Origin of the sequence: Paenibacillus sp. JNUCC-31 (assembly GCF_014844075.1) — a bacterium.
Lineage (GTDB): Bacteria > Bacillota > Bacilli > Paenibacillales > Paenibacillaceae > Paenibacillus.
Window position 1 is genome coordinate 3,861,860 of record NZ_CP062165.1, and the last position, 57,671, is coordinate 3,919,530.

The following is a 57,671-nucleotide window of genomic DNA, read 5'->3' on the forward strand; positions in this document are numbered from 1 at the left end:
CAGCTGCCTGCATATGTTACTTGCGTACCATGGCTATGAAGCGGATTTTACCGATTTGAAGGAACGTTTTGCGATGCTGGGGAACGGTCGGGATGGCAGTTCCATGCTCAAAATGAAAGAAGTTGCCCAAACCTATCATTTGAAAGGGATAGCCAAAAAAGCTCCTGTAGAATCACTTAACAATGATTTCCTGCCGGTCATTTGTTTCTGGGAGGACAGACATTTTGTGGTGGTTGAGCGGGTTAAGGCGGGAGGGCATTTCATTATTGTCGATCCGGCTTTGGGGAGGCTGGTAATCAGCAGACAGGAGTTTGCGGAGAAATATTCAGGTGTTTTTCTGCTCGTAATTCCGGATGAGGATTTTGTGCCCTTGTCCGAGAAGAAGATTAGCAAAGTGGCGTATTTCAAGGATTTGATTCGCAGTAACAAAAAGTATTTTGTTTGGACCATTCTGCTCGCTCTGGGACTGCAACTGGTTTCGGTGGCCTTTCCGTTCCTGATGCAAGTTTCAATCGATGCAGCTACAAGCGGTGAAGGATACTCGTTATTTCCTGTCCTGATCACCAGCATTGTGCTGTTAACCCTGTTCCAGATCGGCTTCAGTTATACGAAGGATATGTGTATCGTAAGGCTTCAGGAAGTACTGGATTCTCAGCTAACGACAAGTTTTGTCTCCCATATGCTCAGACTGCCTTATCAATATTTTGAGATTCGATCCCGTGGAGATCTGATGCTGCGGATTAATAGCAACACGACCATCCGGGAAATTTTGTCCCAGAAGATGATTTCTACGCTGATCAATCTATTTTTGATAGTTGTTACCTTCACGTATATTGTGATCCAATCACGTCTGATCGCGTTCACACTGCTTGGTGTAGGATTAATGCAAATTCTTATTTTTGTATACACTCGGAGCAGATTCAAGAAGCTTACCCAAACCCAGATTGTCGCCCAGAGTCTGGCTGGATCGTTCATGACGGAAGTGTTGGAAGGCATCTCAACCATCAAATCACTCGGAATTGAGGAGCGTACCGGGGAGAAATGGAGAGCGCTATTCAAGCATCAACTCGCAACGGTCAAGGAAAAGGCAGTTTTTCAGACAAGAGTGAATACCGTGACTAACACGATGAATTTTATGACACCGATGCTTATTTTGATTGTAGGATTATATCAGATTATGCAGGGGAATATGACCCTCGGCATGCTCGTATCATTCCAGTCCCTGGCTGCGCTGTTTCTGGGGCCGCTGAACTCGCTTGCTTTGATGCTGAACGAGTTCGTGATGGCAGATGCGCTGCTGGATCGAATCTATGATGTCATTCAAGCCGAAGAGAGTAATAAATTCAAGAAGAAATCAACGGCACCTCTTCAAGATGTGAAGCTGAATGGGGATATTACGATCGATCAGGTCAGCTTCAGGTATACAGACTACGGTGAAGATGTGCTGAAAAATATCAATATTACGATTAAAGCAGGTCAAAGGATTGCCCTGGTTGGTAAATCTGGTTCAGGAAAGAGTACCTTGGCGAAATTGCTGGTAGGGCTGTATACTCCCACACAGGGAAATATCTATTTCGATGGGTTAAATATAGAAGAACTTGAGCAGCGGGATATTCGCAGTCAGATCAGTATTGTGCTTCAGGATAACTTTGTCTTTAACAACACGGTGTATGACAACATCAGGCTGCATGCAGAGGAGTCGACGACGGAGGATGTAATGATCGCAGCAAAGCTGGCCGATATTCACGCCGATATTGAGAAGATGCCGATGAAGTACAACACGCTAATCTCTGAGGCAGGTTCGAATCTGTCCGGAGGGCAGAAGCAGCGGGTAGCTCTCGCGCGAGCATTGGTGAGCAGACCTAAAATTCTTCTGTTGGATGAGGCAACCAGTGCGCTGGATACCGTTACAGAAGCGACCATTGCTTATAATCTGAATATGTTGAAATGTACCCAGATTATCATTGCCCACAGGCTGAGTACCATCCGAAGCGCGGACACCATATATGTACTTGATCAGGGCGAACTCGTTGATGCTGGAACACATGATGAATTGATTGAACGGTGTGAGCGGTACAATAGTCTTGTAGGTGAACAGTTGGCTGAAACCGGGGCCAGACAATATGGATAGGGTTTGAAATGACCCTGTTAACGGAATAATACCGGCTTTCTTTTCTGCACATGACGTGTCGAAGAGAAAGCTTTTTGTTATATGTGGAAAAATTGAGAAGTTAAAGTGATGCAAAATTCAGGAAAGTGGGTAATGTACACCGGAATGGACTAACGGAATCATTTAGGAACAAAGTTACATAAAAACGATGCCAACAGCCGATGTGTCCATGGTAGTTTTATACTATGATGCAGATAACAGAAGAAAAAGTGGACAACTGATGAAGCCAGGTCGCATAAGCTAGATCATGATGACATCAGTGGGAGCGTTTGGCGTTTGGGGAAGTGGGACGAGAAGATCGATTAGGGTTATTAATGAATCGAAAAAGAAAAGGTGATTGATATGAGGTTGAAGCGACAATTCGCATGTATGCTTTTTTTGACCATACTATCCACTTTCATTTTGGGAGGGTGTCAGAATATGAAGGAAAGTGAAAAACAGGCCTATTTTAAAGAAGCGGAAGCGGAGGCTGTAAAATATCTGAAGAATAAATACGAATTGGATGTAGTCATCACGAATAAAGAGTTGTTACCCGAGATGGCGCTTGACTCTATTGCCATGGAAGGACATGTGGTAGATCATGAAAAGCAGGAATTTACGATTTCGTACGATTATGAGGATAAAAAAATCAAAAACTTTGGCATGAGTCCAGCAATAAAGGAAGCTATTATAGCAAAGGGATATGATCCGTTTAACAAATAAATCATAATTCAGGATTGATTTTCTTGGAGGTGCAGCGGTTGTGAGCGAATCACCAAAAATTGATGATGAAACATACAACAAGATGTCAGAATTAGCTTATGAGAACCTGAAATCAGGTGTTGAGTTCGAGGACCTTCCCGGATGGCAGGTTCTTGAGGATACTCATGGAAACAAAAAATCCGGTTTTGATGCGGTGACCTTCTATAATCCTGAGACCAAACAGGCGGTTATCGCTTATCGGGGCACAGAGGGAAGTGCATCGTTGGATCGCAGCGCCCCTGACTATTATGCGGACGCTCAAATCGGCTTGCCTGAGCTTGGCAGAAAGATCGAACAAAGTACTGACCTTACGCCAGATTGGTTGGCTAATGGAATTCAGAAGGTAAGAGATGTGACCGGGATTACCAAAGTCGAGAATGTTGTAGGAGATCTGGATAAAAAGCTGGATAAGACATTTGGACTGGGCCCCAACCAAATGTATGAAGCGGAAGACTACGCCAAAGATATGCAAAAAAAGTACAAGGATTTGGATTTTTCGCTGACAGGACATTCGCTTGGAGGGGGGAATGCCCAATATGCAGCTGCATACACGGGACTTACCGCGGTGACGTTCAGTGCGCCATCCGTGATTTCCAGTCTCACGCCAGAAGCGAAACGAAAGGCCGAAGAGGGTGGGTTTGATAGCCAAATCATCAACTACGGACATCCCGGAGATTTTGTAACCAGCGGATTTTTTGGTGGATATGATCGACACGTCGGTTCCATGTATTACATCAATTCCAACTACAAGGATATGAATGATGACATGAGCATGATGGATAAAATCAGTAACACCTTTGGCGGTAAAGAGTACCACAGTCTGAAACAGTACAAGTTCGAGAATGGCTATATTTCCAACGATCTATATGATCCGGTTACAGGCGAGAAAATCAGTTATTCACCACGTGAGCCGTCCAATGTCCTGTCTGATCTTGCAGCATTTATGCGGAACCTGGGTGGGCAAGCAGGTAACCTTGCAAGAAGCATCGCCGCAGCAGCAGGAGCGTCTGGTCTGATTCAAGTAACGCCGGAAGAACTGAAAAGTGTCGCTGCCCGGTGGAAGCAAAATGCTCAACAGTGCAATGCAGAGTTGAATACGGTAAGGAGTCGGATGGCCCAATACCTGCATTCCAGCCGTAGTCGCAGACTTGAGCCTATCGTCACTCATTTGGATGCATCTATTAACGAATTAAGCACATGGCACTTGAAACACACCAGCCAGTTCCTGGACTTCATCGATGCAAAAGCGGATGCCTTCAGACAGGCGGATGAGAGTCCGGTCCATTTTAATTAAGACTCAGGTGTGGTGGCAGATTGCCACATCACACGTACATAAGGAGGGAACACGAGTGAGCGGACAATTGCTGGTGGAATTAAGCGATCTCCGGATTGCGGAAAAAGAACTGACACAGCTGCTTGCCCGTCTGCAAGCCGATGAGCAGGAAGCCAGGGTGTTATATGGCCGGCTTAATGATTGGAAAGGACAATCCGCTGATTATACAAGAGAGCAGATCGAATCGTTCTTCGCGGGTCTGTCGGGAAGGATTCAGTCGATTGAACAGCAGAAGAAGAGTTTACTGCAATATATTGAAGTAATGATCCAGACGGATGAGGGACGATAAGGAAAGAGCCGTAAGGACGCTGCTCTTAACCAGTGAGCGTAAGCATGTGTTTGAAATCAAAATTAGCGTATGCATATAGATAACAAAAAGGAGCCACGGCACATCGGGATAGACCCCGTTTGCCAAAGGCTCCTTTCTTTATCTATCTACTATTAAACTACAGGGTATCTCTTAACGTCTTTTGCGACGTGTTGCCAGAGCAATACCCAGGAAGGACATGATCAATGCCAGAATGGACACGATCAGTGTTGCCTGTTGCAGCTTCAATGTGCCTGGGTCGGAATTCGTATTGTTTGGCTCACCTGTAACCGTATCGTTCAAGGCGTCTCCCAGAGTGGCATCATCGTTGGTCTTGGTATCGTCACCTGCTGCTGTTTTATCATCATGACCCGCATTGCCAGCTGTGCCAGCACTATCGTGACCTCCGCCTGCCGTGGCATTACCTGTAGCAGCAGGATCTTGGCTAATTGCCGTAATACTGTGCGGGTTGCTGTCGCTTGGTCCGCCTGTCCATTCCACGATGCTGCCATCGCTATAATACTGGAACGCATCCCAGGCTACTTCCGTTTCGGCATCCGGATTCTGTGCCACGAAGTTGAACTGCTGGAATTGACCAGCCAAAATCCCTTCGTTATCCCCGTCCACTTCCCACGTAATGGATGTTACTTCATTGGAATCATTTTTCTCCGTAGAGATTTTCCAGCCAGCCAGCGGTTGGTATTGCTTGAATGCAACGCCTTTTGGTACTTTCAGTGTAACTTTGGTGGTAGGCAGCTCTTTTTCGGATGGAATTTTGATGCTATACGTCTGCCATGCTCCCGTTTGTGCCACAGTTGGGTTGACGGTGACGTGCGCACTGGCGAATCCGGCGAACAGCATTAGTGCAGCAGCGCCTGCAGTGAGGCTTGATGTCAGTTTGGAAGTCCATGATGTTTTCTTCAAAATAATGTACCCCTCTCAATTCTTCTAATATATAAGTTCAACTAAAGAATATTTACACTAGCCACTACAATGACAGAACAACCTTCCGATCGCTGTTATCCCCAGATTTTTTTGATCCTCTTCTTCAAAGGGGAAAATCCGGTGATAAAGGCGAACGCTTCGCTTCTTCAGGTTTTTTCTGTCCTCTCCGTTATTGTGTAAATGTTTAGTTGAACATATAAGGCCAATCATTAATCGGTTAAAACCTACGGATTAGCGGTGTCGATCTCAAATTCGGTATCCAGCGAATCCAGGGATCGGGTTAGCAGATGCACCTTGATGTTCCAGCGTCCTGGCATGGAGATGTATTCTTCTGCCTCGTATACGCCAGTATCATTTTTTGGAATCGTAATCTCGTAAATGCCCATATCCATATCCAGATGAGTCAGTGAAAGTGTGATCTGTTCCAGGTCGTTAACTGTAGTGCCATCCGGTTTCTTCACGTCAACCTTGAACTGGTTCTCTCCGGTAACGTTTGGACTTACCTGGAGTGTAATGGTTGTGCCATCATCCGTGGTCTGCGTTTCGTTATAAGGTCCTGCCACTGCAGGTTGTCCGGGAGACAGGTGTGTCAACACAGCAGCCAGCGCAAGAACAACAGCACCCGCAATCAGTTCAGTCTTGAGACTGCCTGCGAGTCGGTTGCCACTGCCTGTCCGTGCAATTCTGGCATGGCGCGAGGCCAGTACAAGCATGACAACAAGCAAGATAACTTTGGCAATAAGCACGAGACCATATGCTGTTGTGAACAGTGACGTAATTACAGGGGCTGGCAAAATGATCAAGCTGCTGTATATCCCCGTAGCGACGAGAGCAGCAACAGCACCAATGCCCCAGGCTGTAAAGCGCCGTATGGCCGTCCAATAGACTTCTCCTCGCACAGTAGAGGGCAGTTTATCCGCGAGCGGAGGCAGACACACGGCCATGGCAGTAAGTGCTCCAATCCAGAATGCGGCTCCGATCAGATGCACAAAGTCCATGGCGATCGCGAGCGCGCGCTGTTCTGCCGCAGCCGGATGTCCTGTCATGGCGTGGGTGAACAACCACCCGAGAACGAGTACCAATGAACCATACGATGACCAGATACGGATACGCAGCGAGCGGTCACGGTCGTATCCCGAGAGAATGGTAACCGCCAGCAGCATGACGACGAGCATCTGCACCATCCAGATCTGGCCAAATGACGTCAGTTTGAGTGCACTGCCCATCAGTGCCCAGCTGAATTCCCCGATAGATACACCTGATTCATATAACGTGTTCAGAGGCAGGCTGATCAGAGCGGCAACTGAAGCGGCGCCATAACTGATCCATAACAACCTGTAGCTTCTAGGTACCTCCAGAGGTTCTCTCGCCATGGAAGCAGGTGCAATCCGGAACAGCAGGAAGGCAAGTGTGCCCAAAATCACAGACAACCCAAGATACTGAATCCAATCTGTCAGTGACAAAATCCATTTTAACGGTCCGCCAACCTGACCAGAACCTGAAGTTAAATCCGCGAGGCCGGCAGGAGAGCCGGAAGGTTCGCCAATATGAAACACATAAGCGCCTTGAATGGGGTGACCATCGGCGGATACGGCCTTCCAATTCACGGCATAGGTTCCGTTTCCAAGTCCGGTACGAAGACCGGTCTCCAGAATATGTGGACGATCCGCATCCACCTGAACATTGCCGTCGTCGGCCTGTGTTCCATCCGGTCCGGTGATTTTAATATCAAAAAAGGCCGTTTGCAAAGATTCGTTGAACTCCAGGGTAAGGCGTGCAGGTGCAGTCGCAACCAGTTCATCTTCACCTGGCGAGGCCTGCACGATATAAGCATGGGCGGATGCCCATTGTGGCATAACAAGGCAACACAATAACATCAGGGCGCCCATCAGTGCCCAGTGTCGTTTGCCCCATTTCATGGTGAACCTACTCAAAATCAAAAAATCATCACCCTTAGGTCTAGAATTGTAAGTCATTCTTTGTTATCCAAGCACAATCTATACCATTATAACTTTGTCCAAAATAACACCGTATGACAACATTTGGCTATAAAAAAACGAAATGATCCATCGAATTGTGACAAAAGCATGAATGCTCCGCTATTTGCGAAGCTTACGGCCTGCCAGTCCGCTTTCCAGGGCATAGCGGGTCAATTGCACGCGATTTTCGAGCTGGAGTTTTTGCAAAATATTTTTCAGGTGATTCTTCACCGTTTGGTCCGAAATGCCAAGCTGTTCGGCAATCTCACGATTCGTATATCCGGCAGAAACCCATTGCAGAATCTCAAGCTCACGCGTAGTTAGTGGATTATCCGGTACATCCTCACTGCGCGGTGCTGGGAACTCCTGTAGAATACGGTAGGCAAGTTCTTTGCTCAAGGGTGCATCATCGCTGACGATAGCGCGAAGGTATTCAAGCCATGTGGATGGTGCCAGGTTTTTGAGCAGATATCCTTGAGCCCCTTGCTTTAGTGCTTCGAACAGGAATGTTACATCATCCGATACCGTTACCATGACGATGATGACATAAGGAAAGCGCAGTTTGATCTGACGGGTGGCTTCGAGCCCATCCATATCCGGCATCTGCACGTCCATCAGAATAAGATCGGGCATCCATTGCCCGGTAAGCTCCAAGGCCTCCAGTCCACTCGAAGCGGTACCAATGACTTCAAACAGGCTGTCCTCGGATAAAATACTGCAGATCGCTTCACGCGCATGCGCGTGATCGTCGACAACCAATACTCGTACAAGTTTCATATTAAGCATGCCCCTTTCCAATGGTCATTTGTGTGTAACCAGGCCTTGAATCGAGGGCGAATGACCAACCCATCTGAACAGCACGTTCCTTTGTTATTCGCAGGCCGTACCGATCCTTGAGGTGCAGTGGATCTCCGCTCACACCAACACCGTTATCCCGGATTCGTACCGACCAGGCAAAAGGAGTACCGTCTGCAATCACCTGAATATCCGTAGCCCGGGCATGTTTGCGCACATTGAGCAGTGCTTCCCGAACACAAGCGAGCAGTTCCACCTGTTCCTTAGCTGAGAAGAAGGTGCTGTCCAGATTCCATGCGAGGCGCGCCGAAGGAACCGTCTCCTCTATAAGCAGTTCCACCTGTGACAGCAAGGATGCTTCTTCCGATACTGTGGCTTGTCCAGGGACGTAGCGGAGATGGGCGATGGCCTGCCGTACATAGGCGTTAACCTCGTGTACAGTTTTGCGTATTTCTTGGATTTCATTCTCATGACCGCTGCCGGCCAAACTGCGCTCAGCCTTATCTGTTTTTACCGACAGAAGAAAAAGAGACTGCGAGATGCCGTCGTGAAGCTCACGGGCCAGTTGGTCCCGCGCTTCGAGCGCCGCTTTGGATGCGCGCTCCTGTTCCAGAGCAGCCCGGGCACTTTCCAGCATATTGAATAGACGGCTCAGCAAGGTGACGCTTATGAGATAAAGGATAATGGGAGTAAGCCAGTTTCCCACATCCATGGAAAGGTAGGGCATCAGAAATTGGTGACGGATGTATTCCCAGAGACCAACCGTGAACGTGGGGACTAGCAGAATCATCCATTTAATCTGTTTGTATGACATGAATACAGAACTCCTTTGAGATAAGATCCACTTTTAGGTATCCGTTTCAAGGGATGGCACCATTATAACGCATGCTTGCCCCAGACCCTAGTCTGTCTTTTTCGGAGGAACCTGGGGTGGATTAGGGAGTATTTAGAAGGATATCTAAGAACAACAGGGGGTGAAATTATGTCACGCAGGGTGAGGCTTGGTGAGCACAGATGAGCGAAGCTGTATCCATTTTCCCTAACGGAGAAGGTCCTCTATACTTAATAAAGAACGTGAATTCATTACAAAACATGTTAAGGAGTGACGCAACAACATGAGTCAAGAAGTATTGGAACGCCGCAGTGAATTGCTCAAAAAGAACATTCATCAGATGCTTGTTCAAGACAATCAGCACGGAATCAGTCGCCAAGACAACATGTTTTTGCAGCAGATGATCAAAGAGCTGCATCAGACCTCACATGAACTGAATACCAATCGATAACGTAGAATCTGCACGAGAATGAAACAGTCTGGTGTACGATTCATTCCATGATGAACATGAAAATGGCGCTATCCCCGATCAGACCGGGGGTAGCGCTTTTGGCTTTACCAAGTGTTATCAGGGGGCATGACGGCTACACCATTTGCTGCTGTACGGTCCGTTTCTGAATATACCGGATGAACAGCTCGGCAAGCTCGGGATCGAACTGTGAACCGGAACACATCTGGAGTTCCTTGATCGCTTCACCCATATTTTTCGTTTCCTGATACGGTCGCTCCGTCGTCATCGCGTCAAAGGAGTCAATTACCGTGAGCATACGGCACAATCGGGGAATCTCACAGCCCTTTAGACCATAAGGGTAGCCAGCCCCGTCATATCGTTCATGATGCAATTCAATATAGGGAATCAGATCGGCGAAGCGTTCGTTGGTCATGGCCATTTTTTTGCCCCAAGTGACATGGCCCTTAATCGTTTCCCACTCTTCCGCAGTAAGCTTCTCTTTCTTATTGAGGATGGACCACGGAATCTCGAGCTTTCCGATATCATGAATCAGAGCACCCAGCACGAAATTACGCTTTTCCACATTGTCGAGCTCCAGCAGCTCACTTAAATCAAGTGCATATTTATATACACGTTTGGAATGCTTGAATGTATCCATATCCTTATATCGAAACAGGTTGAGCTGCTGCTCGATATCCCGTACATCCTGAACCAGATCGATCTCATGCTCCATACCGTCATTGCTGCCGTGGCGATGAACATTGTTTTTCCCCTGTTTCTTGGCATAATACAGCGCCTTATCTGCCTGATCCACGAGTTGGGACTTGTTATACATATCGACCTCGTAACGCGCCACACCTGCGGAGAACGAAAGACAACCGTGCGGAAAGACTTCAACTCCTTCAAAAGGTGTATCGTTCAGCTGCTTGCGCAGCTTGTTCATGAACGCATAGGCTTGGTCCAGATCCATTCCCGGCATGAGCAGGGTAAATTCTTCTCCGCCATAACGAAAAGCGGTGACGTTCGAGCCATCGGTTTTCCGATTGAGAAAATCCCCAAGAAGGGCGAGCAGACTGTCACCCTGCAGGTGACCGAAGCGGTCATTATACTTTTTGAAATCATCAATATCGATGAGCCCCAGTGAAAGCGGGGTTCCCTGGGAACGAGCGATAGCGAGCTCACTCTCCAGCATGTTTTCGAAATGACTGTGGTTGAACAGACCTGTGCGTTGATCGGTATTCGCCTTTTCCTCGATACTCTGATACATGACGAACAGCTGTTTGAACGCGTGGGATAGCAGGATGCTGAGACTCAAATAGAGGAGCAGGCCAAGCACGCCGTTATGCACGACAAGAATGGTCAGAACAAGCGCCAAAATCAGTGTACATAAATAGACAAGCAGGGACTCGGTAACGAACACACGCTTCATCTGCTGTAATGCATCCTTCGTTGAGAAGTGAAAGAACATACCGAGGGTAATCGTATTAATAATGAAATACGCGGCGAGTGCTGCAAAATAAGGCAACAGGTTGTATCCGTCGAGTGCTCCCGGTATACCGCCAGTCCATGTGAACACCGAAGCAGCTCCGGCAATCATGAGGCTGTAAATGCTGAAGTTGACGATGTGTTTCCACCAGGCCAGTTTGCGATCTTTGATTAACAGAATGAGGGAAACAGGCAGCAGAACAGACAGACTGAACGCACCGCCGAACATGAAGATACAGGCGAGGTATACGGATGAGTCCATGGATTGCTGATTTCCCTTGGGCGGAATCTGAAATGTGAAATAATCCAGAATCAGCGCAGCCCCGAGCATCGTGTAGACCATTACCCATTCGTCAGTGGATAGGCGGAAATAAGACCACTTGTTCAAATACAAAAAAATTCCGATGCCTGCGCAGCTGAGCAAGACAACATACATGCTGCTACGATCTGCTTTATGGATCAGGTTACGAATAAAGTTCATAAAAATTCTCCTGCTTGGTTTAGTCTGCTCTTGATGTGTATATATCGATTTGCCCTATATTGATGTATACCATAACAAGTTACCTCCCAAAAATCCAGAAAGAAAAAACAGGCCGCTGGCAGCCTGTTTGTCTTGGATGGCGAGTTTATGTACTAGCCTCCCAGTTTGTAACCAGAAGTCAATGCAACAACGACAGAAGCTACGATGATCGCGTTGATGACAATGCGAGAATACTTAATGCCTTCGAATTTTTTCATGGAATAGACCTCCCTTCCTTGGAGTCTGTCCTACTCACTTCAGGCCTGATGGGTTTCAGTGGCTTGTACAGCCTTGCTGCTTCGATTCACCATCATGTACTGGATAAACAGGAATATGCCAACGTTCATGACAACATCACCAATGCTGATGACCTGAGTACGCGGGTACGGGTTGGACAGCGGGATAATATCGCCAAGAAAGGACAGACGAGTCGAGGCATCCATCATAAAATGCTTCGAGATTGCGCCACCTTCCCGCAACATATCTACATAATAAGGGCCTAGCACGGCCGAGGCTTCAATGGAAACCGGCATGCGTCCGCCATTCACTGCCATGACTATAAAATTGAGAAGTACCCCAATCCAAATCAGCATGAATCCCTGGTAATGCCTGTTCAACCATAGAAACGCGAGGCCGGTGATATACACAGCGGCAAACAGATAACCGTTAATGGATGCGACCCACGCCAACTTCTCCTGTAGGAAAAAGATGCCGAATTGGGCCAGTAACAACAACGGGAAAATCCAGCCGCCTCGCAGCTTGAGTGCTGCGAACTGGTGGAGCCCATACCGGAATCCTCCCCGGAAGAGTCCAACGATTAAACCAAGCAGAATACCATCGTATACCATCAGTAACTCCTGTTCGTGCGGATATGTGTAATGTCATTGCGTGTTTATGTACCTATGTTATTCGACCTTTTACTGGTAAATCCTGCAACGAAATCATGTTTTCAGCAAAAGAAATTTGCGGAAAAACAAATAAAAAACCGTTTTTACGAACCAAGGGGTCGAAACCCTTGTAAAGTTCAGTAAATACGGCTTTTTATTGAGTCAAAGAATGTTGATTATTGCAAGGTGTTGCGTGTTATCTATTCGGATTCTCCATTCAGATAGTTGAAAAATGGCTGATCCACCCAGAAGGTGTAGCTGGAGATATTGGCTTCAGGAGCCAGCTTGCGGAAGCCCTCCTGAATGGCTTTGGCATTCTCTTTCAGGGAGAAGGATTGCGCATAATAATTGCCAAGCGTAATTTTGGTATTGGCGATCACAGGGTAACCTGCAATTGTGGTTGGTGAGTAGTACAGCGGCTGCCACCAGGAAGCGTAGATCAGGGCAGATGTGTCATCACTGTTCTTTTTGGCATATTTCGAAATGATGTCATTGAAACGGGCTTTGTCCGCTGCGTTGTTAAACTCGAATTGAATATCATATTCCTTGGCGTAGGCAATATAGTTGCCGTTCTCAATCTGTGTCACCTTGTAATCCGGTGTTTCCTTGGGCTCGCCCCATTCTTTCAAATAGATGAAGGCCGATGTCTTCGGCTGGAACTGTACGTCTGCATCAATGCCCTCACTGCGCAGCAAACCAATCAGTTGAACCGCATGTTTGATATCGTCATGTCCATAGGACAGTGTCAGTTCATCAATAAAGTTGGAATTGTAGCGGTTATCCTTCAGGTTATATCCTGTGACGAGATTGTCTCGCAGAGCCTGGTCCACAATCTGTTTCAATTCTGGAGCTTCAATAAGATCCGCTGTACGGTATGCATCATATAGCTTGGAATAGATGTCGGCATCACCGGAGCGTCCAATCTCATGTTTATATTTACCCTGACTGGTCAGTACTCGTCCAAGCAAGATGTTGGCAAAGTCGGAACTTGCTTCGCCGCCCTTGCGGAGAGCGGGGTACAGGCTTTCCGGGATCAGACCGGTATCAATGGCAGCGGCCAGTTCCTGTGCAGCTTGTCCCTGAACACGGTTCGGGCTAATGCCGAGTTTTGCAAGCGCCTTCGCTGTTTTGGCTTCAGGATATGTATAGGCCAGCTCTTTGAATCCGGCTGCTTTGACTGCGATGAAGACAGCAGCATAAGTGCTCAGCTTGTCGTTGGCACGTACTTCCGTGCCAGATAGGATGCCGTTGTTATATAAGGAAACGGCAGCATCATAAGTGGAATCATCCGAGGTCAGGTCGGTAAAGGTCGGCACCTTGGTGTCACTGTTAGTTGTCTCATCTGTATCAGCCGCTTGATCTGCTTGTATAAGGGCAGCAATTGCCTGTATAAAGGCGCCCTTGGTCAACTGCTGGGGCAAGTGCACATTATACTTGGCCTGCAAAAATTGAGCGTAATCGGCAGCGCTTTCGGTATAAGAAACCGATGGAGCCTGAGATGCCGGGCCGGGGGCAGTTTGAGAGGTAGCTTGTCCTACTGGCGTGGCATTTGCTGCTGAAGCAGAAGCGGGCAAGCCAAAGCTGCTGAACGTAACCGGAGCGGCTAGTAGTGCTGACAGGGTGATCTTGGTGATCTTTTTCAAATGAATAACCTCCTTAAAATGGGTTGGAAAATAATGAAGATCGGGTTATAATTCTGACAAATCCTATCTGAATATAATAATTGGATTGACTTTAGCACGGAGAAGCACCGGATGTCAACGGGAAAAAGCCTGATATAAAGCCTCTTCCAGCACTTCGGAATATTCAAAATAGTAATTATATTTAATTTGAGTGTAAACGCTCAAAGATTTATTGACAAGGATCGACAGTATCCGCTAGGATTATAAAAAAGAATTGTGAAAAGGGGAATTTTCAAAATGAAAAGAGGTTTATCGTTCGTCTTATCGATCATGATGTTGGCTATTTTATTGGCGGCTTGTGGAACTTCGGCTCCTAAAGACGAACAATCGGCCCAAGGTAACGATTCTGCCCAAGGCAGCAATTCGGAGAAATCACTGCGCATGGCGCTTGTCCTTCCTGAAAAAATCGGGGTTAACCCGTTCTTTGTACAAATGGATGAAGGTTTCAAAAAAGCAGGTGAAGAGTTCAAGGTGGATACCAAAACGATTGAATCCACAGACCCGGCTGCATTTGAGCAAAATCTGCGTGCTGCAGTTGCCGAGAACTACGATCTGATTATTACAGCAACATTCCAGGCAGAAGATGCTTTGAAAAAGGTTGCCGCGGAAAATCCGGACAAGTCCTTTGCCATTGTGGATACCACCGTTGATCTGCCGAACGTTCGAAGCGTTGGTTTCCGTGAATATGAAGGGGCGTATCTGCTTGGTGCAGCTGCAGGATTGTCTACGAAAACGGACAAAGTCGGCATGATCGCTGCGATGGACGTTCCATTGATCAAGAAATACACCGAAGGTTTCAGAGCCGGTCTGGAATCGGTAAATCCAAAAGCGGAATTCCTTGTAAACTATGTTGGCGGATTTAACGACGTAGCCAAAGCAAAAGAATTGGCGCTGGTGCAATTTGGGAAAGGCGCTGACTTCATCGCTGGTGCATCTGCTGTAGGCGATCTGGGCGTGTTCGAAGCCGCTAAGGAAAAAGGCTTCTATACTTCCGGACAGGACACGGACCGTACCGTTGAAGATCCGGAGCATATCGTATTGTCTCAATTGAAGTCGACCGACACGGTTGCGTATCAGACTGTGAAGGATTTTGTAGAAGGAAACTTCAAAGCTGGTGCTGTGAACTACGGCTTGAAAGAAGATGGCGTTGGCCTGACTTATGTTACACGTGATAGCGAATCTCTATTGAATGCTTTTGTTGGACAAGAAGTAATCGACAAGGTTAAAGCGATCAAGGACGACATCGTATCCGGCAAAATCGTCGTGAAAGATCCATTGCAACAGTAATAGTGTTTGTTTGTTCCATAAGTAAGTGATGGAGTTGATCAGCCGGCTGCCCGACCAGGCAGCCGGTTTTGCTGCTATTTAAGACCGAGAGGAGAGAACGCGAGATATGCTGTTGGAGATGGAACAGATTACGAAGAAATACGGCGGCTTCACCGCGAATCGGGACATCCGTTTTAATTTGCGAGAAGGAGAGATTCATGCCCTCGTAGGGGAGAACGGAGCTGGTAAAACAACCCTGATGCGCATGTTGTATGGAATGGAGCAACCGACATCAGGCACAATCAAAGTTCGTGGACGCGAGGTAAGCTTCGCTACCCCGTCTCAGGCCATGGCAAGCGGTATCGGCATGGTACATCAGCATTTCATGCTGTTTCCTTCCTTTACGGTTGCCGAGAACATCGTGATCGGCCGTGAACCGTCTGCCGCAGGTGTATTTGACCGCAAGCAGGCTGCGGCCCAGGTGAATGAGCTCGGCAGAACGTATGGCATGCCGGTTGATCCGTGGAAAAAAGTATTTGAGTGCCCCCTCGGCATGCAGCAGCGTGTTGAAATTTTGAAAGTGCTGCATCAGGGCGCGGATATCATTATATTGGACGAACCGTCAGCGGTATTGACGCCGTTGGAAGTGAAAGAACTGCTTGCGAATATGAAATCCCTTGCCAAGCTCGGCAAGACCTTTGTATTGATCACGCACAAGCTGCAGGAAGTCATGGATGTGGCAGACCGGATCACGGTCCTCCGTGATGGTCAGGTGACAGGTACGCTGGAAGCGAAAGATACGAATGTAGAGGAACTGTCCCGCTTGATGGTTGGGCGTGAGCTGGTTCGCATGGACAAGCAGCCATCCGTTCCGGGGGAAGCTGTGCTTCAGGTGGAAGCGGTAAATCTGTCAGGGGCAGAGGACCGCTCTGCACTTCAGAATATCCATATGGAAGTTCGAAAAGGCGAGGTCGTTGGAATTGCGGGTATTTCCGGAAACGGTCAGTCGGAACTGATCCAGATCATTGCGGGACTGCGCAAGGCAGATAGCGGTCGTGTCCTGCTGTCAGGGCAGGATACAACCCATTGGCCTGTGCGGCGCATTCGGGAGCATGGGCTTGCCCATATCCCGGAAGACCGTTATATGTGGGGAGCCGCGAAGGATGCGAGCGTTCGTGAAAATGGACTGATGGGCCATCATCACCGGCTTCAATCACGCGGGATCATTAAAGCAAAAGCAGCACGGACCATGGTGGAGAACTGGATCAAGCAGTTCAGCATCAAGACCGGTTCCGCCGAAACGAAGGCACAATTCCTTTCCGGAGGAAACTTGCAGAAGCTGATTGCCGCGCGTGAATTTGCCCAGGATACGCCGTTTCTGATTGCGGCTGAACCAACAAGGGGCGTAGACATCGGAGCGATGGAGACCATCCACGCCGAATTGCTTCGCAAACGGAATGAGGGTGCGGGTATTTTACTCGTTTCCTCCGAGTTGTCCGAGATTTTGCAATTATCGGATCGGATCATTGTCATGTATGAAGGCGGAATCGCTGGTGAATTGAAGGCAGATGAAGCCACAGAAGAACAGATCAGCTTGTTGATGGCAGGAGGGAAAGAGCGGATATGAATCGGGTAAAAGAATCACTTCGCGGACTCGTCCAGCCGCTGCTTGCCGTATTCATCGGTTTGCTGGCAGGTGCTGTAGCCATTCTGGTCGTTGGCGGGTCCGTGGTGGACACGTATGCGGAGATGTGGAAAGGGGCCTTCGGCAACTTTTACTTCTTCACCAATACATTGGCACGTTCCACGCCAATTATTCTCGCGGGACTGGGCGTAGCACTCGCGTTCCGCGCCGGATTTTTCAACATGGGTGCCGAAGGACAGATGGTTCTTGGCGGACTTAGTGCAGCGCTGACGGCGCTCTACTTGCCAGGTCCAGGCTGGTTTGTCTGTATTGCAGCCATTGTGGCAGGGATCATTGCCGGAGGAGTCTGGTCGCTGTTTGCAGGCTGGCTGGATGCCCGCTTTGGCATGAATCTGTTAATCACAACGCTGCTGCTCAATTATATTGCGATATATTTTGGAGGATACATGGTATCCTATCCGTTCAAAGACCGCACTGGATCGGCGGCGATGGCCCAGACGCCCATGATTGATCAGAGTGTCTGGCTGCCGAAGCTGTTCCAGGGCATGGGGCTGCATGCCGGTTTCATCATTGCGATCGTAGCGGCCATTCTCATCTACTGGTTCACACACAAGACGGTAACCGGTTATGAGATTCGTATGCTGGGCAGTAATCCTTCATTTGCAACGTATGGCGGTGTGCGCCGTATCCGCATGATGATGCTGTCCATGATCATCAGCGGTGGACTTGCCGGTCTTGCGGGTGCAGGGGAAGTACTGGGTACACAGTACCGTTTCCTAGATGGCTCGCTGTCATCCGCAAGTTATGCATGGAGCGGCATTATGGCAACATTGCTTGCCCGCTCGCATCCGCTGGGAACAGCTGTGGCGGCAATCCTGCTTGCGGCGCTCCAGACCGGTGCCATGGGGATGGAACGGAATACGGATGTGCCGCTGGAAGTCGGCAGTGTCATCCAAGCGGTATTGACGTTATTTGTATCGGCTCAGATCGGTTACTCATTCCTGAAGCGGAGAAAGGAGAAAAAGTCCAATGCAACAACTGTTTGATGCAGCCATGTTTGGCTCTACTCTGCGGATTATGACGCCGATTCTGCTTGCAGCGCTCGGTGGGGCTTTGTGCTCCCGTGTCGGTCTGTTCAACGTGGGTCTGGAAGGACTCGTTCTGATCGGCGCTTTCTCCGCTATTGTCGGTAACTACCTGTTCGGAAATGTACTATTGGCCGTCATATTCTCGATTGTGATCGTCATGTTGTTCTCTGCGCTATTTGCCTTTATCAGTATTAATCTGAAGGCCAACGCCATTGTGGTCGGGATCTCGCTTAACTTTCTGGCGACAGGACTGACGACGTTTGCGCTGCGTGCGATTTTTGATGTAAAAGGTGCTTACTATGACAAGGATATGGTGGGACTCCCCAAATGGGACATTCCTCTTATTAAGGACATTCCGTGGGTAGGAGATGTCATCTCAGGGCATAGCCCGCTGGTGTATCTCGGGATTATTATCGTGATTGCCCTGCAGTTTTATCTGTTCAAAAGTGTCTCCGGTTTCCGTCTTCGTTCGGTTGGCGAGAATCCCGTAGCGGCACAGAGTATCGGCATCAAAGTACGCGGTATCCAATATGGGGCAGTCTTGATGTGCGGTGTATTGTGCGCCCTGGCAGGTGCGCAGCTATCACTCGGTCAGGTTACGATGTTTACCGAAGGCATGACCGCTGGTCGCGGGTTTATCGCATTGGTAGCAACCATGTTGGGTCAAGCGAATCCGCTTGGCGTTATGGGGTCCAGTGTGCTGTTCGGATTCATGGAAGCACTCAGCATTCGATTGCAGGGCTTCACTCTGCCAACGCACTTTACCATGATGCTGCCGTATATTGTGACACTGGTGGCCATGTTCTTCTTCAAGGATCGCACCTATGCACAAGATGCACTCAAAGCGGGTGGAAGCTCGCGTTAATTCCTGAATGTTATGCTGGAGGCATATAAAGAAGGAGGAATCCACACATGCATAATAAGGCTGAACGTCTGAAAAAAACGAAAAGCCCTGCACCCAAAGCGGGTGCTGAGCACGGGGATCGGCTGCCGCCAGGGCAGGTGCTGACGGAGAAATTTCCGATTCTGCATGAAGGTGAAGTGCCGGAATATGATCTCTCCACCTGGGATCTGAAAGTATTCGGCGAGGTAGAAGAGGAAAAGGTATTCTCCTTTGCTGAGCTTCAGGCCATGCCGCAGGTGAATACGGTCAGTGATATCCACTGCGTCACCCGCTGGTCCAAGTTCGACACGCCGTGGGAAGGCATCCGGTTCTCGGATTTCATTAAGCTTCTGGGCGTCAAACCCGAAGCCAAATATGTCATGATCCACGCGGATCATGATTATGAAACCAATGTTCCACTCGAAGAATTGATGCATGACGATGTGTTGCTTGCTTTTAAATATAACGGTGAGCCGCTGACACCGAAGCACGGTTATCCGTTGCGCCTGGTTGTTCCGCAGCTCTACTTCTGGAAGAGCGCGAAGTGGATACGGGGTCTGGAGTTTATGACAGAAGACCGTAACGGATTCTGGGAAGTCAATGGTTTCCATCATTTTGCTGATCCGTTCAAGGAGCAGCGCTTCTCTGGTGAAGATATTCCGATTCCGGAAGACGAGTGGACGAAGAAGGAATTTGATTAAAAGAGCTTGAGTATAGAATTTTTGAGTAAATGAAGTTTGATTAAAAGGAGTGGATGGACATGTTGCTGCCCATTTTGCAAATTCATTCAGAAGACATGCCCGCTTATGCCATCGTCTGCGGTGACCCGGCACGGGCAGAGAAGATTTCCCGCAAGCTGGACGGGGCGAAGGAACTCGCATTTAGCCGCGAATATCGTACCTTTGTAGGGGAGTTCGAAGGTGTTCAAATGGCTGTGGTCAGTCATGGCGTAGGTTCACCCGGAGCGGCGGTCTGCTTTGAGGAACTAATCCGGGCAGGGGTAACGACCCTGATTCGTGTAGGTACAGCGGGCTCGTATACCGCAGATTATCCTGCGGGCAGTGTAATCGTCAGCACGGCTGCTGTACGTACGGACGGGCTGACACGTCAGCTCGTACCGGATGGTTTCCCTGCGGTAGCGGACCTTGGCGTTACACAAGCGTTAATTGAAGCGACTCGTGAGCCTGCAAGTGGCGCGGATGCTTCGAGTGCGGGCAAAGTTGGCGTAGGCATTACCGTTACGCTGGATGCTTTCTTCACTGGGGTCGAAGAGATTCCTCACCGCAAGTACAAGCAGGCCGGTGCTCTTGCTGCTGAGATGGAGATTGCGGCGCTCTACATCGTCAGCACGTTGCGCGGTGCACGTGCGGGAGCCATTGTTGCCATCGACGGCTTTGCGGACAGCGATCTGGCCGCCGAGTATGATCCGCATACGGAAGCGGTAGCCCAAGCGGTGGAGCACGAGATTGAAGCAGCGCTGCGTGCACTGGCAGCAATCGCTCGTCAGGATCAGGCGTAAAGCTGAGATCAGCAGGGCATTTTAAGGTGCTGCTGCTGATAAAAAGCAAAACACGTAAATGATGTCCATCTGAGGTGGACAATACTAGAGGGCGTCCCATAAGGTCATGAATATGATCTTGGGGGCGCCCTATTGATTTGGGTATAGGGAGCGACTGGTGCTGCATGTGTGACTGTAGCGATCGTGCTTGTGATTGTAACTGCAACTATAGCCTTAAAACCGTCACCGTCATACCTTCACAATGACCGAAGCCCAATTTTTTAACGAATTCAGCAGGTCTTATGATGGGGATTTTCGCAGATTTGGGGAGCAGACGAATCGTAGACACGTTATTTCGCGTTTCCGAACCTTATCTCATAACTTTCTATCCGTATAACATGTCTGGAGTTCGTAAGATGATCCAATCTACGATATATGCCACAATAAGGTGCAATCGATTCGTTAGCGTTGTCCAAACAACTGCTGCGCCGTTTCAATAAATAACCGGGATGCGGGAGAAGCTTCGACAAGTGAAGGAACGGCAATCTCGATATTGCGGTAGGCTTTCGGCTCTGTAGGGAGTGCTTTGACACCCGGAGGCAGCCAGGATAGAGAGATTGCAGGCAGCATGGCGGTTCCGAGCCCCTGCTCAATCATGCTGAGGCAAGTGTTTACGTTATACACTACGAATCCAAAATGTAGTTCCGCATCTGCTCGATGGAACAGATCAACAATCGGTACCTCGTAGCCCCCTTTGCAGATAATCATGGGGTGTTTGTCCAGCATTTGTACGGGCAATACTTCCCGGTTCGCAAAAGGCTCATCGTCCCGGAACACGGCCAGCATCTCCTCACTATAGAGCGGAAGCGTCTCGTAAGCTACATCTACAGGCTCTTTGTCTGTTGCAATGATGAGAGCGACATCGATAGCGCGTGAATTTAGCCATTCCTGAATCTCATGGATGTTGCCCTCGTGCAGCTCAAACTGAATCTGAGGATAGCGGTCCCGAATCGAGCGGATGATTTTTGGCAGCAGATGGGCGGATGACATGGGGAAGGAGCCAATACGGATCGTACCAATCTCCAATCCTTTTTCGGCGGCAACAACCTGCTGCACCTTATCATATTGCTGCAAAATCCGGCGGAAAATGACCAAAATTCGCTGTCCCACATCCGTAAGCACAATGCCGTTCCTGCGATCGCGTATGATTAGAGTGACATCCAGTTCATTCTCCAGCGAAGAGATGGCTCGACTGACTGCGGGCTGTGTCATATTCAGTTCCTGGCCTGCACGGGTGAAACTTCCCGTCTCTGCAATTTTCACGAATAACTGTAACTGTGAGTTGTTCATAACAAATATGGTATGCTCCTTATGATTAACATGCATTTCAATTATTCCGATCCTTATTGTATCATGAAGACACGGAACGATCAAAGAACGGATGTAGAACGGGTCTGGATCGGATTCCAAATGATTTGCAGGCACAGAAAGAGCGCAGGATAAAGAGTACGATTGATTAAACTGCGCCTGTAAATGTGTGCCGGATAGGAGAATAAACATATGGCTTTATCACGTGCAAAAGCAGGCTGGGTCCTGGCTTTTCTAGTACTCATGTGGGGAGTGAACTGGCCCCTGACCAAATACGCATTAAACTACACACCGCCACTTATATTCGCAGGCATGCGTCTGTTAATTGGGGGCTTTGTACTGGGGTTATATGCTTTTCCCCGCTACAAAACGCTGCGGCTGAAGCAAACCTGGCATATCTATGCCATATCTGCAGTGCTTAATATTATTTTTTTCTACGGCTTTCAGACGATGGGGCTGACGGAAGTGCCGGCAGGTTTATTTTCCTCCATCGTGTTCCTACAACCTGTGCTGCTTGGAATCGGGGCCTGGCTATGGCTAGGGGAGTCCATGTATGGAATGAAAATCGCAGGGTTGGTGCTCGGTTTTGCAGGGGTGGCTACGATCAGTATTGGCGGTATGACAGGCAAAGTATCCCCTGAAGGGGTAATGCTTGGACTGTTCAGTGCAATTAGCTGGGCGATCGGGACCATATATATGAAGCGAACTTCAATGAAGGTTGATGGAATCTGGATGACAGCCATTCCGATCCTGATCGGCGGAGTTGTGCTGACATTGACAGGTACGGTCACAGAGAGCTGGGCTGATGTGCAGTGGGTGCTTCCTTTTATACTGGATACGCTGTTTATTTCGGTGTTTGTCATTGCGTTGGGTTGGCTGGCGTTCTTCAAACTGGTTAGCTCCGGCGAAGCCAGCAAGGTAGGATCGTTTACGTTTCTGATTCCGCTGATCGCCTTGCTATGCAGTGTGCTGTTTCTCGGAGAGTCGGTGACGGTCAATCTGATCGCAGGTCTGGTCATGATTATTGCGAGCATCCTGCTTGTGAATGTTAAGGTGAAAGGCAGCAAGGTGGCGAAAATATAGAGTTTGGGGCGAACCTTTTTGCATCGGCTATTGTAGCTGAAGTGAGAGGTTAGCCCTTTTTTTATTCGACAATGATTTAGATATAAATGAAATAGAAGAGGGGATACAGGTATAACAGCGAATTGTACTTGCGTGGTAATTCATTAAGTAGGAGGCGATTAAATATGGGCTGGAGTGAATTTCGTGAAATCCCTAATGAATACAACGTTGAAGTACAGCAGATTGATGGGCAACTTTTGAAGCTGGTCGCTGCCAGAAGGAATATAACCGGTGCTGTCCAATATCACCCCCCTCAAGATACCATCGATCAATGGGTAAAGTTATTGGATATGAAGGAGGAAGATATCCGATATGTTCTCCGTAGCGTTCAGCCGATACCACAACGGCATTACTTTCCACGTGAGCCCCTTCTATTGAAGGGTGTTGTGCCGATCATGAAGAAAACGATCAAAGATTCATGTGAGTACATCATTACGCATTCGATGCAGTATGAAGGTGAAAGTCTCGTTTATGTGGAAATTCAATATAAGGGAAATGATGCTGAACGTATACAGGTGGTGCCACAATTGGCTCTTGAGGTGTTGAGCGGACAGAGACATATGACTATGAGACACGGCAGTCGTGGAGGTGGCGGCGAGACACAACTCAGTTTTCGAGTAGTTCCTGCCCTGCCTTTTTCTCTGGAAAACGTTCAATTCTCTTTAATTCCTTCTATACCAGAGTTGGAGCACAAAGTGGAGGAAGTCATTTTGGATAAACCAGTGGACTTTGATTAAAAAAAAAATTATAAAAGATGAAAAATGACGTATAGATGATGCGCATGTATTAAGGGAGCATCATCTATACGTCATTATGTTTATCCGGGGAAATAACGCCTTTCTCCTTTTCATAGGCCTCAATCTGCTGCTCAATCAAATACTCAATTTGCATCGCAATGAATCGTTTGTTTTTGTCGGCAATATATCATTTTTCATCAAAGTAAAATACATAAATCAGAGGATATACTTGCTCATCAGAATGACAATGCAAAAAATGGGTAAGTTATATACAGGAACATCACCATGAATACGAAGAGGAGGACTCCAGCATGACACAACAGAACAATCAACCTCAGGATGAGGCAGAAATCCGCAACAAATTGGATGAAGACGGGGATTCCCTAATGGAGAAAAAGAAAATTTTGAGCGGTGTGGATATTGAGCCGCAAGCGGACGAATGGTCTGCCAAACCGTCACCTGTAGCATTTGATGAAGGTAAATCATCCAAAGAATAAGAGGAACCAAATATAGCTTGAAAAGGAGCGGATACCGTTAAGGTATCTGCTCTTTTATATCAGTATGGTAAATACGTTTCGAAGCATCATCTTCCTGGTATCTTATTGTATAATCATGGGAAACGTTTGTGAGAGGAGAATGTGAAGATGAGTGAGATTGCCATTAGACAGGCTGTTATCAGAGATTACACCGGGGTATCTGCATTAATGGATGAACTTCATCACTTGCATGTAGAGGCTAGGCCTGACGTATACAGAGAGTTACAGACGAGAATGGGCGAAAAGGAATATCAACAACTACTGGAAACGGATCACCGTTATCTCTTTGTTGCTGAAATGGTGAATCAAGGTGAAATTGTTGGATATGCAAGTGCACAGTTAAATGTAATTCAAAATGTAGATTTGTTAAAAGACCGAAAGATGCTGTACATCAGTGAGATCATCGTTGGCAGCAAGCATCGCGGACATGGGACAGGCAAACTGTTGATGCAGGAATTAATCGAACTAGGCAAAGAAATGCAGGTCGACAGTGTTGAGCTGACGGTATCTACGTTTAATACCGGTGCCCAGGCTTTTTATGAGCAACTAGGTCTGGCTGTACGCAGCAGCAGAATGGAATACATACTATAATGTCCGGCTCTAAGGGACTTTGAAGCAATACGTAGTCTACAGAGGGGGCGAAGCGATGAAAGATAATTCAAATAAACAGATGGAACCAGTCCATATTTTGGAATCGGCAGAGGATATGGAATATCTTGCTCTCACTGTACAAAGAATATTGGGGGAGTCTTGCGCTGTAGTGCAGTCGTGGGAAGCTGAATCCATCAATCCAGGCCAGCTTAATTTCACCACATCGGGCATATATCGTATACATGGAGCGGCTGCGGCGGGTGAAGCACTGAGGCAGTGGTCTTTTATTCTAAAAATCATTAAACCAGATTCGTCGGAAAAAGAAGATGTATCATACCATAATTACTGGAAAAGGGAAGCGGAAATCTTCACTTCTGGAATACTTGATCATTTACCAAGGCGAGTTGTCGCACCCAATTGTTACGCGGTGCAGAACAGATTGAATAATACCATTGCACTGTGGATGGAAGACGTTGCCGGATATTCTGAACGCACTCATGTATGGCAATTGGATGACTGGAGTTGGGTCGCTGAATGTCTTGGTGAGTTTCATGGTGCTTACTTGACGGAAACGGAGCTGCCTCAACATGATTGGATTTGCCCGGCTTGGCTAAAGTCTTGGGTTAGAGGCTGTCGTCAGTATTCTCCTGAGATCATCGAGCCTTGCCTCGAAAGGTCTGGAGATGATCCTGCGAAGGGTAAAGAAAGATATCCTGAATTGGAAAGTAACATACATGATCAAGCTTATTTTATCTGGCGATGGTTTACGAAGTTCAGCAAGCAAATGGACGAGCTCTTGGTCTCACTGGAACGTCTGCCACGGGTGCTGTCACATCAGGATCTGGGACAAGGTAATATATTTTTGCCGGCAGAGCGTGATCATGAAACTCTTCTTACCCTCATTGATTGGCAATTCATGAGTATTTCTGGAATAGGAGAGGAATTGGGCAAGTTATATGGTGTCAACGCAAGTTTGGGTCACATAGCCGAAAAAGATTTTATATCAGCCAAAGAAAAATTGTTCGAGCGCTACATATACGGTCTTCGAACAGCAGGCTGGCCAGGAGATGAACGAATTGCAAGATATGGTTATTGTGTAGGAGTAGCTGCCCGGAGCATGTGGGAAGTGCCTCAGTGGTTGAAATGGGTGGAGGAATTAAGGAGTTCTTCTAATCAAAATCATGAGCTTTTCAGCAAAATAGCGGCTCGAACCCAGATCATCTCCATTCAAATGGACATGGCGGCAGAGGCTGTTGCACTTGCTAACACTATATTTGTGGCAGAGAAATAAATCGTATTAAGAAAAATGAAGAAATAGTCTTGCATACCCCCATGGGGTATGTTACTCTTATAACAGAACGAAAGAAGAGGGGTGTTCGCGATGGAACATCAGAGCCATCCCAAGGAACCTTTGGAGTCATCGATAACAGATGTGAACGAAGTCTCACAGACCGATGATCAGCAAGCCAATTCATGTCATACGGCAGGCAGTGACGGGAAGCCTGTTCGCAAGAGCCATCACTCCCAAGAGATGAAGGGCAACCTGATTTCTCGCCTGAACCGTGTTGAAGGACAGATTCGCGGGATCAAGGGATTGATTGACAAGGACACCTATTGTGATGATGTGCTGACACAGATCGCGGCGGCTCAGTCTGCTCTCAATTCGGTAGGCAAGCTGTTGCTTGAAGGTCACATGAAGAGCTGTATTGTTGAGCGCATTCAGGCTGGAGAACATGAGGTTGTGGATGAGTTGCTGGTAACGGTGAGGAAACTAATGAAGTAAAAATGAAGTAATTCATTTAATTGAAGCAATTATTTATATCATAAGGAGGAACTACCCATGTCTAATATTACGTTGAACGTTACAGGAATGTCTTGCAATCACTGTGTGAATTCGGTTGAAGAAGCCGTCAAGAATGTGGGAGCAAAGGGTCAGGTTGATTTGGCAGCAGGAACCGTCGCAGTTGAGTATGATGAACAGAAAGTCAATGTGGATCAGATCAAGGCTGCCATTGAAGATCAAGGGTACGACGTAGTCTAATTACTGCAGGCTTAAACTGAACTCCCTTTTGCATGGAAAGGACTTTAATAGATCTTTTCCAATGAATGAGTTCATGATTTAAGCCTGATTTTCTGCCTTATATATACCCCTTGGGGGTATTGGATGCGTGGTAATATTTCATAATGAAAGGAGCTATCCTCATGAATAAATCATCAACAACGGAAAACGCAACAGCATCAGAACCCATACCTTCACCTTCACCGGAAGCAGCGGGCTTACAGACTACACTGCAAATTACAGGGATGACCTGTGCTGCCTGCTCTACCCGGATTGAGAAGGGGTTGTCTCGAATGGAAGGGGTCAATCAGGCGAATGTTAACCTCGCCATAGAACAAGCAACCGTATCCTATGATCCAAAGACAACGAATATTAACGCATTACGGGATAAGGTGGAGGCGCTTGGGTATGGTACAGTAACGGAATCCGTGGATCTAGACATTACAGGCATGACCTGTGCTTCTTGTTCTGCTCGAATTGAAAAAGGGCTTTCCCGGTTGCCGGGTGTATCCCGTGCAAACGTGAATTTGGCTCTGGAAACGGGACATGTGGAATTCGCAGCGGGAGCATTGAAGGCATCCGATATTACTGCGAAGATCAAGCAGCTTGGTTATGGCGCTGAATTGCAGCAGACACAGGAAGATACCCAATCGGTTCGTGAGCGTGAATTACAGCGCAAAAAGTGGAAATGGATGATCTCCGCTTTGTTATCTTTGCCATTGCTATGGGCGATGGTGGGTCATTTCTCATTCGCTTCGTGGATCTGGGTACCGGATCTGTTCATGAACCCGTGGTTCCAGTTGGTGTTGGCAACACCGGTACAGTTTGTCATCGGATGGCAATTCTATGTGGGAGCCTATAAAGCGCTGCGCAATGGCAGTGCCAATATGGACGTACTGGTTTCTTTGGGCACAAGTGCGGCTTTCTTCTACAGTCTGTATCTGACCCTGACCAGTGGCAATACAGCTTCGACCATGTTGGATCATGGCGGGGCGGGAATGGCGACAGCAGCCATGCCAACCGTGGAGCTTTATTATGAGACGAGTGCGGTTCTGATTACGCTGATCCTATTGGGAAAATGGTTAGAAGCCGTAGCCAAAGGGCGCTCCTCTCAGGCGATTAAGAGTCTCATTGAATTGGCTCCGCGTGAAGCCAGAGTGATTCGCGATGGACAGGAGGTTATTATACCTTCGGCGTATGTCGCGGTAGGTGATCTGGTTCTGGTAAAACCGGGAGACAGCATTCCTGTAGATGGCGTCGTGGAAGAGGGGCAGTCTTCTGTCGATGAATCCATGTTAAGCGGAGAGAGCCTGCCCGTTGATAAAAAACCGGGGGATGCCGTTACAGGTGCTACGCTGAACAAAAATGGGGTATTACGACTGCGTGCCACCCGCGTTGGTTCGGACACGGCGTTATCGCAGATTATTAAAGTGGTTGAGCAGGCGCAGGGCTCCAAAGCACCCATTCAGCGGATTGCAGATGTGATCTCAGGTATCTTTGTTCCGATTGTTGTAGGCATCGCGGCAGTGACGTTCCTGATCTGGTATCTATTCGCCAGTCCCGGCGACTTTGCTGGTTCGCTGGAGAAGGCGATTGCTGTACTGGTGATTGCCTGTCCTTGTGCGCTTGGCCTAGCAACGCCAACCTCCATTATGGCTGGATCAGGACGTGCGGCTGAATATGGCGTGTTGTTCAAAGGCGGAGAACATCTGGAATCGGCACAGCAGATTCAGACCGTTGTACTGGACAAAACAGGTACAGTTACCCAAGGGAAGCCCGTGCTTACGGATGTAGTGACGGCTCCAGAATGGACGGAAGCAGAGCTGCTTCAACGTGTGGGAGCGGCAGAGCAGAGTTCAGAGCATCCTTTGGCTGAGGCGATTGTGGAAGGAATTCGAGGTAAAGGTCTGGAGCTGACCCAGCCAGAGCAGTTCGAGAACATACCGGGATATGGTGTGCGGGCCCGGGTTCAGGGACAAGAGATCCTGGTCGGGACACGCCGACTGCTTATGGATGCGAAGGTGAGTGTTTCCGAAGACATCATGCAGCAGATGAACAACCTGGAAGAACAAGGACGCACGGCAATGCTGATCGCCGTGGATGGTCAATGGGCTGGGATCGTTGCTGTGGCTGATACCATCAAGGAAACATCCCGTGAAGCGATTGGCAGATTACAGGCCATGGGAATCGATGTCATCATGATTACGGGAGACAATGAGCGAACCGCTCGTGCCGTGGCAGAACAGGCGGGAATCGGTAAAGTTTTGGCCGAGGTACTGCCTGAAGGCAAAGCGACGGAAGTGAAAAAGCTTCAGGAGAGCGGCCTCAAGGTAGCGATGGTTGGAGATGGTATCAATGATGCTCCGGCACTTGCTACAGCCGACATTGGCATGGCGATTGGAACCGGAACGGATGTAGCGATGGAAGCGGCGGACATTACGTTGATGCGCGGTGATCTGAACAGTATTGCAGATGCGATCGAGATGAGCCGGCGCACCATGGGCAATATCAAGCAGAACCTGTTCTGGGCACTGGGGTATAACGTTATTGGTATTCCTATTGCAGCAGTGGGTTTTCTGGCACCGTGGCTGGCTGGTGCGGCGATGGCGTTCAGCTCTGTGTCAGTGGTATTGAACTCGCTACGTCTGCAACGAATGAAACTGAAAAGCAATGACTGACGTCCATTGAGGGACGTGATTCAACTTTTCATTGTGCTCAATAGTAAGCATAGAGTGCGGTCCGCTACGGCGGACCGTGCTTTTTTTGTTGGGGAAAGGTGGTTGAGATATGTTAGATGAAGTGCCCTTTCCTTGTTAATAGAGTGAGGATGTAAAATGTTGTCCTCTTATGAAACGGAATATCATTGTTTGCGAAATACATCTTTATCTTTCTGAACCTTTCAGAAATTGATTGACAATATAGACATATGGATTTAAAATTTAAAACAATCGTTTGATTAAAACAATCGTTTACATCAAATTCGAACTAATCAGTAATGGAGGACATCATTTATGTTGCAGGCTTTACGGATTTTGTTGAAAAAACCGCCAGTAATTGTGGGGATCGTGACGGCACTTATGTTCCAAGTGATCTTCAGCGTGATCTGGATGACAGCATATTCCGGAGTGAATGACCGGATGAATGAATTGACAGTTGCCGTGGTGAATGAGGATGGCGAACAGTCCAAGGGGATTGCAGATCGCATAGCTGAGACGCTTCCTTTCCATACGGTATCTAACCTGAGTGCTGCTGAAGCACTTGATCAGTTGAACCATCGCAAGATTCATATGGTGCTGAATATTCCAGCGGGCTTTAACGAGCTGATTCAGACAGCCGGTTCCACTGCCGAGATTAAGTACACCATTAACGAGGCGAACCCGGTTACGATTAAAAGCATGATGCAAGGTGTATCGCAAAGCGTGACAAACACGATTAACAAGCAAGCAACAGCTCAAGGCGTACAGACGGTATTAACGGCTTCCGGGGCGCCTGCGGATCAAGCTGCTGAAGCTGCTACCAACCTAACTACCCGTGTGGAAAGTACAACCACTTCAATCAATCCGGTTAACGGCATGAATAACCAGATGGTTCCGATGATGATGGTACTGGCCTCTTATGTGGGAGCCATGATCATGGGTATGAACCTGCAGGCAGCGATGGGCATGCTGTCCGCTACTTACTCCCGTTTAACTCTGTTTGGCGCAAGAATGGTCATTAACATTGGGTCTGCCCTGCTCGTATCTCTGCTCGGTTCTTCGTTGATCGTTTCGCTGGGTGGACAGATTGAGCAAGGCTTTATCTCATTCTGGTTGTTCCAGGCATTGTTCCTGTGCACGTTCATGTTCTTCTCCCAGTTCTTCCTGATCTGCTTTGGTCCAGCGGGAAGCCTGTTCAACATCATTTCACTGTCTATGCAACTGGTATCTTCCGGTGCCATGGTGCCACGTGAACTGCTGAACAGCTTCTACAGCGGTATTGGTCAGTATCTGCCAGCCACATATGCCGTTCAAGGCATTCTGAGCGTTCAACTGGGCGGACCTGGAGTTCAATCCGCTGCTGGCTCGGTTGCCATTGTGTTGCTCGTTGCTGTAGCTCTTTCTTTGATGGTGACGTTGTTGAAAAAACAACATATGCCAGCTGGGGCTCCAAGTCCAGCTCCAATGAGCAGCTAATTTGCAGCAGATGTACGGGTCTTCATAGGAAATGATCAAGCCCCCCGGTGATTTTCGCCGGGGGGCTTGGTTTAATGGTAGGTTGAGGGTGACCGGCTTTGGTGGATCAGGGCAGCACACCTTGCGCTTTGATGCACAAACTTTCATAATAAAACGATAGAGCAGTCTCGCTGCAGCCCCATGAGCTGGAGCAATGAATAGAACGGACAAGAGGAGCGGACGGAATGACGGAACCGGAATTGGATATAAAAACGAGGATTTTGCTTGCAGCCAAAAAACTTTTTGCACAGCAGGGGTATGACGGGACAAGTGTTCGTCAAATCTGTGATGAGGCGGGTGCGAATGTGTCACTGGTTTCGTACCATTTTGGCGGGAAAGAAAAGGTGTTCGAAGCATTATTTGAGCACTTTTTTCCTGATCATATGATGAACGAGCTGGCTGAAGAGTCCATGTCCTCCCCTGTGGAGGGTATCCGGCGAATCATAGGTGAAGTTGTAAAGTTCACAATGACGGACCGGGAGATGAGCGATATTGTGCAGCTGGAAATTACGCTGCGTACCCATCGCACAGCTACCGTGTTTCGTTTTTTGGACCCCGTCTGGACCAGAGTGAGAGAACTGCTGCAAGAAGGCAAGGAGCAGGGTGTATTTCAGATCGAGTCCGTATCTTATGCGATGCTTCAGGTCATGGGTGTAGCTTTGGCGCACAAACGGGCCAAGAACTCACGATTTAGCTTTGACTATCAGGATATGAACAAAGATGAACTGGCCGAGCAGACCATTGAATTCGTACTACGAGGATTGGGAGTGAATAGCAATGAACGAAACCATTGAATTGATGATGAAACATCGCTCCGTGCGGAAATTCAAGCCGGATCCGGTAAGCGAGGAACAGCTGGCTGCAATCGTGGCTGCGGGACAGATGGCTTCCTCTTCAAGCAGTGTGCAGGCCTATACTGTAATTGCGGTTACTGAGCTGGAGCAGAAGGCCAAATTGGCTGAATTGGCAGGCAATCAGTCATACGTCAACGAATGTCCTGTGTTTCTCGTATGGTGTGCTGACCTTTATCGGCTGAGCGATGCTGCCAAGCGTCATTTGCCTGAAAAGGAATCCTATGCGGACTCTACTGAAAACTTTATGGTGGCCACAATTGATGTTGCACTCGCATCGCAAAATGCTGCGCTTGCAGCAGAATCACTGGGTTTCGGAATTGTATATATTGGTGGGCTGCGCAACCGCATTGAGGAAGTTAGCGAACTATTGGGCTTGCCTGAAGGCGTATATCCAGTATATGGAATGTGCATTGGTGTTGCTGATCAGGAGACGGGTATTCGTCCGCGTCTACCGCTTGATGCGGTCTTACACCATGGCCGCTATAATGCCGAGCAGACGCTCAAAGGTGTCGAGAGCTATGATGAAACGACCGCTGCATACATGAAGGAGCGCACCCAAGGGGAACGTTCTACACCGTGGTCCGAAATGATGGCGAAGCGTCTTACCGAGCCGGTACGTTTACAGATGAAGCCGTTTCTCGAAGGCAAAGGATTCTTGAAGCGTTAATGATAAACCAAAAAAAGAAGTCAGTTCGGCCGGAGCCGACTGACTTCTTTTGGGTGTTGCCCCTTTTTTGTTGGGAAATCAGCAAGAGGTTGGGCACCAATCTGATTAAATTTGCTTCCTTGGCGTGAGAGTTGTCAGGGTAAATGGATACGTCTAAGCGCTTAAAGCAGACCATAGAAGCGTTTCGTATTCTGATAAAAGAGACGCGCAGCTCGCTCCGTTCCCATACCAGTCACTTCGCTCCACGCTTGAATGACCTGTCGGGTCATGACAGGGTGTGTCATTCTTCCCTGAAAAGGACCCTCAAAGGGCCAAGGTCCATCGGTCTCTGCCATAACCTGCTCGGAAGGATACTGGCGAGCTAATTCGCGAATTTCATCTTCGTATATGATATCAGGAGTGAATGAGACAAAGTATCCGTTGTCAGCCATTCGCTGGACGGTCCGCTTCGAACCTTTGAACCAGTGAAAATGAGCCCGGCGATAATGATATTGCTCCAGCAGATCACAGGCGATATCGGCGTCCTCGTATACAGCATGCAGTACGATCGGTTTACCATGTCGTTTCGCCAGCTGGATAAATCGCTCCAACAGATCGACATAGCCGCTTTGATCAAAGGGTTGTCCAGCCCGTTCGGCTTCCTGCCGATTGTAGTAGGGCAATCCAACTTCCCCAATGGCTGCAGCTCGTCCGATATGCTTCTCGATCCAGTCGAAGAACAGATCCTGCTCTGCCAGGGACGGAAGGGACTGCTCGGGGTGGAAACCAAAGGCCGGATATACGGTGCGAGGGTACTGTGAAGCCAGTTCCAGGTTGGCTTGGGCAGATGCCAGATTCATAGAAACGGCGATAACCGCTTCAACCTGCTGGGACGGGAAAGAGTTTAACAACTCTTGTTGTTCGTCGGATGTATATTTGTCCAGGTGAAGATGGGCATCGATCAAGGGTGCAAAGGCTGTAGAATGCATGAGATGGGCCCCTCCTTTTTGTCTTTTACAAATGATACGCAGAGTGGTGTGTGTTGGATCACCCATTTAAGGAAAAAAATAACTTAAAAACCCGCGCTATTTGGATAGGCGGGTTTTCTGCTGTTCTTCTCTCATCCACTGGGAAATCTGCCGTTTCCGTTCAAGAAAAGCAGACTCCTCCGTGATCGCTTCGCGACGTGGACGATCAAAGGGAACATCGACCTCGTGCAGTACAGTGGCAGGCCGGTTGGATAGAACATAGATCCGGTCAGCAAGCAATAATGCTTCCTCGATATTGTGGGTAATGAACAGCACGGAGCGGCGGTTCTGTTCCCAGATATCGAGCAGCCAACGCTGCATGTCGCTGCGGGTCAGTGCATCCAGCGCACTGAAAGGCTCGTCCAGCAGCATCAACTCCTGCGGACTGAGCAGGGCGCGCAGAAATGCCACCCGCTGCTGCATGCCACCCGATAACATATGCGGATAGGCTCGTTCGAACCCGGCGAGGCCCACACTTCCCAGCCACTTCCGGGCATCGGCGAGCGCCTCAGCTCGGGGTGGTGCATCTGCAGACACTTCGCCTGCAAGCAGCACATTGTCTTCAATGGTGCGCCATGGGAAAAGAGCAGGCTGCTGCGGCATATAGCTAATCTTGCCGCGTTGTCCCGTAACATCCTGACCATTCATCAAGATTTGGCCCTCCTGCGGTTTCAGTAAGCCGCCGATGATGTGAAACAGGGTGCTTTTGCCGCAGCCGGAAGGACCGACGATGGCTACGAATTCTCCTTGTTCCACAGTCAGGGACAAGCTATCCAGCACGGGCAATATACTGCGTCGCTCGCGGAACGAGGCATGTATATCCAATACCTCCAGCGCTGGCGGTGAGTTTTTTTCTTTTATAGCCATGGCTCCATGTTCAGGACCTCCGCCATGCGTTGGAGTGGTTACAACCGCATCCGGCGCAGCAGCAGCAGCTCCCCGCTCGTTGTGTTCGGCTGTCATCTCGTCATCACTTCCTAACCTTTATATGGGGCTTATTTCAAAGTTATCGCTTCTGCGGCCGCCAGCGTACGAGCAGTTTCTCCAATAGCGCAATGAGCAGGAAGAGCAGCAGACTCAGTGCCACAATAATCATGATGGCCACGAAAAGACGATCCGTCCGATAGGCCGATTTTTGCAGCATCATATAATAGCCGATGCCTTTATCTGCACCGATCCATTCAGCGATGATCGCACCCATGACGCTATACGTAGCGGCAATTTTAATCCCCGAGAACACCGAGGGCAAGGCATGCGGCAGTTCGAGCTTCCAGAAAATTTGGCCGCGTTTTGCACCAGCCATGCGCATATAGTTCATCATCGCCGCATCGGTGCGGGTCAACCCGTCCATGGCGGCTACAGCCACCGGGAAGAAGCAGACCAGGATGATGGTAATCAGTTTGGGCAGCAGCCCAAATCCGAACCAGATCAGCAAGAGCGGAGCAAGCGCAATGGTCGGTATATTTTGGCTAAGAATAAGTAATGGATAGAGTGCAGATTTCAAAAATGGAATCAAATGCAGCACCATTGCAATCAGTAATCCCACGAGCGTACCTGCTGCAAACCCTATCAATGTCAGCTGAATTGTTGCCCATGCATGCATGCCAAGTCGCTCGGATTGGGATGCTGCTTCATGGGCGATGTCCGAAGGCGCTGGCAGCATCCATTTCTCGATATGAAACAGGGAGACGGCTCCCTGCCATACCGCTATAAAGAGAATAACCGCCACAAAGGGCGGCCATACGCTTTTCCAATAGGCATGCATTAGCGATATTTCTCCGTCAGGGTGTCCATGCTGAAGCCGCTCGGGCTATGGGCAATCTTGATCTGTGAGATGATGCTTGGGCTGCCAGCTTCCACGAGAACTTCGTGCATTTTGCGGACAACCTCAAGCAGTTCCTCCAGTTCTCCCTCCATCGTGGTATCGAGTGGGTTAACCTGATATTTTAATCCCGACTGCTGGATAACTTCGATAGCACGATCAACGTAAGGATAGGAATTTTCGCCATTTGGCGTTTTGGGAATGACTTGAATGCTAAGCAGTGTACTTGCCATAAAAGATCACGTTTCCTTTCGAGTTAAATTGCATGAGTTAAACCAGCTTTACACTTTACCACTTCGATTGCAGTACCCTCTTCCGATCGCTGTTATCCCCGGATTTTTTGATTCCATTTTCCTCATGGGGGAAATCCGGGGATAAAGGCGACCACTTCGTTTCTACAGATGGGTTCTGCACTCTTCGTTCTGGTGTAAAAAAGTTAAACTTAAACAATTTTTATTGGGGTAGAAACTCGTTTGTATACGCTTTGGATACATCAACCTGCTGATCAAGCAGTTTTTTGCTAAACATCCAATCGGTATAGTTCTGCCATACTTCCTGCTTCTGCTCACCCCAGCGCGGTGCGTCATCCTGATATTTCGGACTCAGCCACTTCTGGCTCGCGAGTACAAGGTCCTTGTCCAGATCCGGTACGGCCTTAATCAGAATGTTGGCAGCGTCTTCGGGATGTTCGATCGCATATTGATATCCTTCGGAAGTCGCCTTCAAGAACGCTTTAACCAGCTCGGGATCGTTCTGAATCGTCTGTTCATTGGTCACGAGTACAGGGGTGTAGTAGTCCAGCGCATCGGAATAATCCTTCACATACAGCATGTCGATGGGTTCTCCGCGAAGCTCGGCTTCAATACCCGTCCAGGCGTAGAAAATCCAGGCAAAGTCGATATCGCGTTTCACAGCTGTGAAAAAGTCTGCATCGCCCATGTTAATATTTTTTACTTTGGATACATCAGCGCCTTCGCCTTCCATAATGGACTGCATCACGGCTTCTTCTACCGGTGAACCCCAGCCACCATAGGTTTTGCCTTCAAAATCTTTGGGAGACTTGATGTTCCGTTCCGCCGGAGCGGCAAATCCGGATGTATTATGCTGAATGACTGCAGCGATGGACACGAGCGGTACGCCCTGTGTGCGGGCCTGGGTCACGCTCTCCTGATAACTTACGCCAAATGGCACTTCATTCGAAGCCACCATTGTATCCGCGCCTCCGGCACCTGGCTGTACAATCTCGACATTTAAGCCTTCGGCTTTATAAAAACCCTGATCTACGGCCGCATACAGGCCGGTATGATTCGTATTTGGTGTCCAGTCCAGTACCACTTTAATATCCTTGAGGGCTGCATTGTCACCTTCATTGCTGTTTTCGGTGCTGCTGCTGCCATTTTCTCCTGAAGGTGCAGCTTCTTTGCCGCCACATGCGGCCACAGCCACTAGTAGTACACACAAGAGCAATAGGCCCATCATTTTACGCCATCTCATCGTCATTTCTCTCCTTCATGTTGTCCGGCCAGTGGCGCGGGGTACTCCTTGGCTTCATATCCAAGCTTCTTGCATAAATCGACAGATTTATACCAGCTATGATCCGGATGACGTCTTTTTTTCAGCTCTTCTGGCTATGTAAAAGAACATTAAAAAAGCGCCCCGTTACTCCGGGACGCGTGCAGGCGTTAGAGATGTGGCACTCAGCAAAGAGGCTAGGCTGGGCCAATTCGATATACTCCGATTCCTACGCTGGCATGATCCAGATCAGGTCTAAGGGTCAGTATCTTGGTGGGATACACTCTCAGCCGGCCAATTCCGACTCCCCTGGGAAACTATGAAGTTACGGGCATTACTAGGTGTAATTATAGGCCAGAGGCCGATGCATGTCCAGTCAGGAACTGGATAGGGGCACGTATGAAGTAATCAAAGAGGCCCTTATACATGCGTATAACGACCTCTGTCGATGTGTGATTTTTTAACTTTTATCGTGGAGAATCATATAAGGAAATCTGACTGAGTGCAAAAGCATCGGCTTTCGGTTCATAGCCTACCTTTTTCTGAGTGGATTCGAGATTTAATCGTTTAAACCGATTATTCGAGATCCCATGCAGTATGGTGAAGGGCTCCAGATCTGTAGCTGTAATTGCTTTGAACATCAAATTACACAAGTCAGCCGGACTAATATACGCGCTCATATCCCTTCCTCCAGCGCGGGTCCATCCGGTTGAAAATCATCATATGCACCTATACATAGTCAGCTCCAATTCTTAGCGCTGGAAGAACTCAATCCATTCCTTCTCGGGTCCATAAATGAAGAAATAACGGTAACCGTTGGGCAGTGTAATGATCTCTCCATCAATAAACTCGGCCTCGGTTGCCTTAATGCGGTTGTACTCGGACTCAAGGTCATCGACATGGATGGCAAAATGGTGCACTGTTCCTTCGGAAGGCAGCTTGTCGCTGTATCCCTGAATCAACTCAATCTCAGTCTCGTTGCTTCCGTTGAAGCCGAGAAAGGCGAGCTGGATGACGCCGTTGGTATGGGTTACCCGGTCTTTCAATTCAAGACCAACAATCTCCGTATAGAAACGGAGTGTGGTCTCCAGATCACGAACGGCAATGCCAACGTGGTCAATGCGCTTTTGAAAACTCATAATCCAAATCCTCCTTATATTGAGTAAATATTTTCTACCATTTTAAGGGATATCATAGGACTGTGCTATGGGGTTGTCAAACAGGATTTTAATTTTTGGACAAGTCGGCAATGTTCACATAATGTTCACTTATGTGAGGGGGTTCGTCATCTCTATAATTACGAAGGTAAACAGAAAGGATGAGAGAATTGCCAACAACGAAGAAAGAACAAATTGTTTTTGGAATGCTGATGTGCACAGGGATGGTCGTCGTCATGATGACATTTAATTTATGGCACAATGGGTTACTCGGCAAGATGTCCCCGCTTGAGATATTACTTCAGTTCATATTATGTTTTGTCATCGCGTTTTTGGTGGAGTCTTTCATTGTCGGACCTGTAGCGAGAAAGATTGCATTCTCCTTGCCCTTCGACAAGTCCAATAAGATTCTGGGTGTGCTCGCCATGTCATTTTTCATGGTGATTGGTATGGTACTGATCATGTCCATGTATGGAATGATCTCGGCATATCTCGCGGATCAATTAAACGGGGCATCCATACTCCGTACGTACCTTCATACAATCGCTCGTAACTTCAGCCTGGCGCTTCCATATCAGTTGATCATTCTGGGGCCACTCGTGCGATATGTATTTGGTAAATTCATCAAGGATAATGGATCTGTATTGCCTGCCGTTAACAAAAGTGTGTGATTCAGATGGGCCTAAAGTATTTCCTGGGTAATCTTGTGCAAATAAATAGATCGTATGCTCACCTTTAATGAAAGGTGATCTGAGGCAAAGATAGGACACTTTCTACCATGATTACAGCGCTAACGAATCGAGAACATCTTATTGGGCCGGTTTTTAAGGAACGAAAAATCTAACGAATCTCAGCGGCGTTACTATGCTAAGAAACTGCAACGAGAGCTTGATTTGGAGCTAATTATCTAGAATAACGTCTCTAGGATTCGTTAGATTTCAAACATGCAGAAATGGAGATGAATAGCGTGTACCAGGTTCGTTAGAACAGAATAACGCTAAACAAGATGTCCACCGCCAATTCATGACGGTGGACATCTCAATCTCTATAATAGGTATTTTGTTTCTGATTCTAATTCTCAGGTTTGCCTCGACACATAACTGTTAAGTCACTGTATCGACCGCATGTTTGTTCTGCCATTGATACGTGATCACGCTAATGACAAGCAGCCCAACCGCAAAGATGGCGAGCATCCATGCGGATTGGTTAACTTCCAGATGATCCAGACTCCAGCCTGTAACCAAAGGCAGAATGGCACCGCCAACTCCACCTGATGCAATCAGGATACTGGGCGTCGATTCTTCGGTTCCAAGCAGCATTTTGCTGGCGAAGACGAGGGCGATGGAGAACACGCCAGACAGTGCAAGTCCCAGTAAGAGAATGATTAAAAATGCGGACCAGATCTGGTTGGTGAACGGAAAAATCATCAATAGCAGAACGGCCGCGAGGCAGCTGTACAGAACGTAGACGCGATATTGAAACTTCTCCGCAATATATCCGGCAAACAGCCGTCCAACAGACATGGCGATCCAGAAGCAGGTAACACTAAGCGCAGCACCTGCTTCCTTCATGTTCATTTTCTCAATCAGAATGGCGGGCATGAAGTTGGCAAGACTCATTTCGGTTCCAACGTAGAGAAAGAAAAACAGAACAAATAAAGACAGAAGAGCCAAATTGCGCCCGCGATAGATTGAACGAGATGGCTCAACGTCTGAAGGGGTTGTTCCATTTGGCGATGCAGCAGCGTGAGCGTGTACAGGAGTCTGGTCTGAGCTACGTCGACTCAGCTCGCTGTCCAGCTCACCGAATGAACTTTTGGCCCAGAAAATGAAGGTCATCGCTGCACAGACAGCAACCACAAGGAAAGACAGCCGCCAGTATCCGGCAGAGATTAGACCGCTGGCAATGAGCGGCATGACCATGGCCCCGATACCGAATAACACTTCGAGTCGGCTCATGGCGACCGCGGTATTATCTTTAATTGCAGCAATGATGATTGTACCGATGACAGCCTCAATCATCCCGAATCCGAATCCGGCTGCAGGAGCAATGACGTACATCCAACCCCAAGGTGGCAGCAGCATGTAGGATAACTCTGCAATGCAAAGCAGGGCCGCGGCAATTAATAGACCGCCTCGTTTGCCAAAGCGTTTATTCAACCACGGAGATAGTAGTACCCCACCCAGGAACCCGGCAAATTGGGCGAAAATAAGCGTTCCTCCTTGACTGTAATCCTTGCCATAATGTTCAAGGGCAACAGGCAGGATGGAGCCGAGAACTACATGGGCAAGTCCGATGAGGAAATAGGACAAGCATCCGATCCAAAGCAATTTTTTCATGAAGAAAAACTCCTTCTAAATATATGATGTATATGTAGCGAGTCTGCCATTCAGGAGCATTTCCCAAAAACAAACAATCTCTATCATAACAGGACATGTAAGGGGGTGCACGGATAACTTGCGATGAGGCGAACGATCGTATATACTGAAACACAACAATTACAGATCGGACCATGCCGTTGAAGAGCATCCAACTCGGAGGCGTTTTCGCCAGGGGAGCGAACATTTCCCCAAGTTAACCGGAACCGCCCGTTATCGCGGACCAAGAGGCTGAACCAGAATATTCTGGTTCGGCAAGTTGGGTGGCACCGCGAGCAGAGCGCTCCTCGTCCCAAGGGATGAGGGCGCTCTTTGTATTTTTACAGCCAAAGGAGACGGTGACCATGTTGGAAATGAAGTGGATTCGGGAGCATGCAGAAGAGGTGCAAGCTGCGGCAGACGGAAAACGAATCAATGTGAATATTCGTGAGTTACTGAAACGGGACGAAGAACGCAGAGCACTTTTGCAGGAAAGCGAAGAAGGACGCAGGGTAAGGAACACCTTATCAGCGGACATCGGCAAGCTGATGCAAGCTGGTGAGCGTGAACAGGCCGAGGGTTTAAGGGAACAGGTGAAACAGCTGAACGATCAGTTGGAGCATGTTGAAGCCAAGCTTGCCGTTGTGCAAGAGGAAGTGACAAGGCTGCAATGGTTGGTACCCAATGTCGTATCACCGGATACGCCAATGGGCGCATCGGACGCGGATAATGTGGAGCTGCGACGTGTGGGTGAGCTGCCGGTATTCGATTATGAGGCTAAGGACCACGTAGAACTCGGTGAACGGCATGATCTGATCGATATCCCGCGCGGGGTGAAGATTGGCGGAACACGAAGCTACGTGCTCAAAGGAGCAGGACTGCTCCTGCATCGGGCTGTACAGCAACTTGCGCTTGATCTGCTGTTGAAGCATGATTTTGTGCCACTGGAGGTTCCTTTGATGGTGAGGGAGAATACGCTCCTCAACACAGGATTCTTCCCCACAGGACGGGATCAGGTCTATGAATTGCAAGGCGAGAACAAATGGCTGGTGGGCACATCGGAAGTGCCGCTGGTTTCGTATTATGCGGATGAGATTTTAGATGTGCAGGAGCCGATCAAGCTGGCTGCCGTATCGACGTGTTTCCGCAGTGAGGTTGGCTCAGGCGGGCGGGATGTGCGCGGGTTGTACCGGGTGCATCAATTTGCCAAGGTGGAACAGGTGGTCATTTGTGCGCCAGCTGCTGAAGAGTCGGAACGTATGCTGCAAGAAATTACGGGGCACGCCGAGGAATTATTGCAATTGCTGGAATTACCTTATCGTGTGGTGGCTGTGTGTACAGGGGATATGTCGCAGAAAACGTACAAACAGTACGATATTGAGACCTGGATGCCAAGCCGCAATGCCTACGGAGAGACACATTCGTCGTCGAATCTGCATGACTTCCAGGCTCGTCGTTCCAATATTCGCTGTCGTGATGCCGAAGGCAAGCTGGCATACTGCCATACATTGAACAATACGGCTGTGGCTTCGCCACGCATTCTGATTCCATTGCTCGAAAATCATCAGCAGGCGGATGGAAGCATTCGCATTCCGGCGGCACTTCAGCCCTATATGGGCGGTACTGAATATTTGAATTTGCCAGAGCTGCATGATGAGTAATAGAAAAGTGGTTAGCTAAAATAGAAAGCAAACAAGGGGTGTCCCGTGAGTCATGCGCATGACTTATGGAGCATCCCTTGTTAGGGTTATTTTGTTCTAACGAATCGAGCACACGTTATTCGCTCCAATTTTCACAGGTCTGAGGTGTAACGAATCATAGAGACGTTATTTCGTCAAATGGGTTCGATTGGTAGCTTCTAACGCCATTTTATGACGGAATAACGTTAGTGAGATTCGTTAAAAGCTGTATTTTTTGATTATCGAGATTTTAAGATGCGGTAGGTTCGTTAGCGTAACCTTAAAGGTCGCTGTTTTCCCCAGTTTTCTTTCTGAAATCTCTTAGGCGGAGTGTATGTTTTCGAAGTAGCTTTCTTGCAGAAAGCTTGTAGCTTCGCTTCTTTAGGTTATTTCTGTCCTCTACATTGTCGTGTAATTGTTTATTTGAACATTTAATAGGAAGATGTCGAATGTTCCTCTTATCCGAAATATTGCTCCTACATTATTCACTATTATGCAATATATTTCCGATATAATATAATAGGAGTAAAATAATGGATTATAGGAGATGAACATGGAGATGAATCGAATGAAAATAGCATTGCGTGGGATGCTTGCTTTGCTCATCGTATGCACGATACTGGCTCCATCACTGGTCCAAGCAGCCACGGGTGATGTGACCTCCATCGAGATTACCAACAGCAGTCCGCAACAGATGAGTGTATCCCAGACAACTACGCTTCAAGTGATGGCGGTTATTGAAGGATTTGATAACAAGCAGGATGTTACGGAGGGCGTCACATGGTCCACAAGTAACGCAGCTGTCGTCACCATCGTAAAAGGCAAAGTGAAAGCTGTATCAGCGGGAGAAGCAACGATATACGCACAAGTAGATGGTGCGAAAGCGCAATTGCTTGTTAAGGTTCAGGATAAAATCAAAAGCATCACCGCTTCACCGAAATCCTATAATTTTGTTAAAGGCAGTGAGAGTGCTCTCCCTAAAGTAAGCATTAAGCGTGCGAACGGTAAGGAAGAAGACGTCACGTCTGAGATTGTATGGTCGGTATCGAGTGCTTCGGCGGTGCTGGAGAGTGGCAAAATTAAAGGAATTACGCCTGGCAGAGTGCTGCTACAAGGCAAATATGGCTCAGTGACCGTTAAAGTTCCCGTAGCCATTACGGATGAGATTACCAAAGTCGAAGTGACGCCTGCCGTCATGCAATTGAATATTAAGAAATCGAAGGCTTTGAAGGTGATCGGTACATATGCCAATGGGAAAACGATTAATCTTTCGAAACAGGTGACATGGACCTCTTCCAATAATAATGTTGCAACTGTCAAAAATGGGGCAGTCAAAACACTGACCGAAGGACAAGCCACCTTGACAGGAACTTATCAAAATCAGACAATAAAGGCAGAGGTTACCGTCGTCCCTTTGCTCAAAAAGCTGATTGCAGGCCAGAAAAAACTGGTGTTATCACCGCAGGCAAGCACGACACTGAGTGTGATGGCGCAGTATGATACAGGCAAGACCACGGTCGTAACAAGCAGTGCTGTGTGGAGCAGCACCAAACCAAGTGTAGCTACAGTAACAGGTGGCAAGATTGTAGCCGTGGGTAAAGGCAAAACGTCCATCACCGCCAAGTGGGGCAACAAAAAAGTTACAATACCGGTAACGGTAAAATAAAGTTTTAACGAATGAAGCATATCAATTGAGGTATTTTCATCATCGTGAACAAAAACAGATGGGGCGTAGACATACGCCCCTTTTAGGTATAAAAAAAATCTGAAATGCAATCGCATAAAGGAGGAAGCATCTGAATGACAGATCAATTACAACCGGAAAATTGGCCAGCATGGGCAACAGAATCGGTACAGATTGTTGAGGCTGATCCCATGTGGAGCTCACAGGCTGAGGAAGAAATCCGCCATCTCCGAGACCTTTTACAGCAGCTAAATATTCATAGATTCGAACATATCGGGAGCACGTCCATTCCGGGGTTGCCCGCCAAGCCCATCATTGATCTGATGGGAGAAGTGCAGTCATGGGATGACATGGAACGGATTGCCGATCAGCTGAATCCGGCCGACTGGAACTACGTTCCGCCTGAACTGGATGGTCGGGAATACAGACGATTCTGGGTCAGAGTGAAAGATGGCAAGAGAGTGGTACATCTTCATCTGATGCGTCCCGGAGAGGAACGTTGGGATCGCCAAATCCAGTTTCGGGATGTGCTGAGACGGCGCCCGGATCTGGTAGAGGCCTACGCGACCTTGAAAGCTAAGCTTGCTGATGAAAATAAGGACGACAGAGAAGCGTATACCGCTGCCAAAACGGAATTTATTTTACAAGTTCTTGATGAAAGCATTTGATCCATTGATGCAGTTGTTCTTCAAAGGCAGGCTGATTTATTTCATCGCAGTGATCTTAACCATGGTGGCAGGATTGGCTTCCAGACACTTTGGCGCGCTTTTGCCGGATTTTGTGCGGGAGCATTTCGGTGATGCCTTATGGGCAGGGATGATTTATTTTGGGGTACGCATGGTTTGGATCAATCACAGCAGAGAGTTGGCGCTGGTAGTTAGCCTGGTTTTTAGCTGGGCCGTCGAATGTTCACAAATGATTCAGACCCCTGGGCTAAACGAAGTACGTTCAACGGTGCTGGGTGCGCTTATTTTGGGACATGGATTTCTGGTGATGGATTTGCTGAGGTATGCTGTCGGCATTCTGTGTGTGTATGGGATTGATCGTTATTTCCTGAGAAATAAGAAGGCTTGATGATGGGGAGTGACTTACTTGAATATTGAGAAACTTTTTGCGGAATCACCCGAGTTTGAGACAGAACGGTTGGAACTTAGACGTCTTGCGCTCAATGACCTCGATGATTACTTTAGCTTCGCCTCCGATCCGAGCGTGAGTCAGCAAAGTTTGTGGAACTGTCATGAGACGTTGGATGATTCTGTTCAATATATTCAAAGGGTTTTGGACAATTATGAGAAGAAAACGGTCTATATATGGGCCTTTATTCTGAAGGAGACCGGCAGACTGATCGGGAGAGGCGGCATTTTCCATCTCAATGAATCCATGCAAAGTGCTGAGTTGGGGTATGCGATTGCGAGCAGTTGTTGGGGCAAAGGCCTCGCAGCAGAAGCGATGCAGCCGATTGTTGACTACTGTTTTCAGGAATTGGACTGCAATCGGCTGGAGGGGAAATGTAATGCAGGCAATATCGGATCTGCACGAGTGATGGAGAAGCTGGGCATGTCGGTTGAAGGTTTGCTGCGTAAACAGTTGAAGATCAAAGGTGTGTTTACGGATCAAAAATTGTACTCCCGTATCCGGGATGATCTATAATATTTCCAATGGTGTACAGATACATAGAAGAAATTTGAAGGAGGCGGAACAATGATCTACAGTATTATTTCCCAAGCGGTATGGGAGCAGGTATCCAAGCAGAGCGTGTATGCACCGGATAGTCTGGAGACGGACGGTTTCATTCATTGTTCCACCAAAGAACAGATCCCATGGGTTGCAGCCCAATATTATCAGGGGCGTACGGATTTGCTATTGATTGGTATTGATGAGAAGGCTTTGAAGCCTGAGTTGGTGTATGAGGATCTCTATGAGTTGAATGAACTATTTCCACATATTTATGGTGAACTTAATCTGGATGCTGTGCGAAAAGTGATTTCTTTTAAACCGAATGAGGATGGGACGTTTTCTTTTCCGGAATAAAGACATTTAACGAAGGGTTGTGAAGGCGTGGATATGAATCAGGTATTCCTGGATACAGCCGAGAAGCAATTTTTGTATTACAAGCAGCTTGGAGAGAAGGCCATGGAGCAACTGGAGTCGGAGCAACTATTTCAATCCTGGAATGAAGATACGAACAGCATAGCAGTTATTGTGAAGCATCTGTGGGGCAATATGCTGTCCCGTTGGACGGATGTGCTGACAACCGATGGAGAGAAGCCGTGGCGTGAACGTGATGCTGAATTCGTGAATGAACTCTTGACCCGGGAAGAACTGCTCGCCAAATGGGAGGAAGGCTGGAACTGTCTGCTTGGAGCCCTTCGTTCTTTTACACCGGAGCAACTGTCTCATATCATATACATTCGCAATGAAGGACATACCGTCATGGAAGCCGTTATTCGGCAATTAGCGCACTATCCCTATCATGTGGGGCAGATTATCCATACAGCCAAAATGCTCAAAGAAACTTCGTGGGATAGTCTCTCCATTCCGAGAAACGGTTCGGATCAATATAATGGTGGCAAATTTGCCAAACCGAAGACACGAAAACATTTTACAGATGATGAATTACGCATAGAAAAAGGTAAAGGTGAGGAACAGCAATGACACAGATCGCATTGATTCGCCATGGCAGTACGGCGTGGAATAAGGAAAAACGTTCGCAAGGACAAACGGATAATCCGCTGGATCAGGAAGGCAGAGAACAGGCGCTATTGCTTGCTGCAAGATTGAGTGAGGAAACGTGGGATGCCATCTATGCAAGTGACCTGGAGCGTGCAAGTGAGACAGCTCGTATCATTGGCGACCGTCTGGGAATTCAGGAAATTCATTTGGACCCGAGGTTACGTGAAATGGGCGGTGGACAGGTGGAAGGTACGACCGAAGCCGAGCGTCTAGCCCGGTGGGGAGCGAATTGGAGTAATCTGGACCTGGGCCGGGAGCTTGCGGATGCAGGTACGATTCGGGGGAGTGCCGCGATTGAAGATATTGTACGTCAGCATCCCCATGGTAGAGTGATTGTTGTCAGCCATGGCGCCATTCTTCGGAATACACTGCGAGGGCTAGTACCCGAACTGGATGTGAGCGCAAAGCTGTCCAACACGTCGATCACCCGGATCTCTAAGGAAGCGGAGTCTTGGCAATGTGAGCTATATAATTGCAGCGTACATTTGGACTCCAACAAGGAGTCGTTATAGATGGATGCTCTGGCACTCAAACAGAAATTGCAGCATATTCAGTCGACTAATCTATCCGCCCAGGAAGTGGAACTGCCTTACCAATGGGCTATGCATATGATGCAGCATATTGGAAGTCCAGACCCGGTCCTGCGGGATGAACTGATCTATGTCACCTTTGCGACCTGGATTGGACAAGGCGTTTTTTCGGAAGAACAGCTCAGGCAGCTGTTACAGATGGCGCTGGATGACCAGCACCTTTTTCATGGAATCGGAGAACAAGGGACAGACAGTGTGTTTACCCGGACCTTCTCTGTGCTGCTCTTGCCTCCAATTCTGAGTGTAGATCGTCAGCGGCCTTTTCTGAAAAAGGAAGATATAGAAGTTACCCATCATCGGTTGACTGCGTATCTGGAGCTTGAAAAAGATGTTCGCGGCTACACCGATGATAAAGGCTGGGCGCACGCTCCGGCACACGCGGCAGATGCGGTTGAAGATCTGGCACAGTCGCCATATATGGAGCGGGGAGCTTTGCTGGGACTTTTGCATGCGCTCACGTTGAAAATAACCGAATCAGGTGTTGTCTACATTCATGATGAGGATCAGCGGATGGCCCATGCCGTGGTCACCATCCTTCGTCGCAATCTGCTGGAGCAAAGCGATATTGCATCGTGGATCGATTCACTGAATCCAAACGGTAGGACGGAGGGGGAATCCCCTCTGAAGATCAGCCAGATGAGCCTGAATGTGCGCGTTTTTCTGCAGACGCTTTATTTTGCTATACGCACAGAAGAAGCAGAGCCCTTTCCGGCTGTTCGTTCACTTATATTGCATGCTTTGGAGAAAAAATGATCAGGGGATTATAAACTTGTGCACGAGGAGGGAGATGGCATGACCGAACTGCCGTATTCATGGACTGAAGAGGTGCTGTCTCCTCTGGGGGAAACAGGGGTTATAATCCGTTGTGGGGATACCATATCCGAGGCGGTGCACCGCAGGGTGATGTCTGTATGTGCTTTGCTGGAAAAGAGCCAACTGCCGGGCATCATCGAGTGGTTACCATCGTATGCATCGGTCACGCTGTTCTATGATCCGTTGATGTCTTCGTACCATGAGGTGTGCAGGATGCTGCTTCATGAGTTGAATAGGATGAAAGAAGCAACGTTGGTACAACCCAGAATCATCACGATTCCCGTATGTTATGGTGGTAAACTGGGCCCTGACCTGGATTATGTGGCTACTGAACATGGGCTTAAGCCAGATGAAGTGATAGACATTCACACATCCGGCGATTACCTGGTGCACATGATCGGGTTCGCACCGGGTTTTCCTTATCTGGGCGGATTATCGGAGAAGATCGCTACGCCCAGAAGAGCCACACCGCGGCTTTCGGTTGAAGCGGGTACGGTGGGCATTGGCGGCAAACAAACGGGAGTTTACCCGGTGGCGACTCCCGGCGGATGGCATTGTATCGGCCGTACGCCGCTGGCGCTATTTCGTCCGACGGAAAATCCACCAAGCCTGCTTGCAGCGGGTGACCGGGTTCGTTTTGCATCGATATCACTTCAGGAGTATCTGGAACAAAAGGAGGGCGAACGATGAGTATCGAGGTCATTCGCCCAGGTCTGTTATCCACCGTTCAGGATGAAGGGAGAACGGGCTTTCGCCAATATGGGGTACATCCGGGCGGGGTTATGGATACATTTGCAGCCAGAGCAGCCAATGTACTGATTGGTAATCTCCTTGATGCGGCTGTGCTTGAGATAACGTTGACGGGACCAGAGCTTCGTTTCCATGAAAATCGGCTGATCTCTTTATGTGGTGCTGATCTGTCGGCTACTGTGGATGGCCAACCTGTTCCGCTATGGCGTCCGGTCGTATTGCTTGCTGGAAGTGTGCTGAGATTTGGGCGATGCCGTTCCGGCTTGCGGACCTATATGGCGATTGCTGGTGGAATTTCAGTACCTGAGATCATGGGCAGTCGAAGCACGGATCTTAAGACAGGCTTCGGTGGGATTGAAGGGCGTGCCTTGAAGGTGGGAGACAGGTTGTTTGCGGGAGAAGTTTCTCTTGAAGCGCAAGCGACGTTACATGGATTGAGCTTGCTCGCTGAAAAGAACAACCGGCGGATCGAAGCACCTGGATGGTACTTGTCCAGCAATGAGTGGCCCGCATACCATGCTGACTCTGTCATTCGTGTTATGCCAGGCAAAGACAGTGCAGCGTTTGATGAAAATAGCCTGGAACGATTCTATAAGGAGCGATATGTGATCTCTTCCCAATCGGATCGGATGGGGTATCGACTGAAGGGTACGAAGCTGGAACTCCGTCAGCCGCTGGAGCGGTTATCTGAAGCCGTCACTTATGGCACGGTCCAAGTGCCAGCGGATGGTCAGCCTATCCTATTGATGGCTGACCATCAGACCATTGGGGGTTATCCTGTGATTGCACAGGTGGCCCGAGTGGATTTGCCGATACTGGCACAGGCAGGGCCGGGGGCGCGGGTTACCTTTGAACGGATTACATATGAAGAAGCACAGCAACTATTCCTGGAGCAGGAGTTGAATTGGAGACTGACTGTTCGGCTCGTTCGCAGGAGATTGGCAGAAATGGGGGATCATCGATGAACACGGTGGATATCAATTGTGATCTTGGTGAAAGTTACGGGGTGTATCGGACGGCTTCGGATGAGGCGATTCTGCCGCTGATCACATCAGCCAACATCGCTTGTGGATTCCATGCGGGTGACCCGACAACGATGCGTCAAACGGTGCAGCAAGCCATGGAACATCAGGTCGCGATCGGCGCCCATCCCGGCCTGCCGGATTTGCAGGGCTTTGGCAGAAGACGTATGGACATTACCCCACAGGAAGCCTATGACATGGTGGTATATCAGATTGGCGCGCTGGATGCTTTTGTCCGTTCATGCGGGGGGCGCATGCATCATGTGAAGCCTCACGGAGCTTTGTATAATATGGCTGCTGAGGACAATCGGCTCGCTGAGGCCATCGCCGAGGCCGTCTATAAGGTACAACCGGATTTGTATCTCTATGGTCTGGCCGGAAGTGCAATGATACAGGCAGCAGATCGTATTAGACTGCGCAGTGTGAGTGAGGTTTTTGCAGATCGAACCTATGGAGCTGATGGGAAGCTAACACCACGCAGTCAGCCCGGGGCTGTCATTCATCAGACGGAACAAGCTCTTGCTCAAGTGCTGCGGATGGTGAAAGAGGGAATCATTGTGTCCACGGAAGGTACACTTGTACCCATAAAGGCTGAGACGATCTGTATCCACGGTGACGGAGCTCACGCACTTGCGTTTGCTCAAGAGATCCGCTTGTTGCTTCAGTCTGAGGGAGTTATCCTGTCTGCAATTGGAACTGCTGGATGAGTACTTCAGTGTACAAGGATCAGAGGTGGGACCATAAGAAGTAAGGAGTGAAGTGAAGCATGAAACCGATACGTAATTCGGCGAAGGCCGTTATTGTACAGGACGAACGTTTGCTGGTGATCCGGCTGGAGGATCAATATGGTGCAGCTTATGTTTTCCCCGGCGGAGGACAGGAGAAGGGCGAAGAGCTCAAGGATGCGGTGGCACGTGAGTGTCTGGAGGAGATCGGCCAGGCGGTGACTGTGGGAGAATTGCTGCATATCCGGGAATATATCGGAAAAAACCATGAATTTGCCGAGTGGGATGCGGATGTCCATCAGGTTGAATTTTATTTTGAATGCAGATTGATTGATCCGAACGCTACAATCTTTGAAGGCTCGAACCCGGACGACCATCAGGTAGCCGTAGAATGGATTCCTCTTGAAGAGTTATCCCAGGTTCGTTTGTATCCAAAAACCATTGGTGAGTTATTGAGAAATGAGGGTTCTTCACGCATTTACCTTGGGGATTTGAACTAAAATCAGTCGAGAGTAAATAAAGGTATGTTCTTTGATGCAAACATGTATATAAATAAATTACCAGAACTGTCACGTTTACGAACGGGTTCATGGATTCACCACAGGTGAGGCGGGTACACTATAAGTACAGGCTTATTACACCAACGTGATATAAGCAGAACGAAGAGTTACACGGCAACAGAGCAGACAGAAGCCTAATTAAGCGAAGCCTTCTATCTAAACTTTGGCTAGGCATCTTAATTGGAAGAACTGTAGACGTAGTGAAGGGGACGGAATCGATTCTGAAGAAGCGGTAGCGTTCGCCTTTATCCCCGGATTTTCCCTTTGAGAAAAGGGAATCGAAAAAATCTGGGGATAACAGCGATCGAAAGAACGATCCGTATCCGTAACGGCTCCCACATAGATCGTCTGAAGCGGAGTGCTTTAGTGTAATGATAGTTAGTTCAGCTTATATACCCCCAAACTGAAAGGAGCATTTCCATGAACCAGACTGAATTGGAACAAAACATTGTAAAAGCATTGGAAAACAACCCTTTTTGCAGTTTCTCCACAGTGGAGAATGGTAAACCGAAATCCCGCTATATGGCGCTGTTCAACGATGGAATGAACATTCATCTGGCGACGAATCGCCGTACGCACAAGGTTGAGGAGTTGGAGAATAATCCGAATGTCAGCCTTTTGCTTGGTTATGAAGCGGGTGGTTCCAAGGAAGTGGTCGAGATTGAAGGAACATGCGAAGTGACCAAAAATGAAGGACTGCGTGAGCAGGTATGGAATGATGAACTGAAGGCATGGTTTGACGGCCCAAACGATCCGAACTACGTCATTTTGGACATTACACCAAGTCGGATTGATTATACGGGCAAAGATCATGAGCATCACGTGTGGGAGCAGTAAATCCAGCTTATGAACATCTCCTTTCTGCAGTGAAAGGCAGACCGACGATTCAGAACAGACCTATCAAACCGTGGATGCCAGAAGGCTTCACGGTTTTTCGACATGGATTAAGCTGAAATGGATATGGATGTCAGTCGTATGTAATATACGTTTTTAACAGCGTGTGTAAAGTGTTTTTATCCAAAAACATGAAAAACGTGTCGAAATCACGCATGATAGCGTAAACTCAAGCTGGTATGTGCGGATAAAGTAAAAAATAATGCTTTTCAATGATTGGACATTGCGTTATGATTTGGAATGTAAACGGTACGCACAGATATGAATAGATGTTCATGTGAGAAAAACTAACCTGGAATTTTGATATGAATGATCAGAGACAGGTACGCACAACCCATGAGATCTACCTTTAATTCTGCGCTTATTCGTTTGCTTACTAATGCATGATTCAATGTACATAACCGGGAGGGGTTATTTTGAGAAAGAGTAAAAAAGTATTATCGAGCCTAACTGCCGCTTTGGTTGCATTAAACGTGCTTGCAGTATTTCCGGTACCTGTATCGGCTGCGGACGCTACCAAAGTTAAATTGCGGATCATGGAAACAACGGACATTCATGACAACCTGATTAACTATGACTACTATTCCGACAAAGAGACAGACCAGTATGGTCTGGCAAAGACGGCTACGCTGATCAAAAAAGCCCGTGACGAAACTAAGAACAGCCTGCTGTTCGACAACGGTGACCTGATCCAGGGTAACCCGCTCGGGGATTATGTAGCGAAGATTGATCCACTCAAAAAGGGTGAAACTCACCCTGTATATAAAGCGATGAACCTGCTTGATTATGATGCAGGAAACATCGGTAATCATGAGTTTAACTATGGTTTGGATTTCCTCGACATGACGCTGGAAGGGGCGAACTTCCCTTACATTAATGCCAACGTATATGTAGATGACGGCGATGACGATGAGACGAATGACAAGAACTATTTTACTCCGTATAAAATTTTGGACAAAAAAGTGACCGATGAGAGTGGCAAAGAGCATACGATCAAGGTGGGTGTCATCGGATTTGTACCGCCACAAGTCATGCAGTGGGACAGCGCTAATCTGGAAGGCAAAGTCATTGCCAAGGACATTATCGCTACTGCAAAAAAATTCATCCCAAAAATGAAGGCTGAAGGTGCTGACATTATTGTGGCTATTCCTCACTCCGGTTTTGAAGATATCCCGCAAACGGATCTGATGGAAAACTCGGTATTGTACCTGAGCCAGGTTGAAGGCATTAACGCCATTCTGTTCGGACATGCTCACAAAGTATTCCCGAGCGCTGATTTTGCGGGTAAAAAAGGTGTAGACCTTGAAAAAGGTACAATTAATGGTGTTCCTTCCGTTGAACCAGGCTTCTGGGGAGACCACCTTGGTATCATCGATCTGGACCTCGAGCAGGTAGATGGCAAATGGAAAGTGGTAGACTCCGCAGTGGAGGCACGCCCAATCTATGATACAGCCAACAAAAAAGCGCTGGTAGATGCGGATAAAGAGATCGTTGATGCTGTTCATGACGAGCATGAAGGTACTCTTAAGTATGTACGTGGTCCAGTTGGTGAAACGACAGCTCCTATCAACAGCTTCTTTGCACTGGTTCAGGATGATCCATCCATTCAAATCGTAACGAATGCACAGAAGTGGTATGTTGAAAAACAGATGCAAGGAACAGAATATGAAGGTATACCTGTATTGTCTGCAGGAGCTCCGTTCAAAGCAGGTGGACGTTCAGGTGCTTCGTATTACACGAATATTCCTAAAGGAACAATTGCCATCAAAAACGTAGCTGACTTGTACGTGTATCCAAATACGGTACATGCTGTTATGGTTAACGGCGCTGAGCTGAAAGAGTGGCTGGAATGGTCTGCAGGCCAATTCAACCAGATCGACCCGGCAAAAGGCGGACAACAACAGCTCGTCAATATGGACTTCCCAACGTATAACTTTGATGTTATCGATGGTGTGACTTATCAAATCGATGTAACTCAACCAGCCAAATACGATGGCAAAGCTACTGTCGTCAATGCATCGGCGAGTCGGATCAAAGACCTGAGCTTTAATGGCAAACCGGTCGATCCAGCACAAAAATTCATTGTGGCAACGAATAACTATCGTGCTTCTTCGTCCAAATTGGCTAACCCGGACGGTAAACGTATCGTCTTGGCTGCACCGGATGAGAACCGTCAAGTGATCATTGATTACATCCGTGAGAACAAAACGATTAACCCGACAGCAGACGGCAACTGGTCGCTTGCACCGATCAAGCCTTCTGCAGGTGTAACTGCCGCAGCGCTTAACGATCTTGAAGTGGTGTTCGCGTCTTCCCCGGATGCCAAAGCACTGGTAGAGGCGAACCCGGCGATGTCCTTCATTGGTACGAACAAAGATGGTTTTGCTGAGTATGGCTTGAAATTGACAGGAGAAGCCACAACGACTCCGGAAACGGGTACGGAGCCTGCTCCAACGCCTACAAAGCCGGACCCAACGCCTACTAAACCGGACCCGACACCTACTAAACCTACAACCAAGCCACAACCTGAGAAACCAACAGGCGGCAAAGTGGTATATGTGGTGAAAAAAGGGGATAACCTTTACCGTATCGGTCTGAAATATGGTGTCGACTGGCGCAAGCTGGTTTCCGCAAACAAAATTACAAATGTGCACAATCTTAAAGTTGGACAGAAAATCGTAATTCCCGCTTCTTAAGATCCATTAGCGGTAAATGAAGGAGCTGTCTCAAAAGCCCTTGAAAACACCCATCAGTGAAGAGAACTAACACCGATACGTTCAAACGGGACAAAGCAGAGGTTCATCCTGCTTTGTCCCGTTTGCGTTTTTCCGTCATTGCGGCTTTTTTGAGCAGGTTGTGGGCAAGGCAAAGCCACCCGACCTCCAAGCTTACTTTTTGCAAGCCACGAAGCAGGAATCTTCGGAATCCCCGATTGTTTTTCATTTGCCCAAACACACTTTCAGGCTCAATCATGCGCCGAACCGACAGCGTGTATCCTTCCTCGCTACGGAGGCGTTCTCGCATCTCGTTTTTTTGCCGCATGTAGGTCAGGCTGATCGCAATCTCCCGGTCACCTTGGGCCTTGGTACATGTAGCTTTCAAGGGGCACTGGCTACAACCCTCACTTCGATAATGACGTGTCCGAATCGTGTAGCCACTCTCCGTCACCGTCCGGCTTTCATACCGAAAAGGTAACGTTTGTCCCGCCGTACAGGTCCACGTATCTAACGTTTCGTTGTAGCTCCAGTTATCCACTTTACCGATGGCTTGCTGAAAAGCCCTTGTTTTTTCTTTGTGGTATGTCCCATATTTGACGATGGCCTGAATGTTTTTCTCTTCCAAATAGCTGTAATTCTCTTCGCTGCCATACCCGGCATCGGCAATGACGGTCTTCGGTCTTTGGCCAAGCGTTTCTTCCAGATGATCCAGATGGGGTTTCAGACATTTGGTATCCGTAGGTCGCTGGTGTACGCTGTAGCCCAAAACAAACTGATTTTCTGTTCCGATCTGTACATTGTATCCAGGCTTCAGTTGACCGTTTCGCATGTGGTCCTCTTTCATTCGCATGAACGTCGCATCCGGATCAGTTTTGCTGTAGCTGCCCCGCTCACCGGCGGTTTGGATCTGATATTCATATTTTTGCAGCCGGGGTAGCAAGTCCTTCCGCAACTGACGCACGACTTTCTTGAGCGTTTTGTTCTTGTTTTTTTCGCTTAGCTTTTCCTCCAATTGCTTGACGGATTGCTCCAGCTTTTCCGCCGTGAGAGCCGAGGCTTCGCCAAGTTCAGGCAGGTCGGTTCCGGTGTGGAGGGCATCCTCGTCGTTTTCCGCCTCTTCGATGGCTTGAAATAGGGTATGTACTTTTTCTTGTAACTTAGCCTGATGCTTGACGACGGCTTTTTTCCACACAAAGGTGTAGCGATTGGCATTCGCTTCCAGCTTGGTTCCGTCCAGAAAATAGTGATCCAACGACACATATTGCTCCTGAACCAGTAGCTCAAGCACATGGGTAAACACGGTTTCCAATACCTCTTTCATCCGCTCCGAACGGAAACGATTAATGGTACGGAAGTCGGGTTTTTGCCGCCCGGTGAGCCACATGAACATGATATTTTCGCGAACCGCCTTGGCGATTTGCCGGGAAGAATAGATGCGCTGGGTGTAGGCGTAGATGATGATTTTGGTGAGCATTTTGGGATGATAGCTGTGGCGTCCACCGCCAGGGTATGCAGCGTTGAAAATGGAGTCGCTCAGGCGGTTAACTGCCTCATTCACGACACGCACGAGGTGATTTTCAGGGATATCTGTCTCCAAATCCATTGGCAAGAAAAGTTGATCCATGGTATATTGAATGTACAAAGAAACCGTCTCCTTTTGTAAGTGGTGGGTCGCACTTCCATTTTACCAAAGAACGGTTTCTTTTTGTTTTACAATTTGAAACAAAGGGGCTGTCCCTAGCCATATGATGACTTATGGGACAGCCCCTTTTTCATCCTATGCGGATACGTTAAAGCATCAGTAACCGTCATAGTTGAAGTCATCAAAACAGTAGAGATAAATTTCAATGCCCATGCTATAATATTTACAAACTTTGGGTATATACCAGTAAACATTAATGAGATGGAATCACAAACTGGCAAGGGGGTTCTACATGAATTGCAGTGGATGCAGTCCAATTCATCCTATAGAGGATCAAGGTACCCTGTATATGCGTCCCATCTCCCCCGATTTGCTGGATGCACTGCAAATGCAGGGAAGACATGTCGAACATTCGGATGAACTCGTCTGGATGCATTTTTTGAATCTGGAATCTGTACAGGGTTGTATAGAGGATATTTTGAAAATTGAGGCGGCTCTGCTGGATAAGCTAATGGTCCAGATCACTCCGCTGCATGGTCAGGTAGATGATGACAGCTGGATTAGCCCCTCCATGCAGGAGTCTCGTTTTAAGCATGCGGATCTGGTTTCCATTATCCTGGAACATCAATTCAGCAGTTATATGCAGCCGATCGTAGATGCATCGGAGAAGATTATCGGATTTGAATTTTTACTTCGTCCTGCCGATCATGGTAGATTCTTCAGTGCATATGAATTATTTGAAGTTGCACGGGATACCGGCTTGCATTCTTTTCTGGATCGCACAGCACGTATTGCTGCCATTGAGACGAGTGCCGTTCTTTTACCGCAGGGTGTCAAACGGTTCGTAAATTTCCTGCCTTCCTCCATCTATAACCCCGAATATTGCCTGACACATACGTTTAAAGCGATTGAACGCCTTTCGCTAGACCCTAAGGATTTTGTATTTGAAGTGGTGGAAACGGAACAGATTCAGCAAATGTCCATCTTGCAGCATATCTTTGAGGTGTATCGCTCTCATGGAATGTCGGTTGCCTTGGATGATGTGGGTGCCGGCTTCTCGACAATTGAATTAATGAACCGGTTGGAACCGGATTTTGTCAAAATAGATCGGAGTCTCATTGATCGTTGTGATCATGATTTGACCAAACAACAGCAAATTATCGATATTGTTGAGATGTCGCGCCGATTTGGCGGGCGGGTACTCGCGGAAGGTATCGAACGAATCGAGGAGTTTGAATTCTGCCGATCTGTAGGGATCGACCTGGCGCAAGGGTATTACTTTGGAAAGCCGTCGGCATATCCGCCACAAGGACCCTATGGAAAAACCTCTGCCTGATACATACAGTAAAATATCG

At 48.1% G+C, this 57,671-nt stretch carries 56 protein-coding genes and 1 riboswitch (1 of these 57 cut by a window edge); of the genes, 39 read left to right on the top strand and 17 right to left on the bottom strand.

The window, feature by feature from the left end; genetic code table 11:
• From JNUCC31_RS16765 to JNUCC31_RS16780, 4 genes are all read left to right on the top strand, one after another.
• A protein-coding gene (locus JNUCC31_RS16765) for a peptidase domain-containing ABC transporter (protein WP_192262609.1) crosses the window boundary here: on the top strand, positions 1-2,131 show its 3' portion. The gene continues 86 nt to the left of window position 1, outside the view; only the last 2,131 of its 2,217 coding nucleotides appear in the window; its start codon lies off the left edge, out of view; its stop codon occupies positions 2,129-2,131.
• A gap of 459 nt (positions 2,132-2,590) precedes the next feature.
• Positions 2,591-2,872: a hypothetical protein gene (locus JNUCC31_RS16770; protein ID WP_192262611.1), complete on the top strand. Its 282-nt coding sequence runs from the start codon at positions 2,591-2,593 to the stop codon at positions 2,870-2,872.
• Between the two features lie 82 nt (positions 2,873-2,954).
• Positions 2,955-4,205 carry a Tle-like phospholipase domain-containing protein gene (locus JNUCC31_RS16775; protein ID WP_192273077.1) on the top strand — a complete coding sequence of 417 codons (1,251 nt, stop codon included), beginning with the start codon at positions 2,955-2,957 and terminating at the stop codon, positions 4,203-4,205.
• A gap of 55 nt (positions 4,206-4,260) precedes the next feature.
• Positions 4,261-4,533, top strand: coding sequence for a hypothetical protein (locus JNUCC31_RS16780; RefSeq protein ID WP_192262613.1), 273 nt, complete (start codon positions 4,261-4,263; stop codon positions 4,531-4,533).
• A gap of 171 nt (positions 4,534-4,704) precedes the next feature.
• On the opposite strand, the gene JNUCC31_RS16785 is transcribed toward JNUCC31_RS16780, so the two are convergent.
• The 4 genes from JNUCC31_RS16785 to JNUCC31_RS16800 all read right to left on the bottom strand — a co-directional run bounded on the left by JNUCC31_RS16785 (position 4,705) and on the right by JNUCC31_RS16800 (position 9,084).
• Positions 4,705-5,475, bottom strand: coding sequence for a YcnI family copper-binding membrane protein (locus JNUCC31_RS16785; protein ID WP_228469045.1), 771 nt, complete (start codon positions 5,473-5,475; stop codon positions 4,705-4,707).
• 245 nt (positions 5,476-5,720) lie between these two features.
• Positions 5,721-7,415 (bottom strand): copper resistance CopC/CopD family protein, encoded by a 1,695-nt coding sequence (locus JNUCC31_RS16790; RefSeq protein WP_228469046.1) that lies wholly within the window; start codon positions 7,413-7,415, stop codon positions 5,721-5,723.
• Between the two features lie 180 nt (positions 7,416-7,595).
• Positions 7,596-8,252: a response regulator gene (locus JNUCC31_RS16795; protein ID WP_192262617.1), complete on the bottom strand. Its 657-nt coding sequence runs from the start codon at positions 8,250-8,252 to the stop codon at positions 7,596-7,598.
• Position 8,253: 1 nt separating this feature from the next.
• The gene (locus JNUCC31_RS16800; protein ID WP_192262619.1) at positions 8,254-9,084 is read right to left on the bottom strand and encodes a sensor histidine kinase; all 831 of its coding nucleotides are present in this window, start codon (positions 9,082-9,084) and stop codon (positions 8,254-8,256) included.
• Between the two features lie 301 nt (positions 9,085-9,385).
• Between JNUCC31_RS16800 and JNUCC31_RS16805 the strand changes: the two genes are divergently transcribed.
• Positions 9,386-9,553 carry a hypothetical protein gene (locus JNUCC31_RS16805; protein ID WP_192262622.1) on the top strand — a complete coding sequence of 56 codons (168 nt, stop codon included), beginning with the start codon at positions 9,386-9,388 and terminating at the stop codon, positions 9,551-9,553.
• A 133-nt stretch (positions 9,554-9,686) separates the two neighbouring features.
• Here the strand turns inward: JNUCC31_RS16805 and JNUCC31_RS16810 are convergent, their stop codons facing one another.
• The 3 genes from JNUCC31_RS16810 to JNUCC31_RS16820 all read right to left on the bottom strand — a co-directional run bounded on the left by JNUCC31_RS16810 (position 9,687) and on the right by JNUCC31_RS16820 (position 14,088).
• Entirely contained in the window at positions 9,687-11,519 is a 1,833-nt protein-coding gene (locus JNUCC31_RS16810) for a bifunctional diguanylate cyclase/phosphohydrolase (protein ID WP_192262624.1), read from the bottom strand.
• 296 nt (positions 11,520-11,815) lie between these two features.
• The gene (locus JNUCC31_RS16815) at positions 11,816-12,406 is read right to left on the bottom strand and encodes a DUF5317 domain-containing protein (protein ID WP_062322478.1); all 591 of its coding nucleotides are present in this window, start codon (positions 12,404-12,406) and stop codon (positions 11,816-11,818) included.
• 239 nt (positions 12,407-12,645) lie between these two features.
• On the bottom strand, positions 12,646-14,088 hold the full coding sequence (locus tag JNUCC31_RS16820) for a hypothetical protein (protein ID WP_192262626.1): 1,443 nt from the start codon (positions 14,086-14,088) through the stop codon (positions 12,646-12,648).
• A gap of 276 nt (positions 14,089-14,364) precedes the next feature.
• On the opposite strand from JNUCC31_RS16820, the gene JNUCC31_RS16825 reads away from it, so the two are divergent.
• From JNUCC31_RS16825 to JNUCC31_RS16850, 6 genes are all read left to right on the top strand, one after another.
• A complete protein-coding gene (locus JNUCC31_RS16825) occupies positions 14,365-15,414 on the top strand; it encodes a BMP family lipoprotein (RefSeq protein ID WP_192262629.1) in 1,050 nt (349 codons plus the stop codon).
• Positions 15,415-15,520: 106 nt separating this feature from the next.
• Positions 15,521-17,020, top strand: a complete 1,500-nt coding sequence (locus tag JNUCC31_RS16830) for an ABC transporter ATP-binding protein (protein WP_192262631.1) — start codon at positions 15,521-15,523, stop codon at positions 17,018-17,020.
• Positions 17,017-18,084 (top strand): ABC transporter permease, encoded by a 1,068-nt coding sequence (locus JNUCC31_RS16835; protein ID WP_192262633.1) that lies wholly within the window; start codon positions 17,017-17,019, stop codon positions 18,082-18,084. The genes JNUCC31_RS16830 and JNUCC31_RS16835 overlap by 4 nt, the downstream gene beginning before the upstream one ends.
• The gene (locus JNUCC31_RS16840) at positions 18,068-18,991 is read left to right on the top strand and encodes an ABC transporter permease (protein WP_192262635.1); all 924 of its coding nucleotides are present in this window, start codon (positions 18,068-18,070) and stop codon (positions 18,989-18,991) included. Before JNUCC31_RS16835 ends, JNUCC31_RS16840 begins: the two co-directional genes overlap by 17 nt.
• A 47-nt stretch (positions 18,992-19,038) precedes the next feature.
• On the top strand, positions 19,039-19,710 hold the full coding sequence (locus JNUCC31_RS16845; RefSeq protein WP_192262637.1) for a sulfite oxidase-like oxidoreductase: 672 nt from the start codon (positions 19,039-19,041) through the stop codon (positions 19,708-19,710).
• A gap of 59 nt (positions 19,711-19,769) precedes the next feature.
• Entirely contained in the window at positions 19,770-20,528 is a 759-nt protein-coding gene (locus JNUCC31_RS16850) for a nucleoside phosphorylase (RefSeq protein WP_192262639.1), read from the top strand.
• Positions 20,529-20,969: 441 nt separating this feature from the next.
• Here the strand turns inward: JNUCC31_RS16850 and JNUCC31_RS16855 are convergent, their stop codons facing one another.
• Positions 20,970-21,857, bottom strand: a complete 888-nt coding sequence (locus JNUCC31_RS16855) for a LysR family transcriptional regulator (protein ID WP_192262641.1) — start codon at positions 21,855-21,857, stop codon at positions 20,970-20,972.
• A gap of 210 nt (positions 21,858-22,067) precedes the next feature.
• Here JNUCC31_RS16855 and JNUCC31_RS16860 point away from each other — a divergent pair, with 210 nt between their 5' ends.
• The 11 genes from JNUCC31_RS16860 (at position 22,068) to nfsA (ending at position 32,652) form a co-directional block, all read left to right on the top strand.
• Positions 22,068-22,958, top strand: a complete 891-nt coding sequence (locus JNUCC31_RS16860; RefSeq protein WP_192262643.1) for a DMT family transporter — start codon at positions 22,068-22,070, stop codon at positions 22,956-22,958.
• 164 nt (positions 22,959-23,122) lie between these two features.
• On the top strand, positions 23,123-23,734 hold the full coding sequence (locus tag JNUCC31_RS16865) for a hypothetical protein (protein WP_192262645.1): 612 nt from the start codon (positions 23,123-23,125) through the stop codon (positions 23,732-23,734).
• Between the two features lie 311 nt (positions 23,735-24,045).
• Entirely contained in the window at positions 24,046-24,231 is a 186-nt protein-coding gene (locus tag JNUCC31_RS16870; RefSeq protein WP_062322497.1) for a hypothetical protein, read from the top strand.
• A gap of 147 nt (positions 24,232-24,378) precedes the next feature.
• Positions 24,379-24,861, top strand: a complete 483-nt coding sequence (locus JNUCC31_RS16875; protein ID WP_192262647.1) for a GNAT family N-acetyltransferase — start codon at positions 24,379-24,381, stop codon at positions 24,859-24,861.
• 55 nt (positions 24,862-24,916) lie between these two features.
• Positions 24,917-26,152, top strand: coding sequence for a phosphotransferase (locus JNUCC31_RS16880; protein ID WP_192262649.1), 1,236 nt, complete (start codon positions 24,917-24,919; stop codon positions 26,150-26,152).
• A gap of 90 nt (positions 26,153-26,242) precedes the next feature.
• Entirely contained in the window at positions 26,243-26,644 is a 402-nt protein-coding gene (locus JNUCC31_RS16885; RefSeq protein WP_192262651.1) for a metal-sensitive transcriptional regulator, read from the top strand.
• Between the two features lie 57 nt (positions 26,645-26,701).
• Entirely contained in the window at positions 26,702-26,902 is a 201-nt protein-coding gene (locus JNUCC31_RS16890; protein ID WP_192262653.1) for a copper ion binding protein, read from the top strand.
• Positions 26,903-27,165: 263 nt separating this feature from the next.
• Positions 27,166-29,598 carry a heavy metal translocating P-type ATPase gene (locus JNUCC31_RS16895; RefSeq protein ID WP_416234444.1) on the top strand — a complete coding sequence of 811 codons (2,433 nt, stop codon included), beginning with the start codon at positions 27,166-27,168 and terminating at the stop codon, positions 29,596-29,598.
• A gap of 333 nt (positions 29,599-29,931) precedes the next feature.
• On the top strand, positions 29,932-31,092 hold the full coding sequence (locus tag JNUCC31_RS16900; protein WP_192262657.1) for a YhgE/Pip domain-containing protein: 1,161 nt from the start codon (positions 29,932-29,934) through the stop codon (positions 31,090-31,092).
• A 224-nt stretch (positions 31,093-31,316) separates the two neighbouring features.
• On the top strand, positions 31,317-31,925 hold the full coding sequence (locus tag JNUCC31_RS16905; RefSeq protein WP_192262659.1) for a TetR family transcriptional regulator: 609 nt from the start codon (positions 31,317-31,319) through the stop codon (positions 31,923-31,925).
• Positions 31,909-32,652 carry an oxygen-insensitive NADPH nitroreductase gene (gene nfsA, locus JNUCC31_RS16910; RefSeq protein ID WP_192262662.1) on the top strand — a complete coding sequence of 248 codons (744 nt, stop codon included), beginning with the start codon at positions 31,909-31,911 and terminating at the stop codon, positions 32,650-32,652. Before JNUCC31_RS16905 ends, nfsA begins: the two co-directional genes overlap by 17 nt.
• Positions 32,653-32,813: 161 nt before the next feature.
• On the opposite strand, the gene JNUCC31_RS16915 is transcribed toward nfsA, so the two are convergent.
• The 7 genes from JNUCC31_RS16915 to JNUCC31_RS16945 form a co-directional block, all read right to left on the bottom strand.
• On the bottom strand, positions 32,814-33,620 hold the full coding sequence (locus JNUCC31_RS16915) for a TatD family hydrolase (RefSeq protein WP_192262664.1): 807 nt from the start codon (positions 33,618-33,620) through the stop codon (positions 32,814-32,816).
• A gap of 96 nt (positions 33,621-33,716) precedes the next feature.
• A complete protein-coding gene (locus JNUCC31_RS16920; protein WP_192273081.1) occupies positions 33,717-34,526 on the bottom strand; it encodes an ABC transporter ATP-binding protein in 810 nt (269 codons plus the stop codon).
• 139 nt (positions 34,527-34,665) lie between these two features.
• Positions 34,666-35,424: an ABC transporter permease gene (locus JNUCC31_RS16925; RefSeq protein WP_192262666.1), complete on the bottom strand. Its 759-nt coding sequence runs from the start codon at positions 35,422-35,424 to the stop codon at positions 34,666-34,668.
• The gene (locus JNUCC31_RS16930) at positions 35,424-35,714 is read right to left on the bottom strand and encodes a thiamine-binding protein (RefSeq protein WP_024632265.1); all 291 of its coding nucleotides are present in this window, start codon (positions 35,712-35,714) and stop codon (positions 35,424-35,426) included. Before JNUCC31_RS16930 ends, JNUCC31_RS16925 begins: the two co-directional genes overlap by 1 nt.
• Before the next feature lie 220 nt (positions 35,715-35,934).
• On the bottom strand, positions 35,935-36,975 hold the full coding sequence (locus tag JNUCC31_RS16935) for an ABC transporter substrate-binding protein (protein WP_192262668.1): 1,041 nt from the start codon (positions 36,973-36,975) through the stop codon (positions 35,935-35,937).
• A gap of 226 nt (positions 36,976-37,201) precedes the next feature.
• Positions 37,202-37,314, bottom strand: a riboswitch (TPP riboswitch).
• Between the two features lie 146 nt (positions 37,315-37,460).
• A complete protein-coding gene (locus JNUCC31_RS16940) occupies positions 37,461-37,673 on the bottom strand; it encodes a hypothetical protein (protein ID WP_192262670.1) in 213 nt (70 codons plus the stop codon).
• 72 nt (positions 37,674-37,745) lie between these two features.
• Positions 37,746-38,132 (bottom strand): VOC family protein, encoded by a 387-nt coding sequence (locus JNUCC31_RS16945; protein WP_192262673.1) that lies wholly within the window; start codon positions 38,130-38,132, stop codon positions 37,746-37,748.
• Positions 38,133-38,320: 188 nt separating this feature from the next.
• On the opposite strand from JNUCC31_RS16945, the gene JNUCC31_RS16950 reads away from it, so the two are divergent.
• Entirely contained in the window at positions 38,321-38,821 is a 501-nt protein-coding gene (locus tag JNUCC31_RS16950) for a DUF2798 domain-containing protein (protein ID WP_192262675.1), read from the top strand.
• Positions 38,822-39,253: 432 nt separating this feature from the next.
• Here the strand turns inward: JNUCC31_RS16950 and JNUCC31_RS16955 are convergent, their stop codons facing one another.
• On the bottom strand, positions 39,254-40,489 hold the full coding sequence (locus tag JNUCC31_RS16955; RefSeq protein ID WP_192262677.1) for an MFS transporter: 1,236 nt from the start codon (positions 40,487-40,489) through the stop codon (positions 39,254-39,256).
• A 383-nt stretch (positions 40,490-40,872) separates the two neighbouring features.
• Here JNUCC31_RS16955 and serS point away from each other — a divergent pair, with 383 nt between their 5' ends.
• From serS to JNUCC31_RS17030, 15 genes are all read left to right on the top strand, one after another.
• Complete coding sequence (serS, locus tag JNUCC31_RS16960; RefSeq protein WP_192262679.1) at positions 40,873-42,168, top strand: serine--tRNA ligase; 1,296 nt, start codon at positions 40,873-40,875, stop codon at positions 42,166-42,168.
• 577 nt (positions 42,169-42,745) lie between these two features.
• The gene (locus JNUCC31_RS16965) at positions 42,746-43,852 is read left to right on the top strand and encodes an Ig-like domain-containing protein (RefSeq protein WP_192262681.1); all 1,107 of its coding nucleotides are present in this window, start codon (positions 42,746-42,748) and stop codon (positions 43,850-43,852) included.
• Between the two features lie 134 nt (positions 43,853-43,986).
• Positions 43,987-44,538: a GrpB family protein gene (locus tag JNUCC31_RS16970; RefSeq protein ID WP_192262683.1), complete on the top strand. Its 552-nt coding sequence runs from the start codon at positions 43,987-43,989 to the stop codon at positions 44,536-44,538.
• On the top strand, positions 44,525-44,944 hold the full coding sequence (locus JNUCC31_RS16975) for a ribosomal maturation YjgA family protein (RefSeq protein ID WP_228469047.1): 420 nt from the start codon (positions 44,525-44,527) through the stop codon (positions 44,942-44,944). The genes JNUCC31_RS16970 and JNUCC31_RS16975 overlap by 14 nt, the downstream gene beginning before the upstream one ends.
• Positions 44,945-44,962: 18 nt before the next feature.
• Positions 44,963-45,520: a GNAT family N-acetyltransferase gene (locus JNUCC31_RS16980; protein WP_192262685.1), complete on the top strand. Its 558-nt coding sequence runs from the start codon at positions 44,963-44,965 to the stop codon at positions 45,518-45,520.
• Positions 45,521-45,571: 51 nt separating this feature from the next.
• Positions 45,572-45,901, top strand: coding sequence for a DUF952 domain-containing protein (locus tag JNUCC31_RS16985; protein WP_192262687.1), 330 nt, complete (start codon positions 45,572-45,574; stop codon positions 45,899-45,901).
• 33 nt (positions 45,902-45,934) lie between these two features.
• Complete coding sequence (locus JNUCC31_RS16990) at positions 45,935-46,525, top strand: DUF1572 family protein (protein WP_323374329.1); 591 nt, start codon at positions 45,935-45,937, stop codon at positions 46,523-46,525.
• Positions 46,522-47,115: a histidine phosphatase family protein gene (locus tag JNUCC31_RS16995; RefSeq protein WP_192262691.1), complete on the top strand. Its 594-nt coding sequence runs from the start codon at positions 46,522-46,524 to the stop codon at positions 47,113-47,115. The genes JNUCC31_RS16990 and JNUCC31_RS16995 overlap by 4 nt, the downstream gene beginning before the upstream one ends.
• The gene (locus JNUCC31_RS17000) at positions 47,116-47,946 is read left to right on the top strand and encodes a DUF2785 domain-containing protein (protein ID WP_192262693.1); all 831 of its coding nucleotides are present in this window, start codon (positions 47,116-47,118) and stop codon (positions 47,944-47,946) included.
• Between the two features lie 39 nt (positions 47,947-47,985).
• Positions 47,986-48,696, top strand: coding sequence for a 5-oxoprolinase subunit PxpB (gene pxpB, locus JNUCC31_RS17005; protein ID WP_192262701.1), 711 nt, complete (start codon positions 47,986-47,988; stop codon positions 48,694-48,696).
• Positions 48,693-49,721: a 5-oxoprolinase subunit C family protein gene (locus JNUCC31_RS17010; RefSeq protein WP_192262703.1), complete on the top strand. Its 1,029-nt coding sequence runs from the start codon at positions 48,693-48,695 to the stop codon at positions 49,719-49,721. The genes pxpB and JNUCC31_RS17010 overlap by 4 nt, the downstream gene beginning before the upstream one ends.
• Positions 49,718-50,485, top strand: coding sequence for a LamB/YcsF family protein (locus JNUCC31_RS17015; protein ID WP_192262705.1), 768 nt, complete (start codon positions 49,718-49,720; stop codon positions 50,483-50,485). Before JNUCC31_RS17010 ends, JNUCC31_RS17015 begins: the two co-directional genes overlap by 4 nt.
• Before the next feature lie 59 nt (positions 50,486-50,544).
• The gene (locus JNUCC31_RS17020) at positions 50,545-51,003 is read left to right on the top strand and encodes an NUDIX domain-containing protein (protein ID WP_192262707.1); all 459 of its coding nucleotides are present in this window, start codon (positions 50,545-50,547) and stop codon (positions 51,001-51,003) included.
• A gap of 480 nt (positions 51,004-51,483) precedes the next feature.
• Positions 51,484-51,900 carry a pyridoxamine 5'-phosphate oxidase family protein gene (locus JNUCC31_RS17025; RefSeq protein ID WP_192262709.1) on the top strand — a complete coding sequence of 139 codons (417 nt, stop codon included), beginning with the start codon at positions 51,484-51,486 and terminating at the stop codon, positions 51,898-51,900.
• Between the two features lie 473 nt (positions 51,901-52,373).
• Complete coding sequence (locus tag JNUCC31_RS17030; RefSeq protein ID WP_192262711.1) at positions 52,374-54,653, top strand: bifunctional 2',3'-cyclic-nucleotide 2'-phosphodiesterase/3'-nucleotidase; 2,280 nt, start codon at positions 52,374-52,376, stop codon at positions 54,651-54,653.
• Positions 54,654-54,756: 103 nt separating this feature from the next.
• Here the strand turns inward: JNUCC31_RS17030 and JNUCC31_RS17035 are convergent, their stop codons facing one another.
• Positions 54,757-56,316 (bottom strand): IS1182 family transposase, encoded by a 1,560-nt coding sequence (locus tag JNUCC31_RS17035; RefSeq protein ID WP_192262713.1) that lies wholly within the window; start codon positions 56,314-56,316, stop codon positions 54,757-54,759.
• 292 nt (positions 56,317-56,608) lie between these two features.
• Here JNUCC31_RS17035 and JNUCC31_RS17040 point away from each other — a divergent pair, with 292 nt between their 5' ends.
• Positions 56,609-57,652: an EAL domain-containing protein gene (locus tag JNUCC31_RS17040; RefSeq protein WP_192262715.1), complete on the top strand. Its 1,044-nt coding sequence runs from the start codon at positions 56,609-56,611 to the stop codon at positions 57,650-57,652.
• The last annotated feature ends 19 nt before the right edge of the window (positions 57,653-57,671 follow it).

What these genes read in the sequence shown, in the direction of transcription:
- JNUCC31_RS16770 (WP_192262611.1), top strand. Translation starts at nt 2,591, where the DNA reads ATGAAGGAAAGTGAAAAACAGGCCTATTTTAAAGAAGCGGAAGCGGAG.
- JNUCC31_RS16775 (WP_192273077.1), top strand. Translation starts at nt 2,955, where the DNA reads ATGTCAGAATTAGCTTATGAGAACCTGAAATCAGGTGTTGAGTTCGAG.
- JNUCC31_RS16790 (WP_228469046.1), bottom strand. Translation starts at nt 7,415, where the DNA reads ATGAAATGGGGCAAACGACACTGGGCACTGATGGGCGCCCTGATGTTA.
- JNUCC31_RS16795 (WP_192262617.1), bottom strand. Translation starts at nt 8,252, where the DNA reads ATGAAACTTGTACGAGTATTGGTTGTCGACGATCACGCGCATGCGCGT.
- JNUCC31_RS16800 (WP_192262619.1), bottom strand. Translation starts at nt 9,084, where the DNA reads ATGTCATACAAACAGATTAAATGGATGATTCTGCTAGTCCCCACGTTC.
- JNUCC31_RS16805 (WP_192262622.1), top strand. Translation starts at nt 9,386, where the DNA reads ATGAGTCAAGAAGTATTGGAACGCCGCAGTGAATTGCTCAAAAAGAAC.
- JNUCC31_RS16810 (WP_192262624.1), bottom strand. Translation starts at nt 11,519, where the DNA reads ATGAACTTTATTCGTAACCTGATCCATAAAGCAGATCGTAGCAGCATG.
- JNUCC31_RS16815 (WP_062322478.1), bottom strand. Translation starts at nt 12,406, where the DNA reads ATGGTATACGATGGTATTCTGCTTGGTTTAATCGTTGGACTCTTCCGG.
- JNUCC31_RS16825 (WP_192262629.1), top strand. Translation starts at nt 14,365, where the DNA reads ATGAAAAGAGGTTTATCGTTCGTCTTATCGATCATGATGTTGGCTATT.
- JNUCC31_RS16830 (WP_192262631.1), top strand. Translation starts at nt 15,521, where the DNA reads ATGCTGTTGGAGATGGAACAGATTACGAAGAAATACGGCGGCTTCACC.
- JNUCC31_RS16835 (WP_192262633.1), top strand. Translation starts at nt 17,017, where the DNA reads ATGAATCGGGTAAAAGAATCACTTCGCGGACTCGTCCAGCCGCTGCTT.
- JNUCC31_RS16840 (WP_192262635.1), top strand. Translation starts at nt 18,068, where the DNA reads ATGCAACAACTGTTTGATGCAGCCATGTTTGGCTCTACTCTGCGGATT.
- JNUCC31_RS16845 (WP_192262637.1), top strand. Translation starts at nt 19,039, where the DNA reads ATGCATAATAAGGCTGAACGTCTGAAAAAAACGAAAAGCCCTGCACCC.
- JNUCC31_RS16850 (WP_192262639.1), top strand. Translation starts at nt 19,770, where the DNA reads ATGTTGCTGCCCATTTTGCAAATTCATTCAGAAGACATGCCCGCTTAT.
- JNUCC31_RS16855 (WP_192262641.1), bottom strand. Translation starts at nt 21,857, where the DNA reads ATGAACAACTCACAGTTACAGTTATTCGTGAAAATTGCAGAGACGGGA.
- JNUCC31_RS16860 (WP_192262643.1), top strand. Translation starts at nt 22,068, where the DNA reads ATGGCTTTATCACGTGCAAAAGCAGGCTGGGTCCTGGCTTTTCTAGTA.
- JNUCC31_RS16865 (WP_192262645.1), top strand. Translation starts at nt 23,123, where the DNA reads ATGGGCTGGAGTGAATTTCGTGAAATCCCTAATGAATACAACGTTGAA.
- JNUCC31_RS16870 (WP_062322497.1), top strand. Translation starts at nt 24,046, where the DNA reads ATGACACAACAGAACAATCAACCTCAGGATGAGGCAGAAATCCGCAAC.
- JNUCC31_RS16875 (WP_192262647.1), top strand. Translation starts at nt 24,379, where the DNA reads ATGAGTGAGATTGCCATTAGACAGGCTGTTATCAGAGATTACACCGGG.
- JNUCC31_RS16880 (WP_192262649.1), top strand. Translation starts at nt 24,917, where the DNA reads ATGAAAGATAATTCAAATAAACAGATGGAACCAGTCCATATTTTGGAA.
- JNUCC31_RS16885 (WP_192262651.1), top strand. Translation starts at nt 26,243, where the DNA reads ATGGAACATCAGAGCCATCCCAAGGAACCTTTGGAGTCATCGATAACA.
- JNUCC31_RS16890 (WP_192262653.1), top strand. Translation starts at nt 26,702, where the DNA reads ATGTCTAATATTACGTTGAACGTTACAGGAATGTCTTGCAATCACTGT.
- JNUCC31_RS16895 (WP_416234444.1), top strand. Translation starts at nt 27,166, where the DNA reads ATGACCTGTGCTGCCTGCTCTACCCGGATTGAGAAGGGGTTGTCTCGA.
- JNUCC31_RS16900 (WP_192262657.1), top strand. Translation starts at nt 29,932, where the DNA reads ATGTTGCAGGCTTTACGGATTTTGTTGAAAAAACCGCCAGTAATTGTG.
- JNUCC31_RS16905 (WP_192262659.1), top strand. Translation starts at nt 31,317, where the DNA reads ATGACGGAACCGGAATTGGATATAAAAACGAGGATTTTGCTTGCAGCC.
- nfsA (WP_192262662.1), top strand. Translation starts at nt 31,909, where the DNA reads ATGAACGAAACCATTGAATTGATGATGAAACATCGCTCCGTGCGGAAA.
- JNUCC31_RS16915 (WP_192262664.1), bottom strand. Translation starts at nt 33,620, where the DNA reads ATGCATTCTACAGCCTTTGCACCCTTGATCGATGCCCATCTTCACCTG.
- JNUCC31_RS16920 (WP_192273081.1), bottom strand. Translation starts at nt 34,526, where the DNA reads ATGGCTATAAAAGAAAAAAACTCACCGCCAGCGCTGGAGGTATTGGAT.
- JNUCC31_RS16925 (WP_192262666.1), bottom strand. Translation starts at nt 35,424, where the DNA reads ATGCATGCCTATTGGAAAAGCGTATGGCCGCCCTTTGTGGCGGTTATT.
- JNUCC31_RS16930 (WP_024632265.1), bottom strand. Translation starts at nt 35,714, where the DNA reads ATGGCAAGTACACTGCTTAGCATTCAAGTCATTCCCAAAACGCCAAAT.
- JNUCC31_RS16935 (WP_192262668.1), bottom strand. Translation starts at nt 36,975, where the DNA reads ATGAGATGGCGTAAAATGATGGGCCTATTGCTCTTGTGTGTACTACTA.
- JNUCC31_RS16940 (WP_192262670.1), bottom strand. Translation starts at nt 37,673, where the DNA reads ATGAGCGCGTATATTAGTCCGGCTGACTTGTGTAATTTGATGTTCAAA.
- JNUCC31_RS16945 (WP_192262673.1), bottom strand. Translation starts at nt 38,132, where the DNA reads ATGAGTTTTCAAAAGCGCATTGACCACGTTGGCATTGCCGTTCGTGAT.
- JNUCC31_RS16955 (WP_192262677.1), bottom strand. Translation starts at nt 40,489, where the DNA reads ATGAAAAAATTGCTTTGGATCGGATGCTTGTCCTATTTCCTCATCGGA.
- serS (WP_192262679.1), top strand. Translation starts at nt 40,873, where the DNA reads ATGTTGGAAATGAAGTGGATTCGGGAGCATGCAGAAGAGGTGCAAGCT.
- JNUCC31_RS16965 (WP_192262681.1), top strand. Translation starts at nt 42,746, where the DNA reads ATGAATCGAATGAAAATAGCATTGCGTGGGATGCTTGCTTTGCTCATC.
- JNUCC31_RS16970 (WP_192262683.1), top strand. Translation starts at nt 43,987, where the DNA reads ATGACAGATCAATTACAACCGGAAAATTGGCCAGCATGGGCAACAGAA.
- JNUCC31_RS16975 (WP_228469047.1), top strand. Translation starts at nt 44,525, where the DNA reads ATGAAAGCATTTGATCCATTGATGCAGTTGTTCTTCAAAGGCAGGCTG.
- JNUCC31_RS16985 (WP_192262687.1), top strand. Translation starts at nt 45,572, where the DNA reads ATGATCTACAGTATTATTTCCCAAGCGGTATGGGAGCAGGTATCCAAG.
- JNUCC31_RS16990 (WP_323374329.1), top strand. Translation starts at nt 45,935, where the DNA reads ATGAATCAGGTATTCCTGGATACAGCCGAGAAGCAATTTTTGTATTAC.
- JNUCC31_RS16995 (WP_192262691.1), top strand. Translation starts at nt 46,522, where the DNA reads ATGACACAGATCGCATTGATTCGCCATGGCAGTACGGCGTGGAATAAG.
- JNUCC31_RS17000 (WP_192262693.1), top strand. Translation starts at nt 47,116, where the DNA reads ATGGATGCTCTGGCACTCAAACAGAAATTGCAGCATATTCAGTCGACT.
- pxpB (WP_192262701.1), top strand. Translation starts at nt 47,986, where the DNA reads ATGACCGAACTGCCGTATTCATGGACTGAAGAGGTGCTGTCTCCTCTG.
- JNUCC31_RS17010 (WP_192262703.1), top strand. Translation starts at nt 48,693, where the DNA reads ATGAGTATCGAGGTCATTCGCCCAGGTCTGTTATCCACCGTTCAGGAT.
- JNUCC31_RS17015 (WP_192262705.1), top strand. Translation starts at nt 49,718, where the DNA reads ATGAACACGGTGGATATCAATTGTGATCTTGGTGAAAGTTACGGGGTG.
- JNUCC31_RS17020 (WP_192262707.1), top strand. Translation starts at nt 50,545, where the DNA reads ATGAAACCGATACGTAATTCGGCGAAGGCCGTTATTGTACAGGACGAA.
- JNUCC31_RS17025 (WP_192262709.1), top strand. Translation starts at nt 51,484, where the DNA reads ATGAACCAGACTGAATTGGAACAAAACATTGTAAAAGCATTGGAAAAC.
- JNUCC31_RS17040 (WP_192262715.1), top strand. Translation starts at nt 56,609, where the DNA reads ATGAATTGCAGTGGATGCAGTCCAATTCATCCTATAGAGGATCAAGGT.